This is a genomic window from Paraburkholderia sp. D1E, assembly GCF_052682275.1.
Genome location: NZ_JBQYMB010000001.1, coordinates 2,929,062 through 2,986,732 on the forward strand (window position 1 = coordinate 2,929,062; position 57,671 = coordinate 2,986,732).

The window sequence follows — 57,671 nt, forward strand, 5'->3', positions numbered from 1 at the left end:
AGCGCGCGCATTGATGGAAGTCGCATCGGCGGGGCGTGCGGTCGATCAACCGCTGTTGATCGGCTCCGTGAAGACCAACGTCGGCCACCTCGAAACGGCTTCGGGTATGGCGGGGCTGATGAAGGCGATTCTGTGCCTGAAGCACCGTGCTGTGCCGAAGACGTTGCACTTCGAAACGCCGAATCCGGCGATCGATTTCGTGGGTGGCCGCTTGCGTGTTGTAGACCGGCTGACGCCGCTCGACAGTGGCACGGAGCCGTTGGTGATCGGCGTCAATTCGTTCGGTTTTGGCGGCACCAATGCGCACGTCGTGTTGCGGGAAGCACCGGCAGCAGGCGCCATCGCGCGAACCGAAAACGACTCACAGGCACTGCCGCCGCTGATTCTCTCGACTCGCACCGCAGCCGCGCTGCCCGCGCTGGCCGCACGCTATCTGTCGATGCTCGATAACGGCACGCCGTGGAGCACCCTGGCATCGAACGCGGCGCACCGCCGCCAATGGCTCAAGCACCGCGCGATCATCGCGCCGGCGACGCCAGCCGAGGCGCGCGCCGCGCTTGCCGTGCTAGCCGACCCGACGTCGGATCACACAGAACCGGCATTCGTGCAGGGTGAAACCCCGGGCGACGATACCCGTCTCGCCCTGGTGTTCTCCGGCAACGGCTCGCAGTGGGCCGGCATGGGCAAGCAATTGCTCGAACAGGAGCCGGTGTTCCGTGCCGCGCTCGATGAACTCGACGCGTTGTGGCGCGCCGACGGCAGTGCCTCGCTGGTCGAGGTGCTGCGCGAAGGCGTTACCACCACCACGCTGCAAGCCACCGAGCACGCGCAGCCGCTGCTGTTTGCGATCCAGGTGGGCGTAGTGCGTGTCATTGAAGCACGTGGTGTCGGCTATGACGTGTGCCTCGGCCACAGCGTCGGCGAAGTCGCCGCGGCGTGGGCGTCGGGTGCGCTGACGCTGGCGCAGGCCGTCCATGTGATCAAGATTCGCAGCCGCGCGCAGGCAAGCACGCGCGGCACGGGCCGCATGGCCGCCGCCGGGCTCGGCGAAGCCGCCATGCGCGCGCTGATGGCGCAACTCGGCGTGGACACCGCGGTGGAAGTCGCCGGTGTCAACAGCCCGCAGGCGGTCACGCTGGCCGGCCCGCTCGGCGCGTTGCAGGTGCTCGAAGCCGCCGTGAAGGAAAGCGGCCGTTTCTTCCAGATGCTGGAACTGGACTACGCGTTCCATAGCTGTCAGATGGACCCGATCGAGCCGGGCGTGCTGCAGGGCCTCGCCGATCTCGCGCCGAATGCCGCAACACGTAGCTTCGTTTCGACCGTCACAGGCGCCGAACTCGCGGGCACCGAACTCGATGCGCACTACTGGTGGCGCAATATTCGCGAACCAGTGCGTTTCGGCGATGCCGTTGCGCAGATCGCCCAGACGGGCGTGCGCCTGTTCCTCGAAGTCGGCCCGCATTCGATTCTGCGCAGCTATGTGACGCAGACGCTCGACGAGGCCCGCGTCAGCGGCCGCTCGCTGCCCACGCTCAAGCGCAATCACGACAGCGCGCAGATGCTGCACCACGCGATCTACGCGACACTCGCGAATGGCGCGCGCGTCGACGCCGAACGTTTCGCGCCGTTGAGCGCGCGCGTGGCGCTGCCGTCCTATCCGTGGCAGCACGAACGTTATTGGGTCGGCCCGACCGCCGAGGCTTATAACCTGGTCAATCGTCGCCGCGAACATCCGCTGCTCGGCTACCGTCTTAGCGAGCACGCGCTCGCCTGGGAAAATCAGCTCGATCCGGCCGGCCTGCCTATGCTGGCCGATCATGTGGTCGATGGCGGCGTAGCGTTCCCGGGCGCGGGCTACGTCGAAATGGCGCTGGCGGCCGCGCGCGTGCATTTCGGCACGCAAAGCTGCGCGGTCGAGAACCTCGAAATCCGTCTGCCGGTCGTATTCCAGCCGCAGCATTCGAAACTGTTCCGCTTCACGGTCGATGTGCGCACCGCGAGCTTCACGATCGAAACACGCGACCGCATGTCCGACGAAGCGTGGTCGCTCAACGTCACCGGCCGTTTGCTGGCGAGCGGTTGCGCACTGGGCACGGAAGGCGGCGCGGGCACACTGCCGGCCACCACGCTCACCGACCTGTTCGCGCAGCCGGCCATGTCCGGCGCAACGCTGTATGCAAACACCACAGCGATCGGCCTGAGCTATGGCCCCGCATTCCAATGGGTGCGCGCAGTGCACGTCGACACGGACGCCGACATTGCGCTTGCGGAACTGGAAGTCCCCGCCATACTCGCGCAAACCGAAGCCGCACTGAGCGCCTATGCGCTTCATCCGGCATTGATGGACAGCGGTTTCCATCCGCTGTTCGCGTTGCTTGCGTCAGCGGATCAGGCTGAAATCGAACACGCTGCGTATGTGCCGGTGCAAATTGGACGCATCGACTATCTGCGCGGCGACGCGATTCGCTACGTGGTCGCCCGGATCGAACGGCGCAGTCCGCATTCGGTGGTGGCATCGTTCGAATTTGCCGACGCGCATGGCGCGATCGTGGCGCGGCTCGGCGCGTGCCGTTTCCGCCGGGTCGATCTGATGGGACGTCGCCAGCATGCGCCTGCACGTTATGCGTATGTCGCCGAAGCGAGGCCACTTGCCGCCGACCTCGACGCACACATGTTGCCCGAGCCGGCTGCATTGCTCGAAGACGGCGTGGGGGCATTGGTAACGCAGGAAGATCAGCCGCGCCGGCAGGCCCATCTGACCGAAATGCTGCCGCTGCTCGACGTGCTCGCCAGCGCGTACGCATTGAACGCGCTCGACGCGATGAACGTTTTTGCGCAAGCAGCGCTGCCGGACTGTGCACACCCCGCATTGCTGGCGCGTCTCGTGCAGATCGTCGTTGAAGATGGTCTGGCGCAGCGCGACGGTACGCGTCTCGTGCGAGACGCCGCGGCCTGCGCAACTCTCCCGGGCATCGACGAACTGTGGCGCGACCTGCTTGCGCAGTCGCCCGCGCACGTGGCGGAACTGACCCTGCTCGCGCATTGTGGCGCGGCGCTGCCCGCCGTGTTGCGCGGCGAAGTGAGCGGCGCGCAGATCCTGCCGCCTTCGCGCAGCAGCCTGGTCGAGCACTTCTTTGAAGCTTCGCCAACGTGGGCGCATGTCAATGCGTTGACCGGTGCTTGCCTGCATCGCGCGATCGAAGGGTGGAGCGAACCGCGCCGCTTGCGCGTGCTCGAACTCGATTCGCCCTTGAGCGACGTGCTTCAACCGCTCGCGATTCACGTGCCGGTGTCACGCTGCGACTACACGATTGCAGGTACGCATGAGCAGTTGAGTGGCTTCGACGCGAGCGAGCATCCGTCTATCCGCATCGCGAACATCGAGTTCGGCGACGCGCCGCGTCTGTCTGGAATCGAAGCCGGCGAGCGTTACGACATCGTTGTGGCGAGCCACGTGCTTGCCGCACAGAACGAGCCGCGCGCGCTGCTCGCCGCGCTGCGCGGCTGGCTTGCGCCGGGCGCGTTGGTGGTGATCGCGGAGCCGCGCAATAGCCGCTTCGCCGATATCGTGTTCGATCTCGACGCAGACGCCGCGCACGCCAACGCGCGCCGCGCGGCATGGCTCTCGCCGGTGGCGTTGACGAAACACCTCGAAGAAGCCGGCTTTGAACAGGTCGCACGGCATACGGAGCAGGGTCTGGATCTCGAAGGCGCACCGACGCTGATCGTTGCACGCGAGCCGCGTACGGGCGCTTCTGCTGGCAACGAGAGCGAAGCGCAGGCGCCGTCAGCGCATTGGTCCTTGCTGTACGCAGCGGAAACCGCAGCCGACGAGACCCTGACCGCTGCCTTGCGGGCCGCTGGCCACACGACGTCGAGCAGTACGCTCGCGGCGCTGCGTCACGACATGAGCAAGCTTGAGGCGCCGGCAGGGCGTCCGCATCACGTTGTATTCGTCGCGCCGGATCACACACTGTCCGCCGATGCGGATGGCGCGGAAGTGATGCACGTTCAGCAGCAAACCACGCTCGCGCTGGCGCAACTGGTGCGTGATCTCACCGCGGTTGCCGGCGTGATGCAGCCGCAATTGTGGATCGTGACACGCGGCGGTGCGCCGGTCGCCACACCGTTTGCCGATGCCGCGACGCTGCGTCCTGAGCAAGCCGCGATGTGGGGGCTCGGCCGTGTGCTGGCCAACGAGCATCCGGAACTGTCGTGCCGTTTGATCGACCTGTCTCCGGCGTGCCGCGAGGCAGGTGCCGAGTTGGCGCACGAACTGCTTTCGTCCGACGGCGAAGAAGAAGTGCTGCTCACGTCACATGGCCGCTACGTGCCGCGCATGTTGCCGGCGGCGAGCGCTGCACTGCGCAGCGAATCTGCCGCGGTACGTCCACAGAACGAAGCAGCGGTGCTCGGTTTTGCATCGCCCGGTTCGTTGCGCAATCTCGAATGGTTCGCGCTCACGCAACACGAACTCGCCGCCGATGAAGTCGAAATCGAGCCGGTTGCGACCGGACTCAATTTCCGCGACGTGATGTACGCGATGGGTTTGCTGTCCGATGAGGCCGTCGAAAACGGCTTTGCCGGCGCGACGATTGGCATGGAACTGTCGGGGCGCGTCGCGCGCGTCGGCCGGAACGTGCGGCGTTTCGTGCCGGGCGATGCGGTGCTCGGTTTCGCGCCGGCCTCGTTCGCGAGCCACGTGCGTACGAAGGCCGAGGCCATCGCTCATAAGCCCGAACGTTTGACGTTCGAAGAAGCGGCCACGGTGCCGACCACCTTCTTCACGGCGTACTACGCGCTGTGCGAGTTGGCGCGACTGCGCCGCGGCGAGCGCGTGCTGGTGCATGGCGCGGCGGGCGGCGTGGGGATTGCCGCGATCCAGCTCGCGCGCCATCTGGGCGCGGAAGTTTTCGCGACCGCCGGTAGCCGCGAGAAGCGCGAATTCGTGCGCCTGCTCGGCGCCGACCACGTGTTCGATTCGCGCAGCCTTGCATTTGCCGATGAAATCCGCGAACGCACGCAAGGTGCGGGCGTCGATATCGTGCTCAATTCGCTGGCTGGTGAGGCGATGGTGCGCAGCATCGACACGCTGCGTCCGTTTGGCCGTTTTCTCGAACTCGGCAAGCGTGACTTCTACGAGAACAGTCGTATTGGTCTGCGGCCGTTCCGCAACAACATCAGCTATTTCGGCATCGATGCTGACCAGTTGATGAGCGCACTGCCGGATCTGACCGCGCGTCTGTTCGAAGAGGTCATGCAACTGTTTGCGGACGGCGTGCTGCATCCGTTGCCGTATCGCGCATTCCCGGCCGAACGGGTCGAGGAAGCATTCCGTCATATGCAGCAGGCGCGTCAGATCGGCAAGATCCTCGTGACGTATCCGGCCGGCACACCGAATCCGTCGCGCGTGACGGACGGCGCTGACACGCTGCGACTCGATCCGAAAGCGGCATATCTGATTGTCGGCGGTACGGGTGGGCTTGGGTTCGCCACCGCGCGCTGGATGATGTCGTGCGGCGCGCGACATCTGACGCTTGCGAGCCGTTCAGGCACGCTCGCACCGGAACTCGCCGCAGAGGCCGCGCTTTGGCGTGAAGAAAATGGCACACAGGTGTACACAGCGGCCTGCGATGTCACCGACGCAGCCGCGCTCGACATAGTGTTCGCCGATATCGCCGCGCGCGGCACACCGCTCAAGGGCGTGCTCCATTCGGCGATGGTGATCGACGACGGCCTCGTGCGTAACCTGGACGACGCACGTTTCGCCGCGGTGCTCGCACCGAAGCTGGCCGGCGCATGGAACCTGCACCGCGCCACGCGTGGCATGACACTCGACTTCTTCGTGGTCTATTCATCGGCAACGACTTTCCTCGGCAATCCGGGGCAGTCGAGCTATGTGGCGGCCAATACCTTCCTCGAGGCGCTGGTTGCCCAACGCCGCGCGGCCGGTTTGCCGGGCACCTACATGGCATGGGGCCCGCTGGACGACGTCGGTTTCCTCGCACGCAATGCGGAGACTCGTGAAGCGCTGCAGGCACGCATCGGCGGCCTCTCGATCACGTCGGCCGAAGCGCTTGCTGCATTGGAACGTGCGATTGTCGACATGAACGTGGGCGAAGCGGTGGTACGGCTCGACTGGCAGGCGCTTTCGCTCGGCATGCCGGCCGCGCGCGCTCGCCGCTACACGGACATGCATGCGCGCGGCAGTCACGAACCGGCGCGTCAGGGCGGCGCGCAGATGCGTGACCAGATTCTCGGACTGGCATTCGCGGATGCGTTGCAACTGGTCGCAGAAACCTTGCAGGCACAGATCGCGCGCATCCTGCATATGTCGCCGGAAAAAATCGAAACCGGCCGTTCGATTCTCAACATGGGCATGGATTCGCTGATGGGCATGGAGCTCGGCATGGCTGTTGAAGAGAGCTTCCAGGTCAAGCTGTCGATCATGACGATGGCCGAAGGCGCAACGGTGCATTCGCTGGCGCAACGGATTGTCGAGTCGATTCAGACGCAGAACGAGGCCGCCGAGCCGAATGGCGTCGCGGCTCAGGTGGCCACATTCGCCGCGCAACATGCGCTCGATGTCGGCACGCATGCGCTGGCCGATGTCGCCGGTGCGTTGTCGGGGCGGGCGGACACCACAACACCGGTCTCGACACAAGCCGCGACGGAGCTCGTCTGATGAACGCGCCCGCAGGTTGGAGCTGCCGCGAAGGAACGCTCGCGCGACCGCTGGCGTTAAGCGGTCACGGTCTGCATACCGGGCGGCGCGTGAACGTGCGAATCCTCCCGGCCGAAACCGATAGCCCGCGCGGCATCGTATTCCGGCGCATGCAGGGCGCCGGCGTGCTGGCCGAGCTCGCGGTGAGTCCGGCGTTGCGCCGCGGCCAGCCGCTTTGCACGATGCTCGAAAATGCAGATGGCGTCCGCGTGCGCACCGTCGAGCATCTGCTGGCCTCGCTGCTGACCTGCGAAATCGATCGCGCGACCGTCGAACTGGATGCCGAAGAAGTCCCGATTCTGGACGGCAGCGCTCAGCCTTGGATCGACGCGATCCGTGCCTGCGGACGAATCGAATTGCCGCATGCCAAGCGCTTCATTCGTGTGCTGCGGGCTGTGAAGATTGCCGACGGCGAAGGCACGCGCGACGCACGCAGCATCTCGATCGAGCCGTCGTCCGCTTATGAAATGGCTGTGCGTAACGACCTCAAAGGGTTCGGCGCATTGCACTGGGATGGCGCGGTAACGCCCGCGAGTTTTGCCGAAGAGATCGCTCCGTCGCGTTCATATGGACGGGTCAAATGGGCGATCCCCGCAATTCTCGCTGGCTACGTGCGCGGCATGCCGATTCTGCGTGGCGCGCGTCTATCGTGCACCGCTGCGATTGTCGGTAACCGCGTGCTGGGCGGTATGCGCGTGCCCGATGAGTTTGTGCGGCACCGCGTGCTGGATCTGGTCGGCGACATGGCGATGGCCGGCGCGCCGCTGCTCGGTCGCGTCACCGCATTGCGGCCGAGTCATGAAATGAACTACCGGCTGGTTGCCGAACTGCTCGCCACGCGCGACGCGTGGGAATGGGCCGAATTTCCGGCTTGATATCGACATCAGGCCGGCACCTCACAGGGTTATCTGAATAGCATGGGATTGGGTGATCACATCCGCCAGCAACTCGCCGCGAAGGCGTTGATGCGGCAACTGGAACGCGTCTCCGAAGAGGCGCAGACGCCGGGCGCGCCGTTGCCTGCCGGCGGCACGCGCGCGGCTCAGGACGCTTCGCGCGCTGCGCTGTGCCGCTTTGAGACCATGCCGGGTTATCAGCAGGTCGAAATAATGCGGCAGATGGGCGAGAAGCTGCAGGTGCAGTCGCCGTTTTTTCGCGTGCACGAAGGTATTGCGGGCGCGACCACGCAGATCGGCGGCGCGGAGTATCTGAACTACGCGAACTATAACTATCTCGGTCTCGCCGGCGATCCGCTCGTTTCCGCGCGCGCGAAAGCGGCGATCGACCGCTACGGCACGTCGGCATCGGCGAGCCGGATGGTGGCGGGCGAACGGCCCGTGCAGCGCGAACTCGAAGCGGCGCTCGCCGCGTTGTACGAGGTGGACGATTGCGTCGTGTTCGTGAGCGGCCATGCGACCAACGTGACGGTGATCGGTTCGCTGTTCGGTCCCGGCGATTTGATCGTGCACGATTCGCTTGCGCACAACAGCATCGTGCAAGGCGCACAATTGAGCGGCGCGAAACGGCTGAGCTTTCCGCACAACGACTGGCAGGCGCTCGACGCATTGCTCGCACGCGTACGGCACGATTACCGGCGTGTGCTGATTGTGATCGAAGGCCTGTACAGCATGGACGGAGACATTCCCGATCTGGCGCAGTTCGTCGACATCAAGCGCCGGCATGCCGCGTTTCTGATGGTTGACGAAGCACACTCGCTCGGCGTGCTGGGCGAACGGGGCAAGGGCGTTCGTGAGCATTGCGGCGTGGCGAGCGGCGATGTCGATATCTGGATGGGTACACTCAGCAAAACATTGGCGGGGTGCGGCGGGTTTATCGCCGGCTCCCAGGCGCTGATCGATATCTTGCGGCATCTCGCGCCCGGCTTTCTGTATAGCGTGGGCCTCGCGCCGGCACTGGCGGCAGCGTCGCTTGCCGCGCTGGAAAGACTGATTGCCGAACCGGAGCGGGTGGCGCTGCTGCGCGCGCGTGGCAAACAGTTTCTCGACGAGGCGCGGGCCGCCGGTCTCGACACCGGTAAAAGCGCGGGCTATGCGGTCGTGCCGATTATTACCGGTAGCACCCTGAAGGCGGCGCAGTGGGCCAACGCGATGTTTGCGGAAGGCATCAACGTGCAGCCGATTTTCTATCCCGCTGTTGAAGAAAAGGCGGCGCGTTTGCGGTTTTTCATCTGTTCGACGCATGAGCCGGAACAGATCAGTCGAACCATTGCGGCGCTCAAGCGCCTGCCTCGTTAGAGAGGAACACCCGCCATGTACGCCGTTCAATCAGAGCGCGTTCGCGCGCAGCAGCAGGGTCGGGAATCGGGCGCGTTGCAAGCCCGTCCCGCGCGAGCGGAAGACGCCGAGGCGTGCGCGCCGTTGATTTTCGCCTCGGGCGTACGGGAGTTCGGGTTCTTTCTCGGTGAATCTGACAAACGGTGTGCCGAGTTTCTGGAATTCGCCTTCACGTCGAAACACGGCCGTTTCTCCTATCGGCGGCACCACGTCGCCGTGACGGGCGACGGCAAGGTGGCGGCGGTGCTTGCCATGCATGACGGCCGGAACACCTGGTTTGACGATCCGCATGTCGCGCTGATGCTGCTCATGTTTTTTGGCGTGCGCCGTACGGTTGCCATGCTGTTGCGCGGCTTGGTGCTGGAGAGTGAATTGCCCGCGCCCAAGTCGTCGCAGACACTGATTGCACATTGCGCAACTGGTGAACAGATGCGGAGTACCGGTGTGTTCAGCACGCTATTTACCAGCGTGTTGCGCGCGGGCCTGATGCACGACGAACCGGATCGGCAGATCGTCCTGGACGTACTGGTCAGCAATCGGCGCGCGTACGATTTGTATCAACGCCTCGGCTTTGTCGAACTGCCGCGCCGCGCGCCAATTTCGCGCCGTTTGCCGCATGAACTAGAATCGGTGCGAATGCAGCTTATGCGCCGGGCTTGAATGGGGGCAGAGGGAATCGGCTCGCGCAAATTCAAACAATACCTAGAGAGGAAAAGACCATGCATATTCATCCAGTGATTCTTTGCGGTGGGAGCGGCACCCGGCTGTGGCCGATGTCGCGTGGCGGATATCCGAAGCAATATCTCAAGCTGACGGGCGAAAACACCCTGGTTCAGCAAACCGCGCTGCGCTTGAGCGGTATCGCCGACGTCGCATCGCCGATCGTCGTGACGAATAATGAACAGCGCTTTCTGGTTGCCGAACAGTTGCGCCAGGTCGATGTCGTATCGTCGGCGATGTGCTCGAGCCCGCCAGCCGCAACACGGCGCCGGCTATCGCGGTCGCGGCGTTGCTGGCACTGCGCGAAAGCCCGGACGCATTGCTGCTCGTTCTGCCGTCCGATCACGTGATCACCGGCGAAGCGGTTTTCGTCAAAGCGGCTGAAGCCGCCGCCCAGATTGCCAAAGACGGCTACCTGGTCACGTTCGGCATCACGCCGACCGAACCGCATACCGGTTACGGCTACATTCGCTCGGGTGCGAGTCTCGTCGAAGGCGAGCCGACCTTTGCGGTCGACTCGTTCGTCGAGAAGCCGGATGCAGCGACAGCGCAGCGCTTTCTCGAGGATGGCAACTACTACTGGAATAGCGGCATGTTCATGCTGAAAGCGTCCACCTACATGGAGGAGCTGCGCCGCTACGAACCTGAAATCGCGAAGCAGGCTGAACTTTCACTGGAAGGTGCGCAGCGCGACAACGATTTCGTCCGTCTCGAAGCACAAACTTTCGCGGCCTGTCCCAACATCTCGGTCGACCATGCCGTGATGGAGAAAACGAAGCGCGCCGCCGTGGTCGCGGTCGCGGATCTCGGCTGGAACGACATCGGCTCGTGGACCGCGCTTGCTGACATTGCGGAGCGCGACGCGCAGGGCAATGCGCTGCTCGGCGACGTGCTGACCGACGCCGTGACCAATTCGTACATCCGCGCCGAGCACCGGCTGGTTGCCGCGATCGGGCTGGATAACGTCGTTATCGTCGAGACCGCCGATGCTGTGCTCGTGGCGCATCGCGACCAGGCGCAGGATGTCAAAAAGATCGTTGCGCAGTTGAATGCCATGGGACGTCACGAGTCGGTCACGCATCGTCGCGTGGTGCGGCCGTGGGGATCGTATGAGGGTATCGACAGCGGCGACCGGTTCCAGGTCAAGCGCATCGTTGTCAGCCCCGGCGCGCAACTGAGCTTGCAGATGCACCATCATCGTGCGGAGCATTGGATCGTCGTCAAGGGCACCGCGCTCGTTACCAACGGCGATAAAGAGATCATCCTGACCGAAAATCAATCGACGTACATTCCGCTCGGCGTGACGCATCGCTTGCTGAATCCGGGCAAGATTCCGCTCGAGTTGATCGAAGTGCAGTCCGGCGCCTATCTCGGCGAGGACGACATCGTGCGGTTCGAAGATACGTATGGGCGGGTAGCGAAGGCTTAAACGCAGTCGCGACTGATCGTAGTGCACACGGCGACAGGATAGTTGCCGTGTGCCGATCGGTCCTGGTTGAGACGTTCGGCAGAGGCACAAACCACGAATTACATGCGACCCGAGGCGTGGCACGCGCCAGACCATGTTCGAGATTGACCCGCGTCGAAACACGCGTTAGCATCGTTTCCATGACCGCTTCTATCCATTCCCGTTCGCATTCTTTGCGCGCATGCTGTTGCAGCCTGCCAAGGGGAGCTTGCGTCTAGCGAGTCGATCTGTACACGTCCATAGCCCTGAGGCCACCCGTCACACGACCGGTGGCCTTTTTGTTTTGGTTTTTTCATTTTCGCTTTTTGCGCGCTGTTTCTACGTTGAGTTTTACGTTCACCAACGCGTTCGACACCACAGGAATTCACATGCCGCTCGCCCTCTACGACACCTGGTCGCGCACCTTGCGCGCTTTCACTCCGATTCAGGCAGACCATGTGGGCCTGTATTGCTGCGGCCCTACTGTGTACGACCACGCGCATATCGGCAACCTTCGAACCTACGTGTTCGAGGACGTGCTGCGGCGCGTGCTGGCGTTGAACGGCTATGCCGTGCGGCACGTCGTCAATATCACCGACGTGGGTCATCTGGTCTCCGATGCGGACGAAGGCGAAGACAAAATGGAGAAGGGTAGCCGGCGCACGGGCGAGTCGGCCTGGGCGATTGCGGAACGTTACACAGCAGATTTCATGAGCGACTGGCGCGCGCTGAACCTGCTGGAACCCACCGTGTGGTGCCGCGCGACCGATCACATTGCCGAACAGATCGAGTTCATTGCCGAACTCGAGCGCAAGGGCTACACATACCGCACGGCCGATGGCGTCTACTTCGATACGGGCAAACAGGACGATTACGGCTTTCTCGCACGACTTGATATAGCCGGCCCGCAGGCAGGGAAGCGCATTGCACTGGGAGAGAAACAGCGCGCGACGGATTTCGCGCTGTGGAAATTCAGCCCACCGGACACCATGCGGCAAATGGAGTGGGATAGCCCATGGGGAAGAGGTTTTCCCGGTTGGCACATCGAATGCTCGGCGATGTCGGCGAAATATCTAAGCCCGTGGTTCGACATTCATTGCGGCGGAGAAGATCACATCGCCGTGCATCACAGCAATGAGATTGCGCAGACCCAGGCGCGCCACGGAACCCGCCTCGCGAACTTCTGGATGCACGGCCATTTCCTCACGCTCGACGCGGGCAAGATGTCGAAGTCGGGTGGCGACTTCGTGCGCCTGCAGACGTTGATTGAGCGTGGCATCGATCCGCTTGCGTATCGTTATTTATGCCTGAGCGCGCATTACCGGAGCAGCTTGCGTTTCAATGCGGACGCGCTGGACGCTGCGCAATCCGCGTTGGACCGTTTGCGTAGAACTTATGTGCGGTGGCCAGACGGCGGTACGCCCGATCTGGATTTTTCCGCCCGCTTCCAGGCTGAGGTCGATCAGGATCTGAACCTGCCACGTGCGCTTGCTGTGTTGTGGGAAGTGGTCAGAAGCCATCTACCGGCGGCGACGCGGCGCGCAACGGTCGATCGTTTCGATGCCGTACTCGGGTTACGGCTCGCCGAATGGAAGGAGGACGCGGTAGCGGTTCCCGCGGATATCGCGCATATCGTCGGTGAGCGTGAAAAGGCCCGCGCGGCTAAAGACTGGAAGGAGGCCGACCGTCTGCGTGACCACTTAAGAGCCGAGGGCTGGCATGTTGAAGACAGTGCGAGTGGGCAGGTGCTGCGTCGGCTCGATAAGATGCAATAGCGATATCCGGGCGTGGCGGCCGTGCTCGTGCGTTCCAACGGCGCAATGCATTCGCTCGATCCGTCGGAATTCTGGGCACAATAGGCAACGCCGCGCCACTCGCGCACGAATCGCCGATTCCCCGCCGATTCCCGTTAGCAAGCAAAGGAGGACGTATGAGCCAGCTTAAAGCCGTTGAATATTCCGCAGCTTCGCCCGAAGTCAAAGCTGTCTACGACGACATCAAGCAGACCCGCCAGGTCGACGACGTCAATAACTTCTGGAAATACATCGCCCAGCATCCCCCTACGCTCGCTCGTACGTGGGACAGTCTGAAGGACGTGATGGCGCCGGGCGCGCTCGATCCGCTGATCAAGGAATTGCTCTACGTTGCCGTGAGCGTGACGAACAATTGCGCTTACTGCGTTGCGAGCCATACGGCTGCGGCCCGCCGCGCCGGTATGACCGACGAGATGTTCGGCGAGCTGCTGGCAGTGGTCGGCATGGCGAATGAGACTAACCGCCTCGCAGTGGGATATCGCGTACCGATCGACCCTGCGTTCGAGTAACGGCGCGTGCTCTCAGCCTTGCACGCCACGCCAGCCGGCGAGCAACGCGGGCAATTCGGCCATGTCCCGGAACACATGAACCGCGCCCGCGCCATGCAATGCAGTGGCGCTGCTGTGGCTCAGTTCCTTCGGGCAATAGCCGAACACCGTGGCGCCGGCGGCCACGCCTGCAGTCACGCCCGTGACGGTATCGTCCACGACGGCACATCGTTGCGGTTCTATGCCGACCCCCGCGGCCGCGGCGAGGTAGACATCGGGATACGGCTTGTTGCGCGGTGTTTCGTGGCCGCTGAAGATGCGCCCGTCGAAGCAGTCGAGGATACCGGCCTTCACAAGTTGTAATTCAACTTTGATGCGATCGGCGCCCGACGCGACCGCGATGCGTCCGTTAAGCGTCGTGTAAAGCGCGCGTACTGCTGACGCTGCGCCGTCAATCGCCATCAACTCGCGATCAAGCGCTTCATTACGGCGCGCGCGAAACTGCATGAGCCAATCCGCCGTAATCGCGAAGCCGGTGCGTGCTTCGATAAGTGCGGCTTCATCCTTGACGGCCTTGCCGACAAAAATGCGCATTGCCTCTTCAACGGTCAATTGCCAGCCCAACTCGCCGAGCATCTCGGTCAGCACGCGGTTGGTAATGGGTTCGGAGTCGACGAGCACGCCGTCGCAGTCGAAGAGTACGGCGTCGAAAGGGAAATCGGCCATCGGGCAGGATACGGATAGAGGTCGCGGAACCAGCAAGGATACCCCACCGGCTCGCGCGACGCTGCGCAAAGGCTATGTGACCGCCTCCTGTGGAGGTCAGGACCCTGCAGCCTTATACCCGTCACTCAGCGTTTTCATAAACGCAATGATGTCCTGAATATCCTGATCCGTCATGGCCGGTTGATCACCGAACTTGCGATCGAACGGCGCATCGGCGACGTCGACATTGGCGTGATACTGGGCCGGTAGATCGTTGTACTTCTGTACTTTCCCGGACGCATCGCGCGGATAGATCTTCTCAGGCGCCGTATTGCGCAGGTTGTAGAAGTCCATGACCTGCTTGAGATCGTGATACACGCCGTTATGGAAGAACACCTTACGCTCGGCAGCGTTGCGCAGGGTCGGTGTCAGGAACATTCCGCAGTACTGCGTTTCCTTCGTCATGTCATCGCGGAACGGGCCACACACGCCCATATCGAAGAACTTCGGATCCTTGTTGGCCGGAATGGCCGGATTACGCGGCACGCCGAGCGCCTCGTACTGCGTATCGGTAAACACCGGCGGCAGGCCATCCTTGCTAGGCTGACTCAAATGGCAACCCGCGCAGTTAGCCTTGTCCTTATCGTTGAACAACTGCAAGCCATGCAATTCAGCATGCGTCAGCCGTGCTTTACCTTCGAGCCAGTAATCGTACTTGCTGGTAAAGGCATGAAACGATTGATCTTCGGTCTGATACCGTCCCACGGCGAACATGGCTTCGGAGATCAGCAGGCTCGGATTGTTGAGGATGCCCGGGCCGAATATCTGTTTGAACTGCTCAACATACTTCGTTTGCAGCAGCTTGTGCGCGACATCCGCTTCTGTCGCATTGGCCATCTCCACCGGATTCATCAGCGGGCCGATTGCCTGGTTTTGCAAGGTATCGGCGCGGCCGTCCCAGAACAGTCCGCCTTGCGGCACCATCGCCGGAGCGGCGGGCGCGGCGAGCGCCGTCTTCTGTGCGCGCTGCACGCCGGCCGCCTGTGACGCCAGTTGCGTCATATCCACAGGCACATCGGTATCGCCCTGATCCGGCCCGATGCTGAACGGCGCCTGGCGGTACAGATACGCCAGCGACGGCGGCGGCCGATAGCCCGCCTGATTCATGTGCGCGCCGCCGAGTTGAACCGGGAATGCGTTATCCGGTGCGTACGAATGCTGCGCCGAGTGGCATGACGCACACGACTGCGTACCCGAGGCCGACAAGGTCTGGTCGAAGAAAATCTGTTTACCGAGCAGCGCAACCGCGCTCAGCGGCGCATCTTGCGGACGCATCAAACGAACCGGATGAGGATTCGCGCCGGTGATTTCTTCGACGATCGCGCCGACTGCGGGCGGCATCCGTTCCGGGTAGACGAGCGCGTACGCGCAAACCACGACGAGCGCGAGCACGATGCCGGTGGCGCTCCATGCGAGCAGCCTGAGCCACGAGCGACGGGTAATGACGGGACCCGGCTCACCGCCGGCAGGCAGATGCGAGGGCAGCACGGCGTCTGAAGGATGATTCATGGCGATGGTGATGAGTAATTCGATCGGATGCGATCAAAAAAGCAAATCGAGCCAGCACGTTTGCACTGGCTCGACGCCTAACTACAGCTTGGTGTGTTTCCTGTTCTTCCCCGCGGCGTGCTTCGTGCCGTCATGCACGAACAGCGCTCGTGCATGACGTGAAGGGAAGCGCACCGGAAGGGCAGTCCGCACGCGTGCCGGGATCAGCTGGCCGGCGGCGCGGACAGCTTCGTACCCAGGTTCTGATCCAGATACACCGTCGGATTGTTGCCGGAGCCTGAGAAGTTGAACATGTTCATGATGCTGCCCGCCGCTGCATCGAACGAACCGTTGCCAAGGCGTTGACCGCCGAGCCAGTTGTCCTCGATGAACTTGACAACCGACGCCTGGGTGATCGGCGTATCGTCGACGAAATTAACCTTCGCCCACGGCGACACTACGATAAACGGCGTACGCGTACCCGGGCCGCAACGGCCATTCACTGCGCCACCATTCACGCCCTGCGGTTGAACCGCACCCGTTGCCGTACACGCACCGGTGCCGCTCAGGTTGTCGGTGCCCGCCACCGTCTTGCCGCCCGCGGATTGCGCCGTGGTCGAGTCGAACGACGAGCTCGTCGGCGCCTTGTAGCGGTGGTCGTACCAGCCGTCCGAATCGTCGTAGGCGATGATCACGGCGGTGTTCTTCCAGTCAGGCTGTTGCTGCAGGAAGTTGATCACCTTCGTGACGAAAGCCTGTTCGTCGATCGGGTCCGAGTTACCCGGGTGCCCGTCGCTGATTGCCGGTGCCTTCAGGAAGCTCACCGACGGATAGTTGCCCGCCTTCACTGCGGCGAAGAAGTCGTCGGTGTCGTACTGGTGGTGAACCGGCGTTGCGGTGTTGTCGAGCGGATCGGTCGCGCCGATCACAGCCGCCGACGAAGGACGCGTATGCGCGAGGTTAGCCGTGGTCGGGTAGTATTGGAACCACGCGTGATGCTGCACGTAGTCGGCCTTGGTCGCGTTCAGCACTTGCGAGAATGTCGAGCGTGCGCAACCGGTCGTGCCGTTGGCATTCGTGGTCGTCAGATTGAAGCCGCCCATGAAGCCGCCCCACGTCAGACCCTTCGCGTTGAGCAGGTCGCCGATGTTCTTGTTGTTCGACGACATTGCGCCCGTCGGGGCGCTGCCCGCTGCGATCGTGCAGACGTCACCGGTCGGATCCAGGTCGCCGATCATCGTGAAGCCACCGGTCGAATCCGGAATCGCGTTGGCCGAGGTTCCGCCCGTCACCACGACGCCGTTGTTCTGGCCCGAGACCACTTCGAGTGCGCCAGGCGTCGACGGACCGTACGTGTCCGTGTACGCGTTCTGGTTCAGCGCGAAGTTCTGCGCGTAGTTCCACATCGCCGTGACCGTATTGCCGTCGAAGTAGCCGAGCACCTGGCCCTTCGTGGCGAACGCGCCGGTACTGCCAGCAATTGTCGAACCTGAGGCCGTGAACAGCGGGAACGAGTCCATCGCGCCATTGTTATACGCGAGCTGTTCCGCGGCATACGCGTGGTTCTGGCTCGAGGTATTGGCTTGCGAACGATCGAGACGGAACGGCAGCAGATCGGCTGCCGGCAGGCCGAGGCCCGCGATCGTCACGGCGCCGACCGTGCGGCCTGCCGTGTTCGGCGAGGTCGCGAGCGCGTTCGGGTTCGCAGTGATCAGGTTGTTGCTGCTGAGGTTGTTGACCGCGGGCGTGCCTGTGGCTGCCGTGAATTGCGGCTCGCCAACCGGGTTGCTGGCCTGCGGGTAGGTCGCGAAGTAGTGGTCGAACGAGACGTTCTCGCCAAAGATCACTACTACGTGTTTGATCGGCGTGGTCGTCGTGACAGCGTCCTGCGCCGACACCGTGACTACCGGTGTCGATGCAGTCGCCGGCGCCGACGCCGTCGAGCTCACACTATTGTTTCCGCAAGCTGCGAGCGCAAGCATCGCAGCAAACGGGATGGGTAAGAGGGTTCTACGGAACATGTGACTGGCTCCAGATTCGACTTCGCCGTTCAGCGTTTCCAGTGATGCACGTGTGGATGTTCGCTGGGGATATTGTTAGAAATACAGCTAGTGGTCTTACCGCAAGAAACAGCGCGCATTGGAACACCCGCTGATTAAGATTTGAGGGCGCGAACATTACGCTACCTATCTGTCGCCATTCATTTGAATAACGTTTGCTGTCGTTAAGCTTTCGTTGGCCTGCGATGTGAAGGCCGCTTTGTTGGCTACGACGGGCACGCATCGGCACGTTTCTCTCTCATGCCAATCAGAGCGACGGATTTCTCCGGCTACTGCGTTCAAGAAGAAACAGAGCCGCTTAGGGCTTCAACCCTTGTGGGAGAAAGCAACATCATGTGGAGCCGCATGCCTTGAGCGAACGCGATCCCGATGCGGAACTGCTGGCGGGGGTTGCGCGACAAGACCCGGCCGCCGTCCGTTCGCTCGTCGCGCGCAAGCTGCCGCGTCTGCTCGCGCTCGCCACGCGCATGCTGGGAGATCGCATGGAAGCGGAAGACGTGGCGCAAGAAGTCTTCGTGCGGATCTGGAAACAGGCTTCGCGCTGGCGAGAGGGCGAGGCGAAGGTCGATACGTGGGTGCATCGCGTCGCGCTCAATCTTTGCTATGACCGCTTGCGCGGCCGCCGCGAAGTCCCGTACGACGACATGCCCGACGAGATCGACCCTGCCGCGTTGCCCGACGCCGCCCTCGAAGCGCGCGCCCAGGACGAGCGCGTTCGCGAGGCGCTCGCCGCATTACCGGCACGCCAGCGCGAGGCGCTGGTGCTCAATTACTACCAGGAGATGTCGAACATCGACGCTGCCGCCCTGATGGGCATCACGGTCGATGCGTTGGAAAGTCTGCTGGCACGTGCGCGCCGCAATCTGCGCGCCCAACTGGCCGGCAGCGGCCTTAGCAAGGACAAGTCATGACGCCCGAAAGATTTCATCAGATTGTCGAAGCCTACGGTGCCGATCCGCGCCGCTGGCCGCAACAGGAACGCGCAGCGGGAGAGGCCTGGGCCGCGGCGCATCGCGTCGAGGCCGATGCGCTGCTGGCGGATGCGGCCGGCATCGATGCGTGGCTGGCGGCCGACAAGGTCGATCCGCCGGGCGCGGCGTTGCAGCAGCGCATCATCGGCAGCGCACCGGAACGGCGGCCTGCCGCGCCGCGCCGGCGCTTGTGGTGGTCGGGTGCGGCCGTGGCAGGCGTCGGACTGCTCGGTGGCGTGGCCGGTGCTTTTGCAGTGTCGTTCTTCGTATTGACGGGAGCGGTTCCGCAGGCGCATGAGTCTTCTTACTTAACTTCGAGTTTCGGTGGGTCCTCCGCCGATTGGAGCGGCGAATGAACGGCCGGTCATGGAAAATCGTGCTGGCGGTTTCGCTGGTGCTCAACGTGTTTCTGCTGGGCGCGATTGTGGGTGGTGCTTATCAATGGTTCGCGGCGCATGGCGCGATGACCCCGGTGCTGGCGCAGCAGCGCACGGCGCTGCGCTTCGCCGCCGAAACGCTGCCGGCCGAACGTCAGAAGGCCTTTATCGACGGCTTGAGGAATGCACGCCGCGAGGGCAAGGAGTTTGCCCGCGAGGGGCGTGAAGGGCGCCACGACGTATTGCGTCTGCTTGCCGCGCCACAGTTCGATCGCGCGGCGCTGGACGCAGCGTTGGCCCGCACGCGTGAGGCCGACAGCAGCTTGCGTGCGCAAGTGGAGGGCAGTGTGGCGGATTTTGCGGCAACGCTGTCGCCCGAGGAACGCGTCGAATTCGCTGACAGCCTGAAGCTGCGCGGTCAGTGGCGTGAGCCGCAGCCGGCGGCCAATCCGAACAAGCCGCAGAAGCCGGCTGCGAGTGGCGCTTCGAGTGAAGCTTCTGGCGAATAAAAAATTCTGGGCGAGCGCGACGGATTTCATCGTGGCGGTCGTTTAAAGAAATATCCAACGCCGAAGAGGACGGTATGGCTACCTCACCGAACATGAATGCCGCGGCGATTGCGCTGAACCGCTTCGGCCTTGGTGCCCGTGCCGACGACACGCCGCCCGCCGACCCGAAGGGATGGCTGCTCGCGCAGTTCGAGCAGTATCAGCCGCGGCCTGCCGCATGGGCGAGCCAGCCTGATTCGGTGGTGCTGTCCACCGAGCTGGCACAGCAGCGCATGCAACTGAACCAGTTAAACCGGCAGAATCCGCAGAACCTCAGCGATGGCGCAAGCGCCAATCAGGCGAATGTGCAGGCCAATGCACCAACCAATGCGCAAACCAATGCGCAAACCAATGCGCAAACCAATGCGCAAACCACTGGCCAAAGTACACCAGAAACCACTGCCCAGACTGCTAAGCAAGCCGAACGAAAAGCGCTGCGCGGTGAAGTGCTCGACCTGTACCGTTCCTCGGTGAACGCGCGGGTCGCAAGCGCACTGACCACGCAGACGCCTTTCATCGAACGGCTGGTTCATTTCTGGGCGAATCACTTCGCAGTATCGACGGAAAAACCTGGCGTCGCGGCACTGGCCGGCTCGTTCGAAGCGGAAGCGATCCGCCCGCATGTGCTCGGCCGTTTCGAAGACATGCTGGTTGCGGTGGAACGTCATCCGGCCATGCAGTTGTTTCTCGATCAGACGCGCTCCGTCGGTCCGGACAGCATGGCGGCGATGCGCGCCGCGCAGCGCAATCCTGACGTCAAACGTGGTCTGAATGAAAATCTGGCGCGCGAAATCATGGAGCTGCATACGCTCGGCGTGCGCAGTGGCTATAACCAGGACGACGTCACCGAATTCGCCCGCGCACTGACCGGCTGGAGTCTCGCCGGTAATCCTGGCAATCCGAACAATCCAGGCAACCCGCTTCGGCAAGGCATGCCGCCGAATACTGCGCCAGGCACTTTCGTATTTCGCACCGCGCTGCACGAACCGGGCTCGAGAACCATCATGGGCCGTCGTTATGACCAGCCGGGAGAAGAGCAGGCGCTCGCGATCCTGCATGACCTCGCAAGCGCGCCCGCGACGGCGCAGCACATCGGCGGCAAGCTCGCCCGTCACTTCGTCGCGGACAATCCTCCGCCGGACGTGAGCGAGCGGCTCGCGAACGCTTTCGCGCGCAGCGGTGGCGATCTGCCGACCGTGTACCGGACGTTGCTCGACATGCCGCAAGCGTGGTCGCCGATCGCGGTGAAGTTCAAGACACCGTGGGAATGGACCATTTCTTCGATGCGCGGGCTCGGCTGGCAGGACGTCGGCAACCTGCAGACCGCGCCCATTCTGACGCAGCTCGGTCAGCCAGTATGGCGCCCGGGCTCGCCCGCCGGTTACGACGACATCGCCGCGAGCTGGGCGGCGCCCGATGCGCTCGTGCGCCGCGTCGAAGTGGCGCAGCGCTTCGCGTCGCGCGTCGGCGACCGGCTCGATGCGCGCTCGCTCGGCCAGACCTTGCTGGCCGGCTCGCTCAGTGCGCCGACTGCTGAGGCTGTGTCGCGAGCCGAAAGCGCGTCGACGGCGATTGCACTGCTGCTGGTCTCGCCCGATTTTCAACGGAGATGAACGCCATGCTTTCACGCCGCAAATTTTTGAGCGTCGCCGCTGCAGGCGCAGGCGCGATTCTCGTGTCGCCGCAGATTGCGTTTGCCAGCGTCGCAACCGATCGCCGCTTCGTGTTCGTGATCCAGCGTGGCGCGGCCGACGGGTTGAACATCGTCGTGCCGTACGCCGAACCGGCCTACGCGACACTGCGCGGTGCGCTCGCGATCGACCCATCCAAAGCGACCAGGCTCGACGGCACCTTCGCGCTGCATCCCTCGCTCACGCAGACCGCCGCAATGTATGCGGACCATCAGGCGCTGTTCGTCCACGCGGTGGCGTCGCCGTATCGCGATCGCTCGCACTTCGACGGGCAGAACGTGCTGGAGACCGGCGGCACGTCGCCGTATCAGATGAAGGACGGCTGGCTGAACCGGCTCGCCGCATCGATGCCCACCACGCGCGAGAACGCGATCGCCTTCGCGCCGACTGTGCCGATGGCGCTGCGCGGCAAGGCGGCGGTGACGTCGTACGCGCCCTCGGGCTTGCCGCAGGCGCCTGACGATCTGCTCATGCGGGTCGCGCAACTGTACGACCAGGATGCGCAATTGCGGCCGCTGTGGGAGTCGGCAATGACCGCGCGCGGGCTCGCGGGCGACGCCGGTGCGCGTCAGGACCCGGCGAGCCTCGGCAAGCTCGCCGCCGGTTTTCTGTCGCGCGACGACGGTCCGCGTATCGCGATGATCGAGACCGGTGGCTGGGACACGCATACCGCGCAGAACGCGCGCCTCGCCAATCAGTTGAAAGCGCTCGATACGATGCTTGCGGCGTTGCGCGACGGCATGGGTCCGTTGTGGAACAAGACCACCGTCGTGGTGGCCACGGAGTTTGGCAGAACCGCCGCCGCTAACGGCACGGGAGGCACCGACCATGGCACCGGCTCGGTTGCGATGGTGCTGGGTGGATCGGTGGCGGGCGGACGCGTGCTTGCCGATTGGCCCGGCCTGAAACCGGGCGACCTTTACGAAGCGCGCGACCTCAAGCCCACCATGTCACTGGATGCCTTGATCGCCGGCGTTGCGAGCGAAAGCCTCGGACTCGATCCGCAACGCACGGCCAGCACGTTGTTTGGCCAGACCGCGGGAATGCGGCCGATGACGGGCCTCGTGCGTGCGTAAGCTGATTATCACCATGGGCACGTAATACGTCGATTGCGCGCAAGCGCGCCTGGGTGATGGTTTCAAATACCAGGACAATCTGAGGACGATAGGCACCGCCACAAATGGGTTTTTGCGGTGCTGCCTATCGCAACCTGTCGTCGTTCATCATGCGCCTGGCGCGATTAACCCCCACCGCCTTGCGTGCCGAGCGTCAGCTTGTTGTTCACCGACTTTACGCCGGCAACACCCTTCGCCACTTCCTCCGCTTGCGGAATCTGCGCACCATCAGGCACCGATCCAGTCAGCGTTACTGCGCCGCCACGCGCCCGGACAAACACGTTCGACACATCAAAACCCTGTGCTTTCGCCAAAGCCTTGCGTACGGTCAGACCCAACTTGCGGTCCGTGCTCTTCATCGCCTTTGTATTCGGAGCCGGCGCCGCCATGGCGCCCGACGCCATGGCGTCGCTCGACTGGGCATAGGCGCTGGACGCAGTCGCCACACACAATGCGATGCCGAGCGCCTTCAATAGATTGACTGTTTTCACGTTTTCTCCATTTCTCGAAAAGTTGATGTCGCATCGTTGCATGCAAAAAACCACGCGCCTGCAAGCATTTTTCCGCCCACATGGAGTTCCCTGTCTTGTAGAAGAGTGACGTGTGAAGCTCCCAGCGCGCTTAAACAATACTCCAGCAAACGCACCCGTGTTGAAAAAACTGACCCATCCGCCCGGTGCACGATTCACCTATCATGGCGGCTTCGATCATCAAAGGCGCTCCGCAGATGTCTGACGGCGTACAGCAGCAACTCCTTGAGCCACGCACGGATGCCCCTGCATCGTCGATCGATTACGGCCTGTGGGCATTGACCTTCAGCTACGTGCTCAGCCAGTTTTTTCGCAGCTATATCGCTGTGATCTCCACCCAGTTGATCGGCGATTTCCATTTCTCGCCGCAAATGTTCGGCTGGTTCGCCGGTTCGTTTTTTCTCGTGTTCGCCATGGCGCAACTGCCGGTCGGCATCATGTTCGACCGCTACGGCGTGCGCGGACCGACCGCGCTTCTGATGGGCATCGGCGCCGCGTGCGCCGGCATTCTTTCGATGACGACGAGCGCAACCGTTGCGCTCGTCGCGCAAGCCGGCATCGGACTGGGTTGCGCGCCCATCTTCATGGGGCTGCTCAATTACGTCCTGCATTCCGGCCACGGCACGCGCAATGTGCGCGCCGTCACGACGGCGAGTGCGATCGGCATGGCGGGGGCACTGCTGGCTGCGTTTCCGCTGAGCCGGGCAACAGCGAGCTTTGGCTGGCGTCCGGTCATGGTCACTGCCGCGCTCGCCATGCTATGCGCGACGCTTGGCGTCGTATGCTTTGTGCGCCGGCGCGATGCCGCCGCGCATGAACAAAGTCTCGCTGCATTGCAACACGCCGCAAGCGCAGTGAAACGGCGCACTGGTTTCTGGACCTTGATGCCCGCTTGTCTCGCGCTATCGGTCGGCAGCACGTTCCGTACGTCATGGGGCGGACCGTATCTCGCCGACGTATACGGCTTCGACGTCATCGCGCGCGGCAATGCAATGACCGTCACCAGCGTGATCGGGATCGCCGCCTCCTTCTGTATTCCTGTGGCCGTGCGGTTCTGCGCGCCCAAGCTTATTTCGCTGCTGTGGCTGATCGCCGGCGTGCTGGCGGCGTTGGTGCTCGCCGTCAGTCCGGACGGCAACTGGCTCGTCAGTGTTGCGTTGATATGCGTGTTGTTCTCGGTCGGCTCGATTCATCCGCTCGTGATGTCGCAAGCGCGCGCCATCATTGCGCCGCGCCGGCTCGGCCTCGGTTTGGGCCTGCTCAACAGCCTCGTTTTTCTCGGTGTGGCGCTGACCAGCAGTTGTTTCGGCTGGATCGCGGGCGCCGCGAAACAGGCGCATCTATTGAACGCGGGAATCTACTCGGCGTTGTTTGCCGTGACCGTCGTGCCGCTTGCGATCGGCGCGGTGGTTTATTTTTTCAGCCCGGTGGTCGCTGCGCCGAAAGAAGAAATCTGAGCCACTGTTTGCGTTGAGCTGCTTAAGCCTGCGTCCAACTTCAGTTCAGACACGTCTTCGCCAGGTGCCCGCACCGATTTCGTGCGCGCCGTGACTCCGGACTATAATTTCGCAGCCCGGCTTACCCTTGGTCCGGGCACGGTTTGTCCTTCAAAGGGTGCCGTTTCGCGGGAGCGCGTTTCATTTTGAGCAAAACCCATAACAGCCCGATCGATAATCCGGTCGACATCCCGAACGTCGGCGAAGCTGCGCAAAAACCCGCTGCGGCCGCGAGAACCAATACGGTCCTTGCGAGCCGGACGGCGCACGAGGCACACAAAGACGACCGCCATTTCGTCACGGCGCTGGCACGCGGGCTCGAGGTGCTGGCGTGCTTTCGCTCAGGCGACAAATCGTTGAGCAATCAGGAACTCGCATTGCGTTGCAAGTTGCCGAAATCGACGGTATCGCGCTTGACGCATACGCTTACGCTACTCGGCTATCTGATTCATTTGAAAGAGAGCGGCAAATACCGGCTTGGCACGGCTTCGCTCGCGCTAGGCAGCGCGATGCTGGCGCGGCTCGATGTGCGCAAGATTGCCCGGCCGGTGATGCAGGAACTGGCCGACATCTCCGGCGCAACGGTGTCGCTGGGAACGCGCGACCGGCTCTCGATGATCTACGTGGAAAATTGCCGGGCCTCCGTTGCGCTCACGCTGACGCTTGAAGTCGGTTCGCGTATTCCGGTCGCCACGTCGGCGATTGGCCGTGCGTGGCTCGCGGCGATCCCTGAACACGACCGTCTCAGCTTCATGGAACAGGTGCGTGAGCTCGATCACGTGGCGTGGCCGAAAACCCGTCGCGGCATTGAGAAGGCGCTCGAAGATTACAGCACGCTGGGCGTCACGACTTCATTCGGGGACTGGCAGAAAGAGGTGAACGGCATCGCGCGTGCTTTCCAGCCGGGTGGCGAACTGCCGATCATGGCGATCAATGTCGGCGGCCCTTCATTCAAGCTCTCCAAAGAATTTCTGCTCGAAGAAGTGCGGCCCCGGTTGATCGATGTGGTGACGCAGCTGGAAAGCGCGCTGTCGCATTGAACGGTATCAAGCGACATCCAGCCACAAGGATGCCGCGTCTACCCGAATAGCGTCGCAGCACTCAGAACCACTGGGGCGCCATGCTGAGCGTCGTATCGTCGAGACCGCGCAGCGTGGCAAGCATTAGCGAAACGCGCGGCAATTCCCAACGGAAGAACCACTGGCAAGCATGCAGTTTGCCGCGATAGAAGTCGCTATCGGCTGCGCTTTTCGCATCGGGTAGCGCAGCGCTCGCGACGATCGCCTGCCGCAACCAGGTCCACGCAATCACGATATGGCCGAATGCTTCGAGAAAGGCATTCGCGTTGGCGAGCGCGCGCTCGCTTTCGCGGGCCAGCGTGGGCAATAACGCTTCGACCGTGCCAGTCAACTCGTTCCATGCTTTGCTGAGTGAATCGGCATGCGCCTGCAGCGCCGAATGAACTCGCGCCGCTTCAACGCTGCGTTGTATTTCGCGCTCCAGTTGCTTGAGCGCAGCGCCCTGTTTCATGACCACTTTGCGGCCCAGCAGATCGAGTGCCTGAATACCGTGCGTGCCTTCGTGAATCATGTTCAGGCGATTGTCGCGATAGAACTGCTCGACCGGATATTCACGCGTATAGCCGTAACCGCCGTGAATCTGGATCGCCAGGCTATTCGCTTCAAGGCACCACTGCGAGGGCCACGATTTCACCACGGGTGTTAGCAGATCGAGCAGCAGGCCCGCTTCCGCGCGCGCCGTATCGTTCTCGCCAGTATTCTGTTCGTCGACGAGGCGTGCCGCGTACAGGCACAGCGCGTATGCGCCTTCCACGTAGGCCTTTTGTGCGAGCAGCATGCGGCGCACGTCGGCGTGTTCGATCAATGGCAATTGCGGATCGAGCGGGTTCTTGTTATCCGGACGCCGCCCTTGCGGCCGTTCGCGTGCGTAATCGAGCGAGGCCAGATAGCCGCGATAGCCGAGCATGACCGCACCGAGGCCTACGCCGATGCGCGCCTCGTTCATCATGTGGAACATATAAGCGAGACCCTGATGCGGCTCTCCCACCAGTTCGCCGATGCATTCGCCGCGTTCACCAAACGACAGCATGGTCGACGTCGTGCCGCGCCAGCCCATCTTATGAATCAATCCCGCGAGCGCGACATCGTTACGACCGCCGAGGCTGCCGTCGTCGTTGACGTGGAACTTTGGCACCGTGAACAGCGAAATGCCTTTAACGCCCGGCGGCCCGCCGGGAATGCGCGCCAGCACCAGGTGGACGATGTTCTCGCTCAATTCGTGGTCGCCACCGGAAATGAAAATCTTGTTGCCGCGGATCGAATAGGTGCCGTCTTCGTTGGGCGCCGCACTGGTGACGAGATCCGAGAGACTCGAGCCCGCTTGCGGCTCGGTCAGCGCCATTGTGCCGAACGCGCGGCCTTCGAATAAGGCCTGCAGATACTTGCGTTTCTGCTTGGCGCTGCCGAAACGTTCGATCACGTTCGCATTCGCCGTGGTCAGCATCGCGTAAGACGACGTGGCGATGTTGGCGCTCTTGAAGAGCGACAGGCAGGCAAAGGAAATGACCGAAGGCAACTGCATGCCACCCCATTCGTAGTCTTTACCCGACGCAAGAAAACCGGCCGAACGGAATGCGTCGAGTGCTTCCTTGACCTCCGCGGGCATCGTGACACGTTGGCCGTCGAATTGCGGTTCGTGCTCGTCGGAGAGGCGGTTGTGCGGTGCGAACTTTTCGGTGGCAACCGCATGAGCGGTTTCAAGCGCGGCGTTGAAAGTCTCGCGGCTGTGGTCGGCGTGGCGTGTGCGCTGTGTGAGCGTTTCGGCTTCGAGCACTTCGAATAGCTGGAATTCCAGGTCACGCGAGTTGATGATCAACGCATCTTGCATGGGAGAAGACCCGTCTAAAAGTGAGCCGCTATGCAGAACAGCTACGCGACAAGTACAAAAACGCCTGCGTTCGCACTGATGCGGCCCGATTGGGACGTGCGGTATTCGGGTAAGTCCCGATGATCCGCCCATCGAAGATGCGTGTCAGTTTAAATCAAAAGTGAATGAGCGTGCTTTTATTTACACGCCGAATTTCGGCACGTATGATGGTCACAGAATCTGGAATATAAGTCTGCATTGCAGAACAACTTGGAGGAGCGTCGTAATGTCTGTGAAAGACCTGTTTCAACTGGACGGCAAGGTTGCACTGATCACCGGTGGCTCTCGTGGGCTCGGCCTGCAAATGGCCGAGGCGCTGGGAGAGATGGGCTGCCGCGTGGCCATCACGGCGCGCAAGGCCGACGAACTCGCCGAGGCGAAATCGCATCTGCAAAGCCGGGGCATCGCGGTGCAGACGATAGTCAACGATCTGCAGCGCTTCGAGGGTATCCCTGGTCTCGTGGATGAAGTGCTCGGCCTGCATGGCGGCATCGACATTCTCGTGAACAACGCTGGTGCGACTTGGGGCGCACCCGCCGAGGACTATCCCGACGAAGCGTGGCACAAGGTGATGAACCTGAATGTCCACGCACCGTTTTTCGTCGCTCGCGAAGTCGGTAAGCGCAGCATGATTCCGCGCCATGCCGGCAAGATCATCAATATCGCCTCGGTAGCGGGGCTGAAGGGCTCGCCGCCCGGCATGAACACGATTGCGTACAACACGTCCAAGGCCGCGGCGATCAACTTCACGCGGGCGCTCGCGGCGGAGTGGGGCAAGTACAACATCAACGTGAATGCTATCTGCCCGGGCTTCTTCCCGTCGAAGATGTCGGCAGGCTTGCTCGACAAACTCGAAGACACCATCGTCTCGCGCACGCCGTTGCAGCGTCTCGGCGGCGACGAAGATCTCAAAGGCCCGGTCGTGTTCCTCGCGAGTGAAGCGTCGCGTCATATTACGGGCCAGTATTTCGCCGTGGATGGCGGCTCGATCATTGTCTGAGTGACCGGTTTCGAGGCGCAGTGCGAGGGTATTGCCGCGCTTCGCTCGCGTAAACAACAGCTTTGCATGGGACCGGAGTAACGCGCTAAAGCGCGAACTCTGATCGACCGCCTTGCATGGGACCGGAGTAAGCGCTAAAGCGCTAACTCCGGTCGACAGGAGACGCCGTATGGATTTTCAGTACTCGGATAAGGTCAAGAGCTTGCAGCAGCGCCTGAACGCTTTCATGGACGAATACGTCTATCCAGCCGAGGCGATCTTCGAAACGCAGATGGATGCCGCGCGCGAATCCGGTAACCGGTGGCAGCCCGCGCAGGTGATCGAGGAACTGAAAGAGAAAGCGAAGGCCGTGGGCTTGTGGAATCTGTTCCTGCCCGAGTCGAAATACGGCGCGGGGCTCACCAATCTTGAATACGCGCCGCTGTGCGAAATCATGGGGCGCTCCCATATCGGTGCGGAGCCGTTCAACTGCTCCGCGCCGGACACGGGCAACATGGAAACGCTGGTGCGTTACGCCACGCCCGAGCAGCAACAACAATGGCTGCTGCCCTTGCTCGACGGCACGATCCGTTCGGCATTTGCCATGACAGAGCCGGAGGTGGCGTCGTCGGATGCAACCAATATCGAAGCGCGCATTGAACGCGACGGTGACGACTACATTCTGAACGGCCGCAAATGGTGGACCTCGGGCGCAAACGATCCACGCTGCAAGGTGCTGATCTTCATGGGCAAGTCCAATGCGGATCATACGAACCGGCATCAGCAGCAGTCGATGATTCTGGTGCCCAAGGACACGCCCGGCGTGAAAGTGCTGCGTCATCTGCCAGTATTCGGCTATGACGACGCGCCACACGGCCACGCCGAAATCTCATTTGAAAACGTGCGCGTGCCGGCCAGCAACATGCTGCTCGGCGAGGGCCGCGGCTTCGAGATCGCGCAAGGGCGGCTCGGACCGGGCCGCATCCATCACTGCATGCGATTGATTGGGCGCGCGGAGCGCGCACTCGAAGCGATGTGCCGCCGTTCGCTGGAACGCGTGGCATTCGGTCGGCCGATCGCCGATCAGGGCGTCACACGTGAACGGATTGCGAATGCGCGCATCATGATCGACCAGACGCGTTTTCTGGTGCTGAACGCGGCGCACAAGATGGATACGGTCGGCAACAAGGACGCGCGTCAGGAAATCGCCATGATCAAGGTGGCGGCGCCCAGCATGGCATGCCAGGTGATCGATTGGGCGATGCAGGTGCACGGCGGCGGCTCGGTCAGCGACGACTTCGGCCTCGCGCGCGCGTATGCGAGTTCGCGCACGCTGCGTTTTGCGGATGGTCCCGACGAAGTGCACCGCAACGCCATCGCAAAGGTGGAGCTTGGACGCTACCTCGGGCGTTGATGAAACGCCTGACGCCGTTGACTCATTAGCCGGTCGCATCCGCCACGCGGCGGATGTGAATGAAGCGCGCACCCTCAGGGTGAAACGCGCACAGACAGTAAGGCAGGAGACGCCTATGAACGAACGCCATCACCCGCATTGGCCGCCGCAAGTGCCACTGCATCTGACGCTGCCCGAGACCAGCATTTTCTATAACGCCGAGGTGTCGGCGGCGCGCTTTCCCAACAAACCGTTCATCGTCTTCTACGACACACCGGTCACGTTCGGCGAGTTCAAGGACGAAGCTGAGCGCATCGCGGGATTCCTTCAGCAGGAGTGCCACGTCAAGGCGGGCGACCGCGTGCTGCTTTATATGCAGAACAGCCCGCAATGGATCATTGCCTACTATGGGATCCTGCGCGCGAACGCCGTGGTGGTGCCGGTCAATCCAATGAACATGACCGGTGAGTTGGTTCACTACGTCGAAGACAGCGGGGCGACGACGATCATCACGCCGCAATGCCTGTTCGCGAACGTCGAACCGTTGATCGGCACCGGGCCCGGTCAGGGTATCGAGCATGCAATCGTCGCGACGTATAGCGATTACCTGAAGCGGCCGTCGCCGATTCCCGTGCCGGAATTCGTGGCGGCGCCGTGCAAGACCTTCGATATTCCCGGCGTCACGCCCTGGCGTGACGTGCTCGAGCGGCGTATCGCTCCGGGTCCGCTCACCAGCGGTCCAGACGACCTGTGCGTGATGCCGTATACGTCCGGCACCACGGGCAAGCCGAAGGGCTGCATGCACACGCACCGCAGCGTGATGAGCACGCTGCTCGGCGGGTGCGTGTGGTTTTCGGCGCCGCCGGACGGTGTGTATCTATCGATATTGCCGTTCTTTCACGTGACCGGCATGCAAGGCGGCATGAACAGCGCGGTCTTCTCGGGAGCCACGATTATCGTGTTGCCGCGCTGGGATCGGGAAGCGGCGGCGCTATGCATGCAGAAATATCGCGTGACCGCGTGGCAGTCGATCACGGCGATGATGGTCGACTTTCTCTCGAATCCGAAGCTCGGCGAATACGATCTGTCGAGCCTGACGGGTGCACGCGGCGGCGGCGCGGCGATGCCGGATGCCATTGCCAGAAAGCTCAAATCGCTGACGGGGCTCGATTATGTAGAAGGCTACGGCATGTCCGAAACGATTGCCGGCACGCACATCAATCCGCCGCATCGACCGAAACCGCAATGCCTGGGCATTCCGGTGTTCGACGTGGACTCGCGCGTGATCGATCCGGTCACGTTGCAGGAACTCCCGCAAGGCGAAACGGGCGAGATCATTGTGAACGCGCCGCAGGTGATGCAAGGCTACTGGCGCAATCCGAAAGGTACCGAAGAAGCGTTTATCCAACTCGACGGCAAGCGTTTTCTGCGGACCGGCGACCTCGGTCATATCGACGAGGAGGGGTATTTCTTCATGACCGATCGCCTTAAGCGCATGATCAACGCGTCAGGCTACAAGGTCTGGCCCGCGGAAGTCGAAGCGCTGATGTACCGGCATCCGGCGATTCAGGAGGTGTGCGTGATCGGCGTGAAAGACGCGAAGCGCGGTGAAACCGTGAAGGCGCTTGTAGTGCCCGCTGCGACACACGCTGGCGCGATCAGCGAGCAGGACATCATCGACTGGTCGCATGAGCAGATGGCGTCTTACAAGGCGCCGCGTATCGTCGAATTCGTGACGTCGCTGCCGAAATCGGGTAGCGGCAAGATCCTGTGGCGCAAGTTGCAGGAAGAGGACGCGGCGCGTACGGCGGCGGCCGATGAGAGCAACGGTACCCGGGGAGGCTGACAGCAATGGGCTGGCTCGAAGCGTTATTGGACGAACCGTTCGTCTGTATCACCGACATGCTCCACCGCTTCGCCAAAGAACGCGGTGAACACGCGGCCTTGATCTGCGACGGCGAGGTGGTGACTTACGCCGCGCTGGACGCGCGAGTCGATCGCTTTGCGGCCGCATTGCAGCGCGACGGCATCAAGCCTTGCGATGCGATTGCGTTGTGCGCTGCCGCCTCGGTGGAATACGCCGTGGCGTTTCTCGGCGGCCTGCGGGCAGGGGCGGCGGTGGCGCCGCTCGCGCCGTCGTCGAGCGCGGCGAGTCTTGTCAGCATGATTGGCAACTCGGGCGCACGGCTGCTGTTCCTCGATGCAGACGTCAAACGTCTGCTCGAACCGGTGGCCGCGGAGATCAGCGCAATCCCCGTAGCGTTAGATGCGCACGCAGGCAGCGCCGCACTCGAAGCCTGGCTCGCGCCGAACGGCACGACGCCTGAAGCCGTAACGATCGATCCGGCTTGGCCATTCAACATCATCTATTCGTCAGGCACCACGGGCACGCCTAAAGGCATCGTGCAATCGCACGGCATGCGCTGGGCCTACGCGGTGCGCAGCATTCTGCGCGGTTACGGCCCCGACGCCACGACGCTGATTTCCACGCCCTTATATTCGAACACAACGCTCGTGAGTTTCATGCCGACACTGACCTTCGGTGGCACGGTCGTGTTGATGCCGAAATTCGACGCCACACGTTATCTGGAACTTGCGCAACAGTACCGCGTCACGCACACGATGCTGGTGCCGGTCCAGTATCAGCGCCTGATGGCGCATCCGGAGTTCGACCGTTACGACCTTTCCAGTTTCCGGGCCAAGTTCTGCACGAGCGCACCGTTTGCCGCAAGTGTGAAGGCGGACGTGGTGCGCCGCTGGCCGGGCAAGCTCACCGAGTACTACGGTATGACCGAAGGCGGTGGCTCATGCCAATTGGAGGCCGATGAATTCCCCACCAAGCTGCATACGGTCGGCAGACCGATGGAAGGTCACGATATCCGTCTGATCGACGAGCTCGGTAGCGAAGTGGCGGCGGGTGAGGTGGGCGAAATCGTTGGCCATTCACCCGCGATGATGACCGGCTACTACCGTCAACCGGACAAGACCGCCGAGGCGGAGTGGTACGACCCGAGCGGCAAGCGTTTCATCCGCACGGGCGATATGGGCCGCTTCGATGCCGACGGTTTTTTGACGCTGCTCGATCGTAAGAAGGACATGATTATTTCGGGTGGCTTCAACGTCTATCCGAGCGATCTCGAAGCAGAACTGTGCTCGCATCCGGACGTTGCGGATGTGGCCGTGGTGGGCGCACAGTCGGAGCAGTGGGGTGAGACGCCGGTTGCGTTCGTGGTGTGCCGCCCGCTTGCACAGATCGATGCCGACACGCTACTTGCCTGGGTCAATGCGCGGCTCGGCAAGATGCAGCGACTCTCCGCGCTGACCTTCATGGACGCGTTGCCGCGCAGTCCGATCGGCAAGGTATTGAAACGCGAATTGCGCGAGCAGTTCTATCCCGCTGGGCGTTGACGCGGTGTAAAGACGCTTCGGGACGCTTGAATACACCAATTGGCAATGGGACAAGGCATGGACAATTTTGAAGGCAAGGTTGCGGTGATCACCGGCGCCGGTTCCGGATTCGGCCGTGAATTCGCACGGTTCGGCACGAAACTCGGTATGCGCCTCGTACTCGCCGACGTGCAACAGGACGCACTCGACGAAACGTTCGCCGAGGTGAGCGCAGCCGGCGCGCAGGTCATCGCGCGCCGTGTCGATGTCGCGAAGGGTGAGGAAATCGACGCGCTGGCCCGCGCCACGCTCGACACCTACGGCGGCGTGCATCTGGTCTTCAACAACGCAGGCGTAGGCGGCAGCGGTGGCCTCATTTGGGAGAACACCGAACGCGACTGGCAATGGTTGCTCGGCGTCAACGTGTGGGGTGTGATTCATGGCGTGCGGGCTTTCACGCCGCTCATGCTCGAAGCTGCCAAACGCGATCCGGCCTATCGAGGCCACATCGTCAATACGGCTTCGATGGCGGGCATGCTCAATCCACCGATGATGGGTCCATACAACGTATCGAAACACGCGGTGGTGTCACTGACTGAATCGCTATATCAGGATCTTTCATTGGTCACACAGCAGGTGGCGTGCTCGGTGCTGTGTCCGTACTTCGTGCCGACAGGTATCGCGAAGGCGCATCGCAATCGTCCGTCCGAACTGGACAACCACACGCCGCCGACCTTGTCGCAACGTGTATCGTGTGCAATGAGCGAGAAGGCAGTGAGTTCGGGGAAAGTGAGCGCGGAGCAGGTCGCGGCGATGGTGTTCGATGCGATCCGTGAAGAGCAGTTCTATATCTTTTCACATCCGCATGCGCTAGGCGCCGTGAAAACGCGCGCCGAGGATATCGTCACACCGCGCAATCCAACCGATCCGTTTGCCGAGCGGCCTGAGGTGCGCGCGCAGATAATCGAGGCGTTGAAGGGATAGTCGGGGAGTCGGCGGAGGCGCCGGCTTCAAAAACACGAGACTTCAAATACGCAAGGCCTCAAAAGCACAAGGCGCCGTGAAAATCACGGCGCCTTTTCTTAAACCTTCCTCTATGGCGCCGTCACTTCGCCGCGGTCAGCGAGCTCAGCACCGCCGACTTCAACTGACCACCCTGAACCACCGCCGCAACCGGATTGCCGATCACAAAGCCGCCGTGATCGTCGACGCCTGTCACGCTTTGTGGATTCGCCTGCGGCGGCAATGCCTTCACCGCCTTGTCGAACTGATTGCGGATCGCAGTCGCGTCGCTGACGCTACCGGCCAGCTTCATCGCGAGTGCCGTTGCGTAGACCGCGGTGTAGTTCAGCGATACCTCCTGACTCGGGTCCCGCCCGCCATGGCTTTTGCGGAAGCGTTCCACAAACATTTTAGCGTTCGGCGTGTCGTCGTTCGCTAACGGCAGTACCCCGATCGCACCGTTCAGCGCCGCATAGCCGCCGGTGACCTTGGCCACTTCATCGAGCTTGGCCTGGTCCATCACGATAAAGCCACCCTTGAAGCCCAACTCGCGCGCCTGCTGCGCAATCAGGCCGGTCGGCTCGGACGGGCCGCCGATAAACATCACATCGGGCTTGGCCGCCAGCACGCGGCTCACGCCGCTGTAGAAATCGGTGGCGCGGTTATACGACATGGCGTTGTCCGCGACGATCGTGCCGCCTGCTGCTTCCCACGCGGGTTTGAATGCGGCGACCCAGACCTTGCCGTAGTCGGTATCGGTGGCGGCGAGCGCAACCTTCTTGCCGTACGTCGCCATTTCGTACTTGATGAAGGCGTTCAGATACGACGTGAACGCGGGCGGAATGCGCACCGTGAGCTTGTTGCCGCGCTCGCTGATCTGCGGCACGCTGGTGTACGAGAGCAACAGCAATTTCTGTTGCTCGTTGCTGGTCTGCACCGCAAAGCCGCCGCCCGAATGCGGCACGAGCACCACGGCGGCCTGCTGTTCCTGCGCGAGACGCCGCGCGTTGATCGCGGTTTCGGCGGGGTTGTACTTGTCGTCGAGCGGCACGATTTCGAGCTTGATTTTCTTGCCGGCCACTTCGATGCCGGCCTGATTGACGTCGGCGGCGGCCATCTGCATGCCTTCGAGCACTTCCTGGCCGTACTTCGCCGCGCCGCCGCTCAACGGACCGGAGTAGCCGATATGCACCACCTGCTGCGCCATCGCGGCGCCCGAGCTCAGGAGCGCAGTCGTGGCGACTGCCGCGCACAGGCCGGCCCGTCCGCACAAGCGTTTGATCGTCATACGTGTCTCCTTTGATTTATAAAATGTGCCCGCGCTCACGGTCTCGTTGCGTGGGCCGTGCATCAAATTCGTTCAGCCGCCGACGTAAGCGCGCCGGATCGCTTCGTTGTTCATCAGACTCGCGTGATCGCCTTCGAGCACGATGCGGCCGTTCTCGATGACATACGCACGGTGCGCGATCTTCAATGCCGCGAACGCGTTCTGTTCGGCGAGCAGTACGGTTGTGCCCGCGCGATTGATCTGCTGGATCACCTCGAACACCTGCTTGACGACCAGCGGTGCGAGCCCGAGCGACGGTTCATCGAGCAGCAGCACCTTGGGCCGGGCCATCATCGCGCGGCCGATCGCCACCATCTGCTGCTGTCCGCCGGACAGCGAGCCGGCTGGATGGTCCTTGCGTTCGGCCAGAAGCGGAAATAGCGAGAACACCTGGTCGAGATTGCGCTGATTGCCGGCCTTGTCGCCGCGATGCACGTAGGCGCCGAGCGTGAGATTCTTCAGCACCGACATGCCAGGAAACAGCTTGCGGCCCTCGGGGCATTGGATCACGCCGCTGCGCACGATCTGCGCCGGCGTCATGCCGAGCAACTCGCGTGTTCCGAGGCGCAGACTGCCGCTCGCGGCGCGGCGCAGGCCGCTCGTCGCGAGAAAGATCGAACTCTTGCCCGCGCCGTTGGCGCCGAGCAGCACCACCAGTTCGCCGTCGTCCGCGTGCAGATTGATGCCGTCCAGCGCGCGGAAACTGCCGTAATCGAGCGCGACGTTCTCAAACTTCAGCATGCTCGCTCCCCAGGTAAGCGTCGATCACGGCCGGGTTCGCGCGAATTTCGGCCGGTGTGCCTTCGGCGATTTTCTTGCCGTAGTTCAGCACCATGATGCGATCGGCAAGCTTCATGATCATGTTCATCTTGTGTTCGACAAGGCACACGGTCACGCCGTGTTTGACCAGCTTGCGGATCAGTTCGGCGAGGCCCTCGGTCTCTTCGGGATTCACGCCGCCCGCCGGTTCGTCGAGCAGCATCAGGCTCGGTTCGGTGGCGAGCGCGAGCGCCACAGCGGCGCGTTTGCGCTCTTCCTGCGAGATGTCGCCGGCCATCCGTTCAGCCATTGCCGACAAGCCGACGAAGTCCAAAGCCTCGCGCGCCTTCTCGCGGCAAATGCGTTCTTCCTGCTTGAGCCGTGCTGAATGTGTCAGTACGTCCCACAGCCCCGAACGTGTGCGCAGCCGGTGGCCGATGATCAGGTTGTCGAGCACGCTGGCCCGGTCGAACAGCGCCGTGGATTGAAATGTGCGCGCCACACCGAGGCGCGCCATCTGATCGGCGCCCAGCTTTGTCACCTCCTGACCTTTGAAGACGATGCGCCCTGAACTCGGCAGATGGGTGCCGCTGATCAGATTGAAGAAGGTGGTTTTGCCCGCGCCGTTCGGCCCGATGATCGCGTTGATCTTCCCGGCTTCGATATGCGTGCTGACGTCGTCTACCGCGATGAGGCCGCCGAAGTGTTTGCTGAGCGAGTCGATTTCAAGCATGGCGGTCTCCGCGCGTGGGCTGCGATTGACGCGTGACGATGTCGTTTTTCGTCGTTGCGAGTTTCGCGCGCTGGCTCTTTCTCGCCATATACAAACCGACGATACCGTTCGGCAGAAAGATGACCAGCAGAATCAGGATCGGGCCGAACACAACGAAACGGTACTCCTGCAAAAACTGCAGATACTGTGTGAGCCATGGAATAGCGAGCGCGCCGAGCAGCGGGCCGGCGAGGGTGCCGATGCCACCCACCAGCATGTACATCGTCATGTCGAAGGTATGGTCGACGCCGGCCAGATCCGGCGCGAGAAAGCGCACGGAGCCCGCATAGAGACCGCCCGCGAGCCCCGCATAGACGACCGACAGGACAAAGGCCATGACCTTGTTACGCATCAGGTTGATGCCGAGCGACTGCGCGAGTCCGTCGCTATTGCGGATCGCCATGAAGGTCCGGCCGAGCAGCGAGTTGACGATTCGATGCATCAGCCACACGCCGAGCACCAGAAACGCGAACACCAGGTAGTAGAGCGGCCGCGGATTTTCAAACGAGACGATGCCGAAACCCGAAGGCGCGGGAATGCCGACAATGTCCGTGACGCCGTGCGTCAGGCTGTCCCATTTCTCGATCACGAGAAACATGATGTAGCCGACGCACAGCGTGAAGATCGAAAAGTAATGGCCACGCAGACGCAGCGACACGAGGCCGACCAGCGCGCCCAGTATCGCGACGACGACGCCCGAGGCAATAAACGCGAGCCAGAACGGCACCTGGTGATCGACCGTGAGAATGCCCACCGTGTACGCGCCTACCGCCATGAAGCTGCCGTGCGCGAGATTGAACTGCCCCGTGTAGCCGGTGATCAGGTTCAGCCCGACGGTGGCCAACGCGAAGATGTATGCGGTGGACATCACGGTGAGCATGTAGTCGTTGCTGGCCAGAAACGGAAATACGAGACCGAGCACGAACAGCAGCGTCCACCCCGGCTTGCCCTCGAATAATTTCATGACAGATCTCACGATGCGCGCAGCTCCCTGGTGAACAGTCCTTGAGGACGAACCGACAGAATCACCACCAGCAGCACGAAGGCGATGATGTCCTTGTAGTCGGTCGAGATGTAGAAGGCACCGAAGCTCTCTGCCATGCCGATGATCAGCCCGCCCACGATTGCACCCGGCACGCTGCCCATGCCGCCGAGAATGATGATCACGAAGGCCTTCAGGATCACCAGTTGGCCCATCGCGGGATAGACGAGGTTGATCGGCGCGTACAGCGTGGCCGCCACGGCGGCGAGCAGGCCCGAGATGCCGAAGGTCAGCATCGTCACCTTGTTGGCATCGATGCCCATCAGTGAGGCGCCTTCACGGTCCTGCGCCATCGCGATGATGCTCGAGCCGATCACCGTGTATTTGAGGAAGAGCTGCAGCAGCACCACCAGCGCGAACGCGGCGCCGATGATCAGCAGGCGCTGCAGCGGTGCGGTCACGCCGCCCAGTTCGATGATCCCGGCGTAGGGTGTGGGCATGCGGTGAAAATCCGCGCCCCAGATCGCTTGCGCGCCGGCTTCGAGAAATAGCAGAAGGCCGATCGCGGCGATCATCGGATGCAATTCGGAGGATTTGCGCAACGGATGAAACACCAGCCGCTCCGCGAGAATCGCGAGCACGGCGACCGCGACGCCGGAGCCGATCATGGCGAGCCAGTAGTTCCAGCCGAACCGGCTCATCAGGTAGAACGAGACGAACGCGCCGACCATGTAGAACGCGCCGTGAGCAAAATTCGGCACCGCGAGAATGCCGTAGACCAGCGTGAGTCCGAGTGCGACGAGGCTGTAGATGCCGCCCAGCGTCAAGCCGTTGAGAAACTGCTGCAAAAACATATCCACGCTTTTACACCCTCCAACGGAGGCGCGCCGCGCAATGGTCACCCGTGCTTCTGGGGACGCTTCGCCGCACGCCTGACTACGGACGGGACAACAGCCGCTGCTCGAATCCGGCGACTGTTATCGACGGTTATCGACGGTTTGAAACGCGCACGCACCGGCAGCAAACTGCAAACAGCCATGTGCGGTGGCGTGAGAGAAATTTGGCACGAGCGTTCACTTTGCGTCAACAGGTTTTTCCATTTGCTTGTTCTGCATTGCAGATTATTAGGGAAGTCACTTAGATCGCTCGCGCTCCAGGCGGGCACGCTGGGTGCGCCATATGCCGATTGCAAAAGAACCGCACCGTTGCTTGCATTCAGCATGGATCGGCGACTTGTCGATCACGTGCGCGAGCAGCGTCGGCGAAAATGGAAAGTCGGCTTGACTTCACTTTGCACGCCCCAGTATTCTGCAATGCAGAAATTAACCCGCCGCTCACGCGCTCGACATATCCCGGCGCGAGTGTTTCGCAACGCGGCCGTCAACATGATGTTCTTCGCTTTCTCAAGGTGTCCCGCCCATGAACTCCGCACTCGATATCCCCAGCGTTCGTCAGATGGTGTCCCCTGAGGAGTGGCAGGCCCGGGTCGACCTTGCCGCCGCGTACCGGCTGGTGGCTTTGTTCGGTTGGGACGACCTGGTGTTTACGCATATTTCGGCGCGCGTGCCGGGACACGAGCACCAGTTTCTGATCAATCCGTATGGCCTGTTCTTCGAGGAAATCACCGCGTCGAGTCTGGTCAAGGTGGACCATGAGGGGCACCCCGTCATGCCCACGCCGTGCGACGTGAATCCTGCCGGCTTCGTGATTCATAGCGCCGTGCATGAAGCGCGGCCCAACGTGAATTGTGTGTTGCATACGCATACGGCCTATGGCGTCGCAGTCGCGGCGCAAGAAGAGGGTTTGCTGCCGTTGTCGCAGCAATCGGGTTTCGTGCTGACGAACCTCGCCTATCACGACTATGAAGGCGTCGCGCTGCGCGACGCGGAAAAGGCGAGGCTGGTCAGCGATCTCGGTAACGCCAACTACATGATGCTGCGCAATCACGGCCTGCTGACCTGCGGACGCACCGTCGCCGAAGCGTTTCAGGCCATGTATCTGTTCGAAACGTCATGTCGTATCCAGATCCTCGCGCAAGCAGGCGGCAAGCTGATCGAAGTGCCGCAGTCGATCATCGAGACGATGGGCGAGCAGGCGCGTCAGGTCAGCAAAGGCAAGGGCGCCGATCTGGTGTGGCCAGGCTTGCTGCGGCGTTTGACGCGGCGTAATCCTGGCTACGATCAATAGGGCCACAATTTCGCATGACCCGGCGCACCGCTCGCGCGGCACGCCGGCATCTCGCGTTCCGCATCCGCTAGAACATGTGCCGGATGCCGACGTTCACGCCGGCCGTTGTGCCCGTGGCTTCGTTCAGTGCGTTGTTGACGGACAGTCCCGTGTGCATCGCGCCGTGGTTCGTTACGAAGCCGCCTTGCCCGTACACCACAGTGGCCTTCGACAGCGAATACTCAAGCCCGGCGGACGCCAGTATCGAATTGTTCGACGAGTTGTTCCCGTCGCGCGTCACCCACACGCCCGCGTCGACATTCAGCGCCGGTGTGATGCGATAACTGGCGCCGCCTGAATAGACGCGATCGTTGAACGAACCGGCCACCTTGTACTGTACGTACGACGCCTTCACGGTCAGGCTGTTGAACACGTAGCTGGCGCCGATTGCCCGGCCGTCGAATTCGACCACGCTTGGAATCGCGATCGAGGCAGCGCTGCCACCGGCGTTGCCGCTGTAGAGCGCGGCATCGACCGTCAGCGAGCCGAGGTGGTAGCGCAGGCTCGCCGAGTACTGGCGGCCCGCCTGAAAATCCCCGGCTGTGCCGCCTAATGCCATCATCGCGCTGGCTTGCAAGCCGGCGATTTCCGGCGACGTGTACGAAATGCCGTTCGGGTTGAACAGGCCGGTCACATAGACGTTATTGAGGTAGGTGACGAGGCCGCTGCCGAAGTACGACATCTCGCGCGGATCGAAGTCGTACACCGCGAGGAAGAAGGGCGAGAACTGCAAGCCGGCCTTGACCGTGCCGTAGCGGCTGTCGATACCGACCCACGCCTGCCGCCCGAATTCGTTGCCGTTCGAATTGCTGAGCGAACCGTTGGCAATGCTGATACCGCTTTCGAGTTCGAAGATCGCGCGCGTGCTGCCGCCGAGATCTTCGGCGCCACGCATGCCGAAGCGCGAACCGGAGAGGCCGCTGTCGGTGAACGAGTATTGGTGACCCGCGCTCTGGCCGGTCGTCGCGTTAAGCGTTTTGCTGGTGTAGAGGAGAGAGGCGTCGACGATACCGTACAGCGTGACGCTGCTTTGCGCATGGGCGCACTGGGCGGCGCCCAATGCGCACGCGCCTGCTAATCCGAGAATGGCTCCAACCCGATTGCGATGACTTGCCGGCATGCTTCGTGTCTCCTTGTTTATTGAAATCAATTGAACTGGCGAAGTAATGCGTGTGCTGCAAGATTCTGGCGATCTGTTGCGCGATACGATTTCAACAGGCGATAACGAGCCTTCGCAATCTGATAAGGGATGCGAAATAGTGGGTCTGCTGGTGCGCGCCTTGTGTCCGGTTGCCTGCTGGGTTGTCTCCTGATCGCTGGGGCGGCTCGGCGCTGCTATGAACTCATTGATCGCATGCTTGCGCACAGGATGCAGGCGCAATTTGGCACGACCGTTCGTTCTATGTCAACGAGGGAAATCGCTCGTTTGGACTGCAATGCAGGACAAAATAGGGAAAACACCTGGCGCTATGCGCGTGCTTGATTTGTGCCGTAAGGCTATGTAATGCAAAGGAGTTGGCGGAATTATCTAGTTTGAATTGGCGACGAGGTGCTTGGCACCATAGTTCTGCATTGCAGAACTATGAGGAGGCTGACTCAACGCGCTCCAAACGTCTCTATCAGCATGTCGACGAATGCCTTGACCCGCGCCGTCATTTGCAATTGTTGCGGGTACACCGCGTAAATATCGGCACCCGGTGTGCGGTATTCCGGCAGTACATGAATCAGGCGGCCGTCGGCGAGATACTCCGCGATATCCCATTCCGCCCGCATCAGAATGCCGTGGCCGTCCAGTGCCCACTTCACCGCGATCTCGCCGTCATTGGTGGTGAGGTTGCCGCGCACGCGTACTGTCTCGGTCTTTTCGGTTGCGCCGCGTCCGCTGGTCAGACGCCATAGCCCGTAGCCGTCGTCGCCCTGACGAATGCCGATGCAATTGTGTTGCGATAGTTCTGCCGGACTGCGTGGTGCGCGCTGTTTGGCGAAATACGCAGGTGACGCGCAAAGCAGCCGCCGATTGGACGCGACCCGGCGCGCTATCACGCGAGCATCCGGCGGTTCGCCGAAGCGCACGCATACGTCGAAGGCGTCGTCGCTGATTGGCGGCGGGTCGACGGAGAGTTGCAACTGCACGTCCACCTCGGGAAAGCGCCGCACAAACCGGGAAATCAGCGGCGCCACGTGACTGCGGCCGAAACCCAGCGTTGCGTTCACGCGCAGCAGACCTTTCGGCACCGCTTGCGAGCCGCCGAGCAACTGCGCCAGGTCGTCCATTTCGCCCAGGATGCGCCGTGCGCGCGTCAGATAGAGTTCGCCCTCCGGCGTGAGGCTCATGCGCCGCGTCGTGCGGTTGACGAGCGATACGCCCGCGCGCGATTCCATTTGCGACAGATGCTTGCTCACGGCCGCGGTACTCAAGCCGAGTTCGCGTGCGGCCGCAGTCAGGCTCCCGCCCGCGGCGAGCGTGGAGAAGAAGGCGAGGTCGTCCGGATGTATCGACGAGGTCATGGTGAGTGAGGCAATGAGCAGCCCGGCGAGCCACTCATTATTAACCTGAGGTTAAAGATGCTTTGAGTCTAGCAGCGTTTTCATGAGCGCTACTCGTTCTAGGATGCAGCCATACGTTCAATATCACGGAGACGCCAGTGAAGACCTATCGCATCGCAACCATTCCAGGCGACGGCATCGGCAAGGAAGTCGTTCCCGCGGGCCAACGCGTTCTCGAAGCTATCGCTGCGCGAAACGACGCCTTCCAGTTCGAGTTCGAGAATTTCGATTGGGGTGGCGATTTTTACCGCCAGCATGGTGTGATGATGCCGGCCGACGGACTGGATGCCATCCGCCACAAGGACGCAATTCTGTTCGGCTCCGCGGGCGATCCGCATATTCCCGATCACGTGACGCTCTGGGGTTTGCGCCTGAAGATCTGCCAGGGCTTCGATCAGTATGCGAACGTGCGTCCCACCCGCATCCTTCCCGGCATCGACGCACCGTTAAAACGCTGCGGGCCGAAGGATCTCGACTGGGTGATCGTTCGCGAGAACTCGGAGGGCGAGTATTCCGGCGTTGGCGGACGCGCGCACCAGGGCCATCCGATCGAAGTCGCCACCGACGTCTCGATGATGACCCGCGCGGGCGTCGAACGCATTCTCCGTTTCGCGTTCCGCCTCGCCCAGTCGCGGCCACGCAAGCTGCTCACGGTGATCACCAAGAGCAATGCGCAGCGGCACGCCATGGTCATGTGGGACGAGATTGCCCTGGAAGTCTCAAAGGAGTTTCCCGACGTCGCATGGGACAAGGAACTCGTCGACGCCGCAACCGCCCGCATGGTCAATCGTCCGGCCACGCTCGACACGATCGTAGCCACGAATCTTCACGCGGACATTCTGAGCGATCTGGCAGCCGCATTGGCCGGCAGCCTCGGTATCGCGCCGACCGCGAATCTGGACCCCGAGCGCCGTTATCCCTCGATGTTCGAGCCGATTCACGGCTCTGCGTTCGACATTATGGGCAAGGGTCTCGCCAATCCGGTCGGCACGTTCTGGTCAGTTGTGATGATGCTCGAGCATCTCGGAGAGACGGCCGCTGCGCAGCAACTGATGAATGCAATCGAACGCATCACGGCGAACCCGGCACTGCACACGGGCGACCTCGGCGGCACGGCCACGACCGTACAGGTGACCGATGCGGTCTGCGCAATCCTCGCAGCGGAACCGGCGGCAGAGTTCAAGGCGGCTTAACACAATAGACACAGCGCGCGATATGCGGCGAGCAACGCGCAAACGCGCGCATGACACAAAAACATAACGCCCGGACGACCACGTCACGGGCGATTCAGAAAGCGGAGACTGGCATGACCAATGAATTGCAAGCCCGTGTGGTTCGCAAGCTGACGTGGCGCATTTTGCCCTTCGTTATGCTGCTTTACTTTGTCAGCTTTCTCGATCGCGTGAACGTCGGCTTCGCCGCGCTCACGATGAACAAGGACCTCGGACTCTCGCCGACCATGTTCGGGCTGGGCGGCGGCATTTTCTTTCTGGGGTACTTTCTATTCGAAGTGCCTTCGAACCTCATTCTGAACAAGGTCGGCGCGCGTATCTGGATCGCACGCGTGATGGTGACGTGGGGCCTGGTGTCGGCGGCTTCCGCGTTTGTCGTCGGACCGAACTCGTTCTATACGCTGCGGTTTTTGCTCGGTGTGGCCGAAGCCGGCTTCTTTCCCGGCATCATCCTTTATCTCAGCCAGTGGTTTCCCGCACGGCAGCGCGCCGTCGCGGCGGCTGCATTCATGGCGGCCGCGCCTTTGTCGACGGCAATCGGGTCGCCTATTTCAGGCGCCATCATGCAGATGCCGGCCCTGTTCGGATTGAAAGACTGGCAATGGCTGTTCATCATCGAAGCGATTCCTGCCGTGGTTCTCGGGTTCGTGGTTTTGAAAGCACTCACCGATTCACCAGAAAAGGCGACGTGGCTCGCCGCGGATGAAAAAGCGTGGCTCGTCGCGACCCTGCGCGAAGAACGCGCGGGACGTGAATCGCAGGCAGGACATGCGGCAGGTGCGCTCGCGGCACTGCGCGACCCGCGCGTGTGGATCATGTCGATGATTTACTTCGGCACGTCTGCGGGTCTTTATACGCTCGGGTTATGGGCGCCCTTGATCATTCGTCAATTCGGCTTTAGCGCGCTTGGCACTGGGGCGTTGAATGCGATTCCCAGCGTGCTGGCCGTGATCGGCATGGTGATGTGGGCTCGCCATTCGGACCGCACTGGCGAACGCACGTGGCATGTGGTGATTCCGTGCGTTGTGGCGGGCATTGGGCTCGCATGGGCGGGTTTTGCGGATACGATCATTGCGGTGGTGCTGGCGCTGATCCTCGTGAACGTGGGCATTAGTGCGGCCAAGGCGCCGCTGTGGGCCATGCCGAGTACTTTTCTTTCGGGTGCCGGCGCGGCGGCCGGTATCGCCATGATCAACTCGATCGGCAACCTTGGTGGTTTCGTCGGCCCGTTTGCAATTGGCTGGCTGAAGAGCGTGACGGGGGGATATGCAGCCGGACTTTATGTCGTGGCGGCGAGTCTCGCAGTATCGGCCATGCTCGCCCTGGCTATTGGGCGGCGAGGATATCGGGCGGCTCCCGCGCCGCAATGATCTCGCGGGTTTCTGGTTGATTTCCGGATTGAAAATATGCCTTGCTCCCGCGCTGATTTTTGTCCGTTGACTTGCTGCGAGTCATGGAAAGCGCGGAAGTGCAGGGCATCATCGCGCGTATTCAATGATTGAACAATCGCGAGTTCTTGCCCGCGAAATGCATCGTTGAGGATTGCGAAAAGCTTGTGGCCGGTCCGCCGTAACCCGAGCTGTCACTGTATCCAGATGTCTTGTGCGAAGGCTGCTGATATTGCGCACCCGACTGATTGTTCTGCGTGTCGTGCATCGAGACGGCAGGTGTTGCCGTTGTGTCGTTCATCGGTGTGTTTACCTGCTGGGCAAACGACAGGGTCGGGATAGCGACGATCGAAGCAATGAGCATGATGTGTTTGAGTGCTTTCATGGTGGTTCTCCAATAGAGTGATGGTGCCGCGCCGGCCATTCCGGTCGATGCGTGTCCACAGAATAAGCAGCTTTGCTTAACTTCTCCTTAGGGGCGCTCAAACAACTTTCTTCCACGTTTTGAAGCACAAGCCGTGGCGCGGCCGATGCCGGCACCAGGGCTTGCCTTGCGCAGCCGTTACTTCATTTTTCTCAATCCCCATCCCAGCCGTGACGCTCGTGCCATTCGCGCTCGTGCTCCTCATGCTCATGGTGGCGCCACTGCCGTTCGCGCCATTCCTGCCGCTCGTGCCATTCACGGGCACGCCAGTCATCGCCGTAGCCATAGCCATATCCCACGACGGGTGGGGGCGCGTAGACGACCGGCGGAGGCGCGATATAGGCCGGTTGCGCGGGCACGAAAACCGGCCCGGGAATGCCAATGCCGATGCCCACGTCGACGTGGGCGCAAGCGACCGTGGAAGCCACTAATAGCGCGCCGCCGAGAATCGCTGATAATAGGTTCTTGCGCATGTTTTTTCGTGTCGCCTGGCGATTGCAGGCGATGATAGTGAAGATGCTGCGCAGTGTAGGCAGGGCCGCAGTTTGCAGGTGCAAGAGGGATGCGAGATTGGTAACACGGAGTAACGCCGAGCAGCCTTAAGGTCGCCGTAATGATTCCCGTGCACCATAAACCGGCTAGACCTCCGGTTTCTTCCCGCTGCATGCAAAACCAGCGACGCTGTTTTCGTCACGAACCGGCAATTAATAGCCCGGTCGTGCTGTTTCGAATTTTGCTGACTGATATCCACGTTTGATCGGGGAATGCAATGGGTTTTTCCGCTGAAGCTTGGGCGCTCGCGCGCCTGTGGTGCATGTACCCGGTGCTGGGCGGCATTGCGATCTGGTATTTTTCGCGGGCGGAACGTCTGCTGCAGGCTGTTCGCGCACGCAATTGAGCGCCAATTCATTGATCATCAGACGCCCCCACGAGTGTGCAACGGCGACCGCTGAGCAACTGCACGCCTGCTGCACTGCGGCAAGTGCGCCTTCCACTTCCCCGACACACCTGTTTTCTCCGCCAGACCGCATTCACTTGCTCTGGCGCGACATGCCCGCCTGACCACCCCTGCGCCCCGAAAAACCTTATCCAGCAAGGGTTTGCCCGCCATCTGGCGGCGCCCGCGCGAAAGCGGTGTCGCATTTCCACATGTGGTTGTCGCAAATAGTCGGCTAGGCATACTTTTTTCTGGCAACTATGTATGCACAGCGCGGACGGACGTCCGCCACTGCACCAACTATCTTGCATGGGACCGGAGTAAGTGCTTTGCATGGGACCAAAGTAAGCGCTGAAGCGCTAACTCTGGCCGACAGCTAAAGCGCCAACACCGGCCGACATAGGAGAGCATTCAATGAATTCCCCCAAGGTCGTGGTCGAAGGGTTGTGCAAAGTGTTCGGCACCAACCCGAAACAGGCGGTCGGCATGCTGGCAGGCGGCGCTACGAAAGAGGAAGTATTCGCGCGCACTGGTCAGATAGTCGGCGTCCATAACGTATCGTTCGAAGTCAAGGAAGGCGAGATCTTCGTGCTGATGGGCCTTTCGGGCTCCGGCAAGTCGACACTGATTCGCCTGATCAATCGTCTCGTCGAGCCGACGGCCGGCAAGGTGCTGATCGACGGCCGCGACGTGGCCAGCGTGCCGCGCTCGGAATTGACGGCGCTGCGCCGCAAGGACATGAGCATGGTGTTCCAGTCCTTCGCGTTGATGCCGCAGCGCACGGTGCTGTCCAACGCGGCGTTCGGGCTGGAGGTGGCGGGCATCGGCAAGAAGGAGCGCGAGAAGCGCGCCATGACCGTGCTGGAGCAGGTCGGCCTCGCCCCGTTCGCGGAAAAGCTGCCGGCCCAGTTGTCGGGCGGTATGCAGCAACGCGTGGGGCTTGCGCGGGCGCTGGCGGTCAACCCCTCGCTGATGATCATGGACGAGGCGTTCTCCGCGCTCGATCCGCTCAAGCGCAAGGAAATGCAGAACGTGTTGCTGGAACTGCAACGCGAGCAGCAGCGCACCATCCTGTTCGTCTCGCACGATCTGGAAGAGGCGATGCGCATCGGCACCCGGATCGCGATCATGGAAGGCGGCAAGGTAGTGCAGATCGGCACACCGCAGCAGATCATCACGAATCCCGCCGACGACTACGTACGCGCGTTCTTCGAAGGCATCGACACCAGCCGCTATCTGACGGCCGGCGACCTGATGCAGACGGACGCCGTGCCGCTCATGCAGCATTCGCCGCAGATCGACGCATCGAGCGTGGCCGCTACGCTGAACGGCAGCGCCGAATATGCGTTCGTGCTCGACGGCGAGCGCAAGATCCGCGGCTTCGTGTGCCGCGATGCGATGGGCAGCGCGTCGCCGCAGCTCAATCACATCGAATGCATCCGCCGTACGACACCTCTGGACGACGTTGTGGAACGCGTGGTGGCGAGCCGCGCGCCGCTGCCGGTCGTCGAAGCGGACGGCTCCTACTGCGGTTCGGTCAACAAGACGAACGTACTGAACGTTCTCACGCGCCATCGAGGTTCCCATGTCTGAAGTCATTCCACTTGGCGCCTGGGTCGATCACGGCGTTCACTACCTGCTCGACCACGACGCAGCAACGTTCGATTCCATCGGCAAGGTCATCGAGAGTTTTGCCGCGCTGATCGAGCACGGCCTGCAAGCCGTGCCGATGTGGGCGCTGATGGCATTCTTCGTCGGTATCGGTTTGTGGCGGGTGGGCTGGCGTTTCGCACTGTTCACCTTGCTGGCGATGCTGCTGATTTACGGCACGGGCTTCTGGGATCAGATGGTGATCACGCTTGGCCTCACGCTCTCGTCGACGTTGATCAGCCTGTTGCTCGGCGTGCCGCTCGGCATCTGGACCGCGAAGAGCCGCACCGTCGAAATGATTGTGCGCCCCGTGCTCGACCTGATGCAGACCATGCCGGCGTTCGTCTACCTGATCCCGGCGGCGATGCTGTTCGGTCTCGGCCGCGTGCCGGGGATTCTTTCCACGGTGATCTTCGCCATGCCGCCGGCTGTGCGCCTGACGTCGCTCGGCATCAAGCATGTGAATCGCGAAATCGTTGAAGCAGGGCAGGCGTTCGGCTGCACGCCCTTGCAGTTGCTCTACAAGGTGCAGTTCCCGAACGCGCTGCCGTCGATCATGACCGGCGTGAACCAGACGATCATGATGGCGCTCTCAATGGTGATCATCGCCTCGATGGTGGGCGCGGGCGGTCTCGGCAATGACGTGCTGGCGAGTATTCAGCGGCTCGATATCGGGCTTGGTTTCGAAAGCGGACTTTCAGTGGTGATGCTCGCGATCATTCTCGACCGCATCACGGAAAGCTTTGGCCGCACGCCGGGCACCGCGCGGGCGCCGTTGCTGTCGGGCTTGCGCAGTGTGATGAAGGTGCGCAGGGCGCCGGCGGCGCAGCACGGCTGAGCCGCCTATGAAGCGCGACGCGATCTCTCCTGTCGAGGTTCCATCCGAGTCGCCGCTGTCCAGGCTCGCGCACTTCGGCTTTCTGACGCTGCCGAACTTTTCGATGATCGCGTTCACGAGCGCGGTCGAAGTGCTGCGCATGGCCAACTACGTAGGCCGCGCGCAGCACTACACGTGGTCCGTGATCACGCCGGACGGCGAACCGGCGCGAGCGAGCAACGGCATCACCGTAAAGCCGACTACGACGCTGGCCGAAGCGGGCATGCCGGATGTGCTGATCGTCTGCGCCGGCTGGCACGTACGCGATTACGTGGACGACACGGTCATCGCATTACTGCAGGACGTTGCGTCGAAAGGCATTCCGCTTGGCGGCATTTGCACGGGACCGTACGCGTTGCTGGCTGCAAATCTGCTCGACGGGTATCGCTGTACCGTGCATTGGGAAGACATGTCACCGCTGCACAAGCGTTATCCGCATGTGCGTTTTGCCGATGAACTGTTCGTGATCGACCGTGACCGGATGACCTGTACCGGCGGCACCGCACCGCTCGATCTGATGCTGAAACTGGTCGGCATGCGCCTCGGCCATGCAGTTGCGGCGCAAGTGTCCGAGCAGTTCATCGTCGAGCGGATTCGCGGTTCGACCGATTACCAGCATATTCCCGTCGACGCGCGGGTTGGCTTCTCGCGTGCGGAACTGATCGAAGTGGTGCGCCTGATGGAAGCGAATATCGAAGAACCCTTATCGCTCGATGAACTCGCGCGGCTCGTGCATCTGTCGCAACGTCATTTGCAGCGCATGTTCAAGATGTTTCTGAGCGTGTCGCCAACGCACTATTACCTGACCCTGCGTTTGCGTCGTGCGCGTGAACTGCTGCGCAATACGGATGCGTCGATTGCGCGGGTAACGGCGGTGTGCGGCTTTCATTCGCCGTGTCATTTCAGCAAGGCCTATCGCGCTCAGTTCGGTCATGCGCCGAGCGTCGAGCGGCGGTTGTCTGCGTAGATGAGTCTGCGTGAGTGAGTTGACGCCAGTGAAGTCGACGCAAGAAGCCGCATTTTGAAAATCCGATTCAGTTCGGTCATGCGCCGAGCGTCGAGCGGCGGTTGTCTGCGTAGATGAGTCTGCGTGAGTGAGTTGACGCCAGTGAAGTCGACGCAAGAAGCCGCATTTTGAAAATCCGATTATTAAAACCAGTGAAGCATCAATCACCCAAAGGGAACGCCATGAAACGTTTGTTGGCTGCGTCGTTGTGCGCGCTGTCGGTATCGCCCGTCTTTGCCGTGGAACCGGCCACCTGCCGGGACGTCCGGTTCGCCGATGTTGGCTGGACGGATATCGCGGCGACTACGGGTCTCGCTTCGACGGTGCTCGAAGGGCTCGGCTACAAGCCGACCAAGACCATCGCCTCGGTGCCGATCACCTTCGCGGGTGTGAAGAGCAAGCAGATCGACGTGTTCCTCGGCTACTGGTCGCCGACCATGGATCCGATGATCGATCCGTTCAGGAAGGCCGGTCAGCTTACCGTGCTGCCTGCGCCGAATCTGACCGGCGCGAAATACACACTGGCCGTGCCTGACTACGCGTATCAGGCGGGCATCAAAACCTTCACCGACATCGCGAAGAACTACGACAAGCTCGACGGCAAGATCTACGGCATCGAACCGGGTAACGACGGCAATGCGCTGATCAAGAAAATGATCGACAGCAACCAGTACGGCCTGGGCAAGTTCAAGCTGGTGGAATCGAGCGAGGCGGGCATGCTGGTCGAAGTGAATCGCGCGGTTCGCGACAAGAAGCCGATCGTGTTCCTCGGTTGGGAACCGCATCCGATGAACGTGCAGATGAAGATCGATTATCTGTCCGGTGGCGACGACGTGTTCGGCCCCAACTACGGCGAAGCCAGAGTGCTGACGGTTGTGCCGAACGATTACTCGACGCGCTGCCCGAATGTCGCGAAGCTCGTGTCGAACCTGCACTTCACGACGGATATCGAGAACCACGTGATGCTGCCGATCATGAACAAGACAGATCCGAACAAGGCGGCGAAGGATTGGCTGAAGGCGAATCCAGGCGTGCTCGACAAGTGGCTTGCGGGCGTGAAGACGTTTGACGGCAAGGACGGGTTGCCGGCTGTGAAGGCTTATGTCGCGGGTAAATGACGTTTGAGGGTTTTGGCTTTCGCGCCGTTCCGGCGGCGCGAAAGCGGGGCTGTAAGACCCGGTCGACAAACGCCACGCTCAGATCGCCTGAGCCCGCCCCGGAAAAGTTTCGTCATAGCCGGAGCCCTCGTCTACTTGAGCCGCCGTACCGCGTTGCTCGCGGTACATCATCGGCGGCAGGCCGAACTGCTTGCGGAATTCGCGTCCCAGATGCGACGCATCGGAAAAGCCACAACTCGACGCGATATCCGCCACCGTTTTATCTGAACTCGTCAGCAGCCAGGCCGCCGTGCGCAAGCGCACCTGCTTCGCATACGCCTGCGGCGCTTTGCCGGTTTGCGCCTTGAAGAGCCGTTCGAGTTGACGCGGCGACAGATCAAGCTTGCGCGCCAGTTCATCGAGCGACAGTGAACGCCCCACATGCTGCTCCATGAGCAGAATCGCGCGCTTCACCTTCGGATGCGCGGCGGGCGCCAGCCCCGGTGGATGCGGTTGCGGCGCATTGCCTTTCTGCATATCGTCGACCAGCAGAATCCGTAGCGCCTTTTGCACCGTGGCCGTTTCAAAGTGGCGCAGCAGAATCGCGGCCGCCACGTCGATCGACGCCCGCCCACCCGAGCACGTAATGCGCCGACGGTCGATCACGAACAAGCGGTCCGCCACCAGCGCGTCCTCATTGACCGAGGGAAAGCGCTCGATGAAATCCCAGTAGTGAAACCAGCTCACGCAGATGCGGTGGCCGTCCAGCACGCCCGCGCGCATCAGCGAGAACACCCCCGTGCACATGCCGACGAGCGTTGCATCGGTAGCGGCGGCGCGCCGGATGAAGGCCAGAGTCGCATCGTTCGCGGCCGGCCCGGAATGCAGCAGGCCGCCCACCACCACCACGTAATCGAACGGTTCGGCGTTGTCGAACGTCTCCCACGGCGTGATCTGGATCCCGCAACTCGCACGCACCGGGGCGAGGGTTTCCCCTATTACGCTCCACGAACAGCGCACGGGCTTGCTGAAATCGCCTTCATCCGCGGACAGGCGCAGCAGGTCGACGAACCCCGAGAACGCCGTCAGCGTGAAGTTCGGCAGCAGGATGATGCCGAAGCGGATGCGCTGCTTGGTGGTGCCGTCGATCGATTGAAGGGGAAGCGGTTCAGCGGAATTCATGCACGCAGCCAGCAAGGGAAAAGGGTAGAAACAAGCATAGCACCGGGAATAGCGTCCGCTTTAACGGGCCAATGATCGGGCCAATGATCGGGCCACTCATTCGGGCCGTTTCAGCACCACCAGCATCGCCAGCCGCAACCTGCGCGCCTGTCGCAAATGCGTCAGAAGTCATCGCAAATCCGCCGCCGTGCTTTGCCGGCGGCCCGCTTGACGCCACTATCCCACTGTCATGCCGTTTTTATTCTATCGGTCCAATTTGACGTGCGGTGCAATAGGGGCTAGTTCAAGCCAAACCCGGCAACCCATGCATCGCAACGTATAAGGCACGTCATGAACGTCAGCGTCTTCGATCTGTTCAAGATCGGCATCGGTCCCTCCAGCTCGCACACCGTCGGGCCGATGATCGCTGCGTGCCGCTTCGCCTCGCATATCGAAGACGCCAATCTGCTGAGCTTCGTGCGCCGCGTCAAGGTCGAACTGTTTGGCTCGCTCGGCGCGACCGGCAAGGGGCACGGCACGGACAAGGCGGTGCTGCTCGGCCTCGAAGGCAATCTGCCCGATCTGATCGACCCGGACCTGATCGAACCGCGTCTGCGGGCGATGCGCGAAACGAAGCAACTGGTCCTGCTCGGCAAGCATCCGGTCAAATTCGACGAACGCGAACACCTCGGCTTTTTTCGCAAGCTGATGCCGGGCGCGCCCGGTTCGAGCATCGTGCATCCGAACGGCATGCGTTTTCAGGCTTTCGACGAAAACGGGCAGTTGCTCGTGGAGAAAGAGTATTACTCGATCGGCGGCGGCTTTGTGATCAACCGCGAAGGCGACCGCGTCAATGGCCTGCGCGCCGGCGCGGAAGTACCGTTTCCATTTCGCACGGGCGACGATCTGATGCGCGTCTGCCGTGAAACGGGCTTGTCGTTCGCAGAGATCACGCTGCGCAACGAATGCGCGTCGCGCACCGAACAGGACGTGCGCGAAGGGCTGCTGGTGATCTGGCGCGCCATGTCGGCCTGCGTCGAACGTGGCTGCAAGGGGCGTGGCGAGTTGCCCGGTCCGATGCACGTGAAGCGCCGCGCGGCCGACCTGTGCGCGCAATTGCGTTCGCGTTCCGAAGAGTCGCTGCGCGATCCGCTGTCGATGCTCGACTGGGTCAATCTCTACGCCATGGCCGTGAACGAAGAAAACGCAGCGGGTGGGCGCGTCGTCACGGCGCCGACCAACGGCGCGGCCGGCGTGATTCCCGCGGTGCTGCATTACTACGTGAAGTTCATGCACGCGTCGAACGACGAGGGCATCGTCACGTTCCTGCTGACGGCGGCTGCGATCGGCATCATCTACAAGGAAACTGCCTCGATCTCGGGCGCCGAAGTGGGTTGCCAGGGCGAGGTCGGTGTTGCGTGTTCGATGGCCGCCGCGGCACTCGCGGCTGTGATGGGCGGCACGCCGACCCAGGTCGAAAACGCCGCCGAAATCGGCATGGAACACAACCTCGGCATGACGTGCGACCCGGTCGGCGGACTCGTGCAGATTCCCTGCATCGAACGCAATGCGATGGGCGCGATCAAGGCGCTGAACGCCGCGCGCATGGCAATGAAGGGTGACGGTCAGCACTACGTGTCGCTCGATAACGTGATCAAGACAATGCGCGAAACCGGCGCGGACATGAAGACGAAATACAAGGAGACGTCGCGCGGCGGCCTCGCCGTGAACGTCATCGAGTGTTGAACGAGTCAGGAATCAAAGAGTAACAACAGGACCCAAAGGACCAACGATGAGCCGCTATTCGATATTCAGCCTGTTGCGCAACGGGATGTCGTATCACGAGAACTGGGAGCGTCAGTGGAAAAGCCCCGAGCCTAAGCGTGAGTACGACGTCGTGATCGTCGGCGGCGGCGGGCATGGTCTCGCCACTGCCTATTACCTCGCGAAAGAGCATGGCGTGCGCAATATCGCCGTGCTGGAGAAGGGCTGGATCGGCGGCGGTAATACCGCACGCAATACGACCATCGTGCGCTCGAATTATCTGTGGGACGAATCGGCCGCGCTCTATGAGAAAGCGATGAAGCTGTGGGAAGGTCTGTCGCAAGACCTCAACTACAACGTGATGTTCAGCCAGCGCGGTGTGATGAACCTTGCGCATACGCTGCAGGACGTGCGTGACACCGAACGTCGTGTGAATGCAAACCGGCTGAACGGTGTGGATGCGGAATTCCTCACACCGGCGCAGATCAAGGAAATCGAGCCGACCATCAATCTGAACAGCCGCTATCCGGTGCTCGGTGCGTCGATCCAGCGGCGCGGCGGCGTGGCCCGGCACGATGCGGTGGCCTGGGGTTTCGCGCGCGGCGCGGATCAGGCCGGCGTGGATATCGTGCAGAACTGCCAGGTCACGGGGATTCGTCGTGACGGCAGCCAGGTGATCGGCGTGGATACCACCAAGGGTTTCATCAAGGCTAAGAAAGTCGCAGTGGTGGCAGCAGGCAATACGTCCTCGCTCGCCGACATGGCCGGCATACGGTTGCCTTTGGAGAGCCATCCGTTGCAGGCGCTGGTGTCTGAGCCGATCAAGCCGGTCGTCAATACGGTGGTGATGTCGAACGCGGTGCACGCGTACATCAGCCAGTCCGACAAGGGCGATCTGGTGATCGGCGCGGGCGTCGATCAATACACGGGTTTCGGCCAGCGCGGCAGCTTCCAGATTATTGAAGGCACGCTCGAAGCGATTGTGGAAATGTTCCCGGTGTTCTCGCGCGTGCGGATGAATCGCCAGTGGGGCGGCATCGTCGACGTGTCGCCGGATGCCTGCCCGATCATCAGCAAGACCGACGTGAAGGGGCTTTACTTCAACTGCGGCTGGGGCACGGGCGGTTTCAAGGCGACGCCCGGTTCGGGTTGGGCTTTTGCGCACACGATCGCGAAGGATGAGCCGCATCCGCTGAACGCGCCGTTTTCGCTGGACCGTTTTTACACGGGCCATCTGATCGACGAGCACGGCGCCGCTGCTGTTGCCCACTAACGCTCTTTGCAACGAGTTGCATGGGACCAGAGTAAGGCGCTAAAGCGCCAACTCTGGTCGACACGGGAGAAGAACCAGATGCTGATGATCGAATGCCCATGGTGCGGGCCACGCGCCGAAACCGAATTTTCTTGCGGCGGCGAAGCGGATATTGCGCGTCCGCTCGACACCGACAAACTCACCGACAAGGAATGGGGCGACTACCTGTTCATGCGCAAGAACTCACGCGGCGTGCATCGTGAGCAATGGATGCACACCCAGGGATGCCGCCGCTGGTTCAAAGCGCAGCGCGACACCGTGAGCTACGAGATTCAGGGCTACGAGACGTTCGAACGTCCGCTGCTCGCGATGGACAGCAACGAGGCTAACGCACAAGACAAGGCACACGAGGGTAAGGCACCATGAGCCAGAAAGACCGACTCCCCAGCGGCGGGCGCATCAACCGCGCAATCGTATTGAACTTCACGTTCAACGGCCGCAAGTATCAGGGCTATCAGGGCGACACGCTCGCGTCCGCACTGCTCGCGAACGGTGAGCACTTCGTGGCGCGCAGCTGGAAGTACCACCGGCCGCGCGGCATCGTGACGGCGGGTGTGGAAGAACCGAATGCGATCGTGCAACTCGAAACCGGCGCGTACACGGTGCCGAACGCGCGTGCGACTGAAGTGGAGCTGTATCAGGGGCTCGTTGCGACCAGCGTGAACGCGAAGCCGAACATCGAGAAAGACCGCATGGCAATCAACCAGAAGTTCGCGCGCTTCATTCCGGCGGGCTTCTACTACAAGACCTTCATGTGGCCGCGCAAGTTCTGGCCGAAGTATGAGGAGGTGATCCGCGATGCGGCCGGTCTCGGCAAGGCGCCCGAGCAAACCGATGCGGACCGCTACGACAAATGCTTTGCGCATTGCGACGTACTGGTGGTCGGCGGTGGCCCAACGGGTCTGGCGGCGGCGCATGCGGCGGCATTGTCAGGCGCGCGCGTGACGCTGATCGACGACCAGCCGGAACTTGGCGGCTCGTTGCTGTCGTGCCGCGCGGAGATCGATGGCAAACCCGCGCTGCAATGGGTCCACAAGATCGAGGACGAACTTCGGCAGATGCCCGATGTGAAGATCCTGTGCCGCAGCACTGCATTCGGTTATCAGGACCATAACCTCATCACCGTCACGCAGCGGCTCACCGAACATCTGCCGGTGTCGCAGAGAAAGGGCACCCGCGAGCTGATGTGGAAGATTCGCGCGAAGCGCGTGATTCTCGCAACGGGCGCGCATGAGCGGCCGATCGTGTTCGGCAACAACGATCTGCCGGGCGTGATGCTGGCTTCGGCGGTGTCGACGTACCTGCATCGCTATGCGGTGCTGCCCGGACGCAATGCCGTGGTGTTCACGAACAACGACGACGGTTATCAATGCGCGCTCGATCTGAAAGCGGCGGGTGCCCAGGTGATGGTTGTCGATCCGCGTGTGGGCGAATCGAAGGGTACGCTGCCTGCGCTCGCCCGGCGCTATGGCGTCAAGGTGATGAACGGTGTGGTCATTACGGCCGCGCACGGCAAGCTTCGCGTCTCGTCTGTAGACATAGCGTCGTATTCGAACGGACAGGTCGGTGCAAAGCAGGGCGAACTGCCCTGCGATCTGCTCGCGATGTCCGGCGGTTGGAGCCCGGTGCTGCACCTGTTCGCGCAATCGGGCGGCAAGGCGCACTGGCATGACGACAAGGTCTGCTTCGTGCCGGGCAAGGCGATGCAGGCGGAAACGAGCATTGGCGCGTGTGCCGGCGACTTCACGCTAGGACAGGGCATCCGCTTTGCGGTCGATGCCGGTGTCGAGGCGGCGCGTGCGGCTGGCCACATCGTTGCACGACCGAATCCGGTGCAGGTGACCGAGATTACCGAAACGAAGATGCAACCGCTGTGGCTCGTCGGCGGTCGCGAACTTTCGACGCGCGGGCCGAAGCAGTTCGTCGACTTCCAGAACGACGTCTCGGCGGCCGACATTTTTCTCGCGGCGCGCGA

Annotated in this window: 45 protein-coding genes and 1 pseudogene (2 of these 46 cut by a window edge); 31 read left to right on the top strand and 15 right to left on the bottom strand. The window is 62.0% G+C overall.

The features are described 5' to 3' along the window. From ACUN0E_RS13190 to ACUN0E_RS13220, 7 genes and pseudogenes are all read left to right on the top strand, one after another. Positions 1-6,685 carry the 3' portion of an SDR family NAD(P)-dependent oxidoreductase gene (locus ACUN0E_RS13190; RefSeq protein ID WP_445566849.1) on the top strand. The gene continues 962 nt to the left of window position 1, outside the view, so only the last 6,685 of its 7,647 coding nucleotides appear in the window; its start codon lies off the left edge, out of view; the stop codon is at positions 6,683-6,685. Next, on the top strand, positions 6,685-7,599 hold the full coding sequence (locus tag ACUN0E_RS13195; RefSeq protein WP_445566850.1) for a UDP-3-O-acyl N-acetylglycosamine deacetylase: 915 nt from the start codon (positions 6,685-6,687) through the stop codon (positions 7,597-7,599). Before ACUN0E_RS13190 ends, ACUN0E_RS13195 begins: the two co-directional genes overlap by 1 nt. Positions 7,600-7,641: 42 nt before the next feature. After that, positions 7,642-8,979, top strand: coding sequence for an aminotransferase class I/II-fold pyridoxal phosphate-dependent enzyme (locus ACUN0E_RS13200; RefSeq protein ID WP_445566851.1), 1,338 nt, complete (start codon positions 7,642-7,644; stop codon positions 8,977-8,979). Between the two features lie 15 nt (positions 8,980-8,994). Then, a complete protein-coding gene (locus ACUN0E_RS13205) occupies positions 8,995-9,678 on the top strand; it encodes an N-acetyltransferase (RefSeq protein WP_408391894.1) in 684 nt (227 codons plus the stop codon). Between the two features lie 59 nt (positions 9,679-9,737). Beyond that, a pseudogene (locus tag ACUN0E_RS13210) lies at positions 9,738-11,167 on the top strand (mannose-1-phosphate guanylyltransferase/mannose-6-phosphate isomerase). 407 nt (positions 11,168-11,574) lie between these two features. Beyond that, a complete protein-coding gene (gene cysS, locus ACUN0E_RS13215; protein ID WP_445566852.1) occupies positions 11,575-12,960 on the top strand; it encodes a cysteine--tRNA ligase in 1,386 nt (461 codons plus the stop codon). A gap of 155 nt (positions 12,961-13,115) precedes the next feature. Further along, on the top strand, positions 13,116-13,508 hold the full coding sequence (locus tag ACUN0E_RS13220; RefSeq protein ID WP_408339105.1) for a carboxymuconolactone decarboxylase family protein: 393 nt from the start codon (positions 13,116-13,118) through the stop codon (positions 13,506-13,508). 12 nt (positions 13,509-13,520) lie between these two features. On the opposite strand, the gene ACUN0E_RS13225 is transcribed toward ACUN0E_RS13220, so the two are convergent. From ACUN0E_RS13225 to ACUN0E_RS13235, 3 genes are all read right to left on the bottom strand, one after another. After that, on the bottom strand, positions 13,521-14,213 hold the full coding sequence (locus ACUN0E_RS13225) for an HAD family hydrolase (protein WP_445566853.1): 693 nt from the start codon (positions 14,211-14,213) through the stop codon (positions 13,521-13,523). A gap of 96 nt (positions 14,214-14,309) precedes the next feature. Next, on the bottom strand, positions 14,310-15,761 hold the full coding sequence (locus tag ACUN0E_RS13230) for a cytochrome-c peroxidase (RefSeq protein ID WP_445566854.1): 1,452 nt from the start codon (positions 15,759-15,761) through the stop codon (positions 14,310-14,312). A 203-nt stretch (positions 15,762-15,964) separates the two neighbouring features. Beyond that, positions 15,965-17,761: an alkaline phosphatase family protein gene (locus ACUN0E_RS13235; RefSeq protein ID WP_445566855.1), complete on the bottom strand. Its 1,797-nt coding sequence runs from the start codon at positions 17,759-17,761 to the stop codon at positions 15,965-15,967. A 374-nt stretch (positions 17,762-18,135) separates the two neighbouring features. On the opposite strand from ACUN0E_RS13235, the gene ACUN0E_RS13240 reads away from it, so the two are divergent. The 5 genes from ACUN0E_RS13240 (at position 18,136) to ACUN0E_RS13260 (ending at position 22,463) form a co-directional block, all read left to right on the top strand. Next, complete coding sequence (locus tag ACUN0E_RS13240) at positions 18,136-18,711, top strand: RNA polymerase sigma factor (RefSeq protein ID WP_445566856.1); 576 nt, start codon at positions 18,136-18,138, stop codon at positions 18,709-18,711. Then, positions 18,708-19,127: a hypothetical protein gene (locus ACUN0E_RS13245; RefSeq protein ID WP_445566857.1), complete on the top strand. Its 420-nt coding sequence runs from the start codon at positions 18,708-18,710 to the stop codon at positions 19,125-19,127. Before ACUN0E_RS13240 ends, ACUN0E_RS13245 begins: the two co-directional genes overlap by 4 nt. Then, positions 19,124-19,657 carry a periplasmic heavy metal sensor gene (locus ACUN0E_RS13250; protein ID WP_445566858.1) on the top strand — a complete coding sequence of 178 codons (534 nt, stop codon included), beginning with the start codon at positions 19,124-19,126 and terminating at the stop codon, positions 19,655-19,657. The genes ACUN0E_RS13245 and ACUN0E_RS13250 overlap by 4 nt, the downstream gene beginning before the upstream one ends. A gap of 74 nt (positions 19,658-19,731) precedes the next feature. Beyond that, complete coding sequence (locus tag ACUN0E_RS13255; protein WP_445566859.1) at positions 19,732-21,309, top strand: DUF1800 domain-containing protein; 1,578 nt, start codon at positions 19,732-19,734, stop codon at positions 21,307-21,309. Positions 21,310-21,314: 5 nt separating this feature from the next. Then, entirely contained in the window at positions 21,315-22,463 is a 1,149-nt protein-coding gene (locus tag ACUN0E_RS13260) for a DUF1501 domain-containing protein (protein ID WP_445566860.1), read from the top strand. 164 nt (positions 22,464-22,627) lie between these two features. Here the strand turns inward: ACUN0E_RS13260 and ACUN0E_RS13265 are convergent, their stop codons facing one another. Continuing rightward, positions 22,628-22,993, bottom strand: coding sequence for a BON domain-containing protein (locus ACUN0E_RS13265; RefSeq protein WP_408225137.1), 366 nt, complete (start codon positions 22,991-22,993; stop codon positions 22,628-22,630). 203 nt (positions 22,994-23,196) lie between these two features. On the opposite strand from ACUN0E_RS13265, the gene ACUN0E_RS13270 reads away from it, so the two are divergent. Together ACUN0E_RS13270 and ACUN0E_RS13275 are read left to right on the top strand one after the other, a co-directional pair. Next, positions 23,197-24,489: an MFS transporter gene (locus tag ACUN0E_RS13270; protein WP_445566861.1), complete on the top strand. Its 1,293-nt coding sequence runs from the start codon at positions 23,197-23,199 to the stop codon at positions 24,487-24,489. A 344-nt stretch (positions 24,490-24,833) separates the two neighbouring features. Beyond that, positions 24,834-25,568: an IclR family transcriptional regulator gene (locus ACUN0E_RS13275; RefSeq protein ID WP_408225290.1), complete on the top strand. Its 735-nt coding sequence runs from the start codon at positions 24,834-24,836 to the stop codon at positions 25,566-25,568. A gap of 61 nt (positions 25,569-25,629) precedes the next feature. Here the strand turns inward: ACUN0E_RS13275 and ACUN0E_RS13280 are convergent, their stop codons facing one another. Continuing rightward, complete coding sequence (locus ACUN0E_RS13280) at positions 25,630-27,435, bottom strand: acyl-CoA dehydrogenase (RefSeq protein WP_445566862.1); 1,806 nt, start codon at positions 27,433-27,435, stop codon at positions 25,630-25,632. A gap of 265 nt (positions 27,436-27,700) precedes the next feature. Between ACUN0E_RS13280 and ACUN0E_RS13285 the strand changes: the two genes are divergently transcribed. The 5 genes from ACUN0E_RS13285 (at position 27,701) to ACUN0E_RS13305 (ending at position 34,217) form a co-directional block, all read left to right on the top strand. Beyond that, entirely contained in the window at positions 27,701-28,474 is a 774-nt protein-coding gene (locus tag ACUN0E_RS13285; protein ID WP_408225128.1) for an SDR family oxidoreductase, read from the top strand. 169 nt (positions 28,475-28,643) lie between these two features. Then, positions 28,644-29,867 carry an acyl-CoA dehydrogenase family protein gene (locus tag ACUN0E_RS13290; protein ID WP_445566863.1) on the top strand — a complete coding sequence of 408 codons (1,224 nt, stop codon included), beginning with the start codon at positions 28,644-28,646 and terminating at the stop codon, positions 29,865-29,867. 115 nt (positions 29,868-29,982) lie between these two features. Continuing rightward, the gene (locus tag ACUN0E_RS13295; protein ID WP_445566864.1) at positions 29,983-31,692 is read left to right on the top strand and encodes a long-chain fatty acid--CoA ligase; all 1,710 of its coding nucleotides are present in this window, start codon (positions 29,983-29,985) and stop codon (positions 31,690-31,692) included. A gap of 5 nt (positions 31,693-31,697) precedes the next feature. Beyond that, positions 31,698-33,254: a class I adenylate-forming enzyme family protein gene (locus ACUN0E_RS13300; RefSeq protein WP_445566865.1), complete on the top strand. Its 1,557-nt coding sequence runs from the start codon at positions 31,698-31,700 to the stop codon at positions 33,252-33,254. 57 nt (positions 33,255-33,311) lie between these two features. Next, complete coding sequence (locus tag ACUN0E_RS13305) at positions 33,312-34,217, top strand: SDR family oxidoreductase (protein ID WP_445566866.1); 906 nt, start codon at positions 33,312-33,314, stop codon at positions 34,215-34,217. 121 nt (positions 34,218-34,338) lie between these two features. Here ACUN0E_RS13305 and ACUN0E_RS13310 read toward each other — a convergent pair whose 3' ends face one another. From ACUN0E_RS13310 to ACUN0E_RS13330, 5 genes are all read right to left on the bottom strand, one after another. Continuing rightward, complete coding sequence (locus ACUN0E_RS13310) at positions 34,339-35,523, bottom strand: ABC transporter substrate-binding protein (protein ID WP_445566867.1); 1,185 nt, start codon at positions 35,521-35,523, stop codon at positions 34,339-34,341. Between the two features lie 72 nt (positions 35,524-35,595). Then, positions 35,596-36,303: an ABC transporter ATP-binding protein gene (locus ACUN0E_RS13315; protein ID WP_169488803.1), complete on the bottom strand. Its 708-nt coding sequence runs from the start codon at positions 36,301-36,303 to the stop codon at positions 35,596-35,598. Beyond that, positions 36,290-37,054 (bottom strand): ABC transporter ATP-binding protein, encoded by a 765-nt coding sequence (locus ACUN0E_RS13320; RefSeq protein ID WP_445566868.1) that lies wholly within the window; start codon positions 37,052-37,054, stop codon positions 36,290-36,292. Before ACUN0E_RS13320 ends, ACUN0E_RS13315 begins: the two co-directional genes overlap by 14 nt. Next, on the bottom strand, positions 37,047-38,057 hold the full coding sequence (locus ACUN0E_RS13325) for a branched-chain amino acid ABC transporter permease (protein WP_445566869.1): 1,011 nt from the start codon (positions 38,055-38,057) through the stop codon (positions 37,047-37,049). The genes ACUN0E_RS13320 and ACUN0E_RS13325 overlap by 8 nt, the downstream gene beginning before the upstream one ends. A gap of 8 nt (positions 38,058-38,065) precedes the next feature. Further along, positions 38,066-38,929: a branched-chain amino acid ABC transporter permease gene (locus tag ACUN0E_RS13330; protein ID WP_408225287.1), complete on the bottom strand. Its 864-nt coding sequence runs from the start codon at positions 38,927-38,929 to the stop codon at positions 38,066-38,068. Positions 38,930-39,494: 565 nt separating this feature from the next. Here ACUN0E_RS13330 and ACUN0E_RS13335 point away from each other — a divergent pair. Further along, positions 39,495-40,262, top strand: coding sequence for a class II aldolase/adducin family protein (locus ACUN0E_RS13335; protein ID WP_445566870.1), 768 nt, complete (start codon positions 39,495-39,497; stop codon positions 40,260-40,262). Positions 40,263-40,329: 67 nt separating this feature from the next. On the opposite strand, the gene ACUN0E_RS13340 is transcribed toward ACUN0E_RS13335, so the two are convergent. Together ACUN0E_RS13340 and ACUN0E_RS13345 are read right to left on the bottom strand one after the other, a co-directional pair. After that, entirely contained in the window at positions 40,330-41,421 is a 1,092-nt protein-coding gene (locus ACUN0E_RS13340; RefSeq protein WP_408225098.1) for a porin, read from the bottom strand. Between the two features lie 476 nt (positions 41,422-41,897). After that, positions 41,898-42,809 carry a LysR family transcriptional regulator gene (locus ACUN0E_RS13345; RefSeq protein ID WP_408225095.1) on the bottom strand — a complete coding sequence of 304 codons (912 nt, stop codon included), beginning with the start codon at positions 42,807-42,809 and terminating at the stop codon, positions 41,898-41,900. Between the two features lie 137 nt (positions 42,810-42,946). Between ACUN0E_RS13345 and ACUN0E_RS13350 the strand changes: the two genes are divergently transcribed. Both ACUN0E_RS13350 and ACUN0E_RS13355 read left to right on the top strand, forming a co-directional pair. After that, the gene (locus tag ACUN0E_RS13350; RefSeq protein ID WP_445566871.1) at positions 42,947-44,041 is read left to right on the top strand and encodes a tartrate dehydrogenase; all 1,095 of its coding nucleotides are present in this window, start codon (positions 42,947-42,949) and stop codon (positions 44,039-44,041) included. Positions 44,042-44,154: 113 nt separating this feature from the next. Next, positions 44,155-45,450, top strand: coding sequence for an MFS transporter (locus ACUN0E_RS13355; protein WP_445566872.1), 1,296 nt, complete (start codon positions 44,155-44,157; stop codon positions 45,448-45,450). A gap of 121 nt (positions 45,451-45,571) precedes the next feature. Here the strand turns inward: ACUN0E_RS13355 and ACUN0E_RS13360 are convergent, their stop codons facing one another. After that, complete coding sequence (locus ACUN0E_RS13360) at positions 45,572-45,853, bottom strand: hypothetical protein (protein WP_445566873.1); 282 nt, start codon at positions 45,851-45,853, stop codon at positions 45,572-45,574. 191 nt (positions 45,854-46,044) lie between these two features. Further along, entirely contained in the window at positions 46,045-46,365 is a 321-nt protein-coding gene (locus ACUN0E_RS13365) for a hypothetical protein (protein ID WP_408339066.1), read from the bottom strand. A 296-nt stretch (positions 46,366-46,661) separates the two neighbouring features. Between ACUN0E_RS13365 and ACUN0E_RS13370 the strand changes: the two genes are divergently transcribed. The 5 genes from ACUN0E_RS13370 to ACUN0E_RS13390 all read left to right on the top strand — a co-directional run bounded on the left by ACUN0E_RS13370 (position 46,662) and on the right by ACUN0E_RS13390 (position 51,480). Further along, entirely contained in the window at positions 46,662-46,790 is a 129-nt protein-coding gene (locus ACUN0E_RS13370) for a hypothetical protein (RefSeq protein ID WP_445566874.1), read from the top strand. A gap of 453 nt (positions 46,791-47,243) precedes the next feature. Beyond that, positions 47,244-48,422 carry a quaternary amine ABC transporter ATP-binding protein gene (locus ACUN0E_RS13375; protein WP_445566875.1) on the top strand — a complete coding sequence of 393 codons (1,179 nt, stop codon included), beginning with the start codon at positions 47,244-47,246 and terminating at the stop codon, positions 48,420-48,422. After that, complete coding sequence (gene choW, locus ACUN0E_RS13380) at positions 48,415-49,317, top strand: choline ABC transporter permease subunit (protein ID WP_408225074.1); 903 nt, start codon at positions 48,415-48,417, stop codon at positions 49,315-49,317. Before ACUN0E_RS13375 ends, choW begins: the two co-directional genes overlap by 8 nt. 7 nt (positions 49,318-49,324) lie before the next feature. After that, positions 49,325-50,323, top strand: a complete 999-nt coding sequence (locus ACUN0E_RS13385) for a GlxA family transcriptional regulator (RefSeq protein WP_408339064.1) — start codon at positions 49,325-49,327, stop codon at positions 50,321-50,323. A gap of 221 nt (positions 50,324-50,544) precedes the next feature. Next, the gene (locus tag ACUN0E_RS13390) at positions 50,545-51,480 is read left to right on the top strand and encodes a choline ABC transporter substrate-binding protein (protein ID WP_408339062.1); all 936 of its coding nucleotides are present in this window, start codon (positions 50,545-50,547) and stop codon (positions 51,478-51,480) included. 78 nt (positions 51,481-51,558) lie between these two features. Here the strand turns inward: ACUN0E_RS13390 and ACUN0E_RS13395 are convergent, their stop codons facing one another. Further along, positions 51,559-52,641 carry a GlxA family transcriptional regulator gene (locus ACUN0E_RS13395; RefSeq protein ID WP_445566876.1) on the bottom strand — a complete coding sequence of 361 codons (1,083 nt, stop codon included), beginning with the start codon at positions 52,639-52,641 and terminating at the stop codon, positions 51,559-51,561. Between the two features lie 330 nt (positions 52,642-52,971). On the opposite strand from ACUN0E_RS13395, the gene ACUN0E_RS13400 reads away from it, so the two are divergent. The 4 genes from ACUN0E_RS13400 to ACUN0E_RS13415 form a co-directional block, all read left to right on the top strand. After that, on the top strand, positions 52,972-54,366 hold the full coding sequence (locus ACUN0E_RS13400) for an L-serine ammonia-lyase (protein WP_445566877.1): 1,395 nt from the start codon (positions 52,972-52,974) through the stop codon (positions 54,364-54,366). Between the two features lie 46 nt (positions 54,367-54,412). Beyond that, positions 54,413-55,657: a sarcosine oxidase subunit beta family protein gene (locus tag ACUN0E_RS13405; protein ID WP_445566878.1), complete on the top strand. Its 1,245-nt coding sequence runs from the start codon at positions 54,413-54,415 to the stop codon at positions 55,655-55,657. Between the two features lie 78 nt (positions 55,658-55,735). After that, on the top strand, positions 55,736-56,062 hold the full coding sequence (locus ACUN0E_RS13410; protein WP_408225056.1) for a sarcosine oxidase subunit delta: 327 nt from the start codon (positions 55,736-55,738) through the stop codon (positions 56,060-56,062). Beyond that, on the top strand, positions 56,059-57,671 hold the 5' portion of the coding sequence (locus ACUN0E_RS13415; RefSeq protein WP_445566879.1) for a sarcosine oxidase subunit alpha family protein. It continues 1,390 nt past the right edge of the window; only the first 1,613 of its 3,003 coding nucleotides appear in the window; its start codon is at positions 56,059-56,061; its stop codon lies off the right edge, out of view. The genes ACUN0E_RS13410 and ACUN0E_RS13415 overlap by 4 nt, the downstream gene beginning before the upstream one ends.

What these genes read in the sequence shown, in the direction of transcription:
- ACUN0E_RS13230 (WP_445566854.1), bottom strand. Translation starts at nt 15,761, where the DNA reads ATGAATCATCCTTCAGACGCCGTGCTGCCCTCGCATCTGCCTGCCGGC.
- ACUN0E_RS13220 (WP_408339105.1), top strand. Translation starts at nt 13,116, where the DNA reads ATGAGCCAGCTTAAAGCCGTTGAATATTCCGCAGCTTCGCCCGAAGTC.
- ACUN0E_RS13360 (WP_445566873.1), bottom strand. Translation starts at nt 45,853, where the DNA reads ATGAAAGCACTCAAACACATCATGCTCATTGCTTCGATCGTCGCTATC.
- ACUN0E_RS13385 (WP_408339064.1), top strand. Translation starts at nt 49,325, where the DNA reads ATGAAGCGCGACGCGATCTCTCCTGTCGAGGTTCCATCCGAGTCGCCG.
- ACUN0E_RS13260 (WP_445566860.1), top strand. Translation starts at nt 21,315, where the DNA reads ATGCTTTCACGCCGCAAATTTTTGAGCGTCGCCGCTGCAGGCGCAGGC.
- ACUN0E_RS13345 (WP_408225095.1), bottom strand. Translation starts at nt 42,809, where the DNA reads ATGACCTCGTCGATACATCCGGACGACCTCGCCTTCTTCTCCACGCTC.
- ACUN0E_RS13330 (WP_408225287.1), bottom strand. Translation starts at nt 38,929, where the DNA reads ATGTTTTTGCAGCAGTTTCTCAACGGCTTGACGCTGGGCGGCATCTAC.
- ACUN0E_RS13340 (WP_408225098.1), bottom strand. Translation starts at nt 41,421, where the DNA reads ATGCCGGCAAGTCATCGCAATCGGGTTGGAGCCATTCTCGGATTAGCA.
- ACUN0E_RS13310 (WP_445566867.1), bottom strand. Translation starts at nt 35,523, where the DNA reads ATGACGATCAAACGCTTGTGCGGACGGGCCGGCCTGTGCGCGGCAGTC.
- cysS (WP_445566852.1), top strand. Translation starts at nt 11,575, where the DNA reads ATGCCGCTCGCCCTCTACGACACCTGGTCGCGCACCTTGCGCGCTTTC.
- ACUN0E_RS13280 (WP_445566862.1), bottom strand. Translation starts at nt 27,435, where the DNA reads ATGCAAGATGCGTTGATCATCAACTCGCGTGACCTGGAATTCCAGCTA.
- ACUN0E_RS13200 (WP_445566851.1), top strand. Translation starts at nt 7,642, where the DNA reads ATGGGATTGGGTGATCACATCCGCCAGCAACTCGCCGCGAAGGCGTTG.
- ACUN0E_RS13270 (WP_445566861.1), top strand. Translation starts at nt 23,197, where the DNA reads ATGGCGGCTTCGATCATCAAAGGCGCTCCGCAGATGTCTGACGGCGTA.
- ACUN0E_RS13375 (WP_445566875.1), top strand. Translation starts at nt 47,244, where the DNA reads ATGAATTCCCCCAAGGTCGTGGTCGAAGGGTTGTGCAAAGTGTTCGGC.
- ACUN0E_RS13405 (WP_445566878.1), top strand. Translation starts at nt 54,413, where the DNA reads ATGAGCCGCTATTCGATATTCAGCCTGTTGCGCAACGGGATGTCGTAT.
- ACUN0E_RS13335 (WP_445566870.1), top strand. Translation starts at nt 39,495, where the DNA reads ATGAACTCCGCACTCGATATCCCCAGCGTTCGTCAGATGGTGTCCCCT.
- ACUN0E_RS13245 (WP_445566857.1), top strand. Translation starts at nt 18,708, where the DNA reads ATGACGCCCGAAAGATTTCATCAGATTGTCGAAGCCTACGGTGCCGAT.
- ACUN0E_RS13390 (WP_408339062.1), top strand. Translation starts at nt 50,545, where the DNA reads ATGAAACGTTTGTTGGCTGCGTCGTTGTGCGCGCTGTCGGTATCGCCC.
- ACUN0E_RS13410 (WP_408225056.1), top strand. Translation starts at nt 55,736, where the DNA reads ATGCTGATGATCGAATGCCCATGGTGCGGGCCACGCGCCGAAACCGAA.
- ACUN0E_RS13370 (WP_445566874.1), top strand. Translation starts at nt 46,662, where the DNA reads ATGGGTTTTTCCGCTGAAGCTTGGGCGCTCGCGCGCCTGTGGTGCATG.
- ACUN0E_RS13235 (WP_445566855.1), bottom strand. Translation starts at nt 17,761, where the DNA reads ATGTTCCGTAGAACCCTCTTACCCATCCCGTTTGCTGCGATGCTTGCG.
- ACUN0E_RS13325 (WP_445566869.1), bottom strand. Translation starts at nt 38,057, where the DNA reads ATGAAATTATTCGAGGGCAAGCCGGGGTGGACGCTGCTGTTCGTGCTC.
- ACUN0E_RS13195 (WP_445566850.1), top strand. Translation starts at nt 6,685, where the DNA reads ATGAACGCGCCCGCAGGTTGGAGCTGCCGCGAAGGAACGCTCGCGCGA.
- ACUN0E_RS13320 (WP_445566868.1), bottom strand. Translation starts at nt 37,054, where the DNA reads ATGCTTGAAATCGACTCGCTCAGCAAACACTTCGGCGGCCTCATCGCG.
- ACUN0E_RS13225 (WP_445566853.1), bottom strand. Translation starts at nt 14,213, where the DNA reads ATGGCCGATTTCCCTTTCGACGCCGTACTCTTCGACTGCGACGGCGTG.
- ACUN0E_RS13250 (WP_445566858.1), top strand. Translation starts at nt 19,124, where the DNA reads ATGAACGGCCGGTCATGGAAAATCGTGCTGGCGGTTTCGCTGGTGCTC.
- ACUN0E_RS13255 (WP_445566859.1), top strand. Translation starts at nt 19,732, where the DNA reads ATGGCTACCTCACCGAACATGAATGCCGCGGCGATTGCGCTGAACCGC.
- ACUN0E_RS13305 (WP_445566866.1), top strand. Translation starts at nt 33,312, where the DNA reads ATGGACAATTTTGAAGGCAAGGTTGCGGTGATCACCGGCGCCGGTTCC.
- ACUN0E_RS13365 (WP_408339066.1), bottom strand. Translation starts at nt 46,365, where the DNA reads ATGCGCAAGAACCTATTATCAGCGATTCTCGGCGGCGCGCTATTAGTG.
- ACUN0E_RS13300 (WP_445566865.1), top strand. Translation starts at nt 31,698, where the DNA reads ATGGGCTGGCTCGAAGCGTTATTGGACGAACCGTTCGTCTGTATCACC.
- ACUN0E_RS13295 (WP_445566864.1), top strand. Translation starts at nt 29,983, where the DNA reads ATGAACGAACGCCATCACCCGCATTGGCCGCCGCAAGTGCCACTGCAT.
- ACUN0E_RS13290 (WP_445566863.1), top strand. Translation starts at nt 28,644, where the DNA reads ATGGATTTTCAGTACTCGGATAAGGTCAAGAGCTTGCAGCAGCGCCTG.
- ACUN0E_RS13400 (WP_445566877.1), top strand. Translation starts at nt 52,972, where the DNA reads ATGAACGTCAGCGTCTTCGATCTGTTCAAGATCGGCATCGGTCCCTCC.
- ACUN0E_RS13315 (WP_169488803.1), bottom strand. Translation starts at nt 36,303, where the DNA reads ATGCTGAAGTTTGAGAACGTCGCGCTCGATTACGGCAGTTTCCGCGCG.
- ACUN0E_RS13205 (WP_408391894.1), top strand. Translation starts at nt 8,995, where the DNA reads ATGTACGCCGTTCAATCAGAGCGCGTTCGCGCGCAGCAGCAGGGTCGG.
- ACUN0E_RS13395 (WP_445566876.1), bottom strand. Translation starts at nt 52,641, where the DNA reads ATGAATTCCGCTGAACCGCTTCCCCTTCAATCGATCGACGGCACCACC.
- ACUN0E_RS13285 (WP_408225128.1), top strand. Translation starts at nt 27,701, where the DNA reads ATGTCTGTGAAAGACCTGTTTCAACTGGACGGCAAGGTTGCACTGATC.
- choW (WP_408225074.1), top strand. Translation starts at nt 48,415, where the DNA reads ATGTCTGAAGTCATTCCACTTGGCGCCTGGGTCGATCACGGCGTTCAC.
- ACUN0E_RS13355 (WP_445566872.1), top strand. Translation starts at nt 44,155, where the DNA reads ATGACCAATGAATTGCAAGCCCGTGTGGTTCGCAAGCTGACGTGGCGC.